Below are 57671 nucleotides of genomic sequence, written 5' to 3'. Positions count from 1 at the left end.
CGGCGGCTCGGGCAAGGCCGGCCGTCATGTTGTTCCTTATCTCAAGGGCAAGGGACATGACGTTTTCAACCTCGATCTCAAGCCGCTCGATTGTCCCGGCGTGACGACACTGGCCTGTGACCTCACAAATAGCGGGCAGGTCTACAGCGCGCTTTCCATGCATTTCGATTTCGACAGCCTGGCAAGCGGCTCGCGGCCGGTGCTGCCGGATGCCGTAGTGCATTTTGCGGCCATCCCGCGCATTTTGCTGACGCCCGACAACCACACTTTCCAAACCAATGTGATGTCGACCTACAACGTCATTGAAGCGGCGATGAAGCTGGGTATCCGCAAGGTGATCGTCGCATCGAGCGAAACCACCTATGGCGTCTGTTTTGCGGAAGGCGACAAGGACTTTCACCAGTTCCCGCTGACCGAGGATTATGACACCGATCCGATGGACAGCTATGGCCTGTCCAAGGTGGTGAACGAGAAGACGGCTCGTGCCTTTGCCATGCGCTATGGTGCCGACATCTACGCGCTCCGGATCGGCAACGTCATCGAACCCCACGAATACGCCAATTTCCCCGGTTTCATGCAAGATCCGCTGACGCGCAAGCGCAACGCCTGGAGCTATATCGACGCCAGGGATCTCGGCGAGATCGTCCACCTCGCCGTTGGCAAGGACGGGCTCGGCTTCCAGGTGTTCAACGCCGTCAATGACACCATCACCGCGCGCGAGCCGACCGAGACTTTCCTGAAAAAGGTGTGTCCGAACACTCCGCACAGCCGCCCACTGATCGGCTTCGAGGCGCCGATCTCCAACGAAAAGATTCGAAGCGTGCTGGGTTTCAAGGAGCAGCACGACTGGCGGAAATACGTGAGCTAAGGGGCGGCGTTGGAAGAGATAGCCTCAGGCGGCTTTCTCTTCCTCCGTCTCGACGCTGCGGGCGGCGATCAACAGGTCCATGAAGGCCTTTGGTGCGCCGTCGAGAATGATCTCGTCGCCACTGCCGGACAGCGTGGCCACGGCGAGTTCCCAGCACATCTGCGGCTCGGCGAGGCGGACGACGCCGAGCGTTTCCGCTTCCGCCTCGGCGATTGCTTCAGGTACCAGCGCCACGCCCAGGCCGCGCGATACCAGCTCGATCAACGTGCCGAGGTCGTTGACCTCGAAGGCGACGCGGCGCTCGATACCGGCGTGGCGGAACCCGGTGTCGACGAGCTGACGCGTGCCCCAAGCCTGCTCGAAGTCGACAAAGGGTTCGTCGCGGAAGGCCGATAGCGGGACGTCGGTGCGACCGGCCAGCGGGTGGTTCTTCGCAGAGATAGCCACAAGATATTCACAGGCTATCATCTTGGTGGCGATACCGCGCGGCGCTTCGATCAGCGGCACGATGGCAAGGTCGATCTTGCCGGAACGGATCTTGTCCACAAGGTGGTCGGCGTTGCCCTGGCAGAGGCGAACCTCGATGCCGGGATAGAGTTCGTGAAACGAGGCGAGCAGGGCCGGCAGGTCGACGAAGGCCGGCAGGCTCTGCACCGTGCCGATGGCGAGGCGCCCCCGCGTCAGGCCCTGCACGGCGGCGACGGCGTCGCGTGCCTCGCGCACTGCTTCAAGGGCGAGACGCGCCTTATCGAGAAAGACGCGCCCGGCCGTGGTGAGCTGCACCTGGCGGGTGTTGCGCATGAACAGCTTGGTGGCCAGTTCTTCCTCAAGCGCCCGGATCGATGTGGAGAGGGCCGACTGCACGATGTTGACGCGACGGGCGGCGCGGGTGAAGTGCATTTCCTCGGCGACGGCCACGAAATGCTGAAGTTGGCGAAGTTCCATTGAGATCCGCTTTATTGTGCTTTTGGCGAGATCAATACAGCCCACCCATTCGTAGAGGAAGATTAAAAGTCAGGCAATCCGGCCCGCCAAAAGCGCGCTGCGCGGCTGGACCCGTCGGGGTGTGCGGTGTATGCAAAACCGCTTCAAAAAGCGATGCGCCCGGAGTCTTTCGTCGATGTTTTCACGTGCCCTGCTGTTCGACATGGATGGAACGTTGACCGACAGCGATCCCTTCCATCACGAGGCCTTCGTGGAGTTCGGCAAGGCCTATGGGGTTGATATCGACGAGCCGACCTTTCTGAAATACGTGTCCGGCCAAGCCAATTCGCTGATTTTCAAGAATCTTTTCTCGCATGTCGCTGTCGAGGAGCATCCGCGCCTCGCCGACGAGAAGGAAGCGCTGTTCCGGCGGCTGATCGTCGGCCGGCTGAAGCCGATCGAGGGACTGATCGACGTGCTCAACTGGGCGGTAGAGCACAAGGTGGGGCTGGCTGTGGTCTCCAATGCGCCGCGCCCCAACGTCAGCGACATGCTGGCCCAGCTTGGTGTCGCCGAGTATTTCCATACCATCGTCATCGGCACCGAGCTTGAGCGTGGCAAGCCGGATCCGCTGCCTTACCTCACGGGTCTGGAACGCCTCGGCGTCTCGGCCGACCGGGCGATCGCTTTCGAAGATGCGCCGCCGGGAATACGGGCGGCACACGCGGCGAAGATCTTCACGGTGGGCCTGACGACGACACTCGGCGAGGCGAGCGCGAAGGCCAATGGCGCCGACATCGCGGTCCCGGACTATCGGGCGCCGGCGTTGTGGGAGGCGATCGGGCGGGTAATCGGGTAGAGGAGGGCGGCTAGATCGCCGTGCGCCCTTACAGACGCAAGACGACCTAGTTCTTTGTTGTCGCATCGGATTTTCCGAAAACCGGATTCCACTTTTCGTTCCGATGCTCTAGGCTGCCCTCAAGTCATTCGGCGATCAGCAGTTCGTCGTCATCGAGTGTCTGTCCGCGAACGCGGCGGAACATGTCGATCAGGTCTTCGACATCCAGGTTGCGGCGGTTGCTGCCTTCGACGTCGAGGACGATCTCGCCGCCATGCAGCATGATGGTGCGGTCGCCATAGTCGAGCGCCTGACGCATGGAATGCGTCACCATCAGCGTCGTCAGCTTCTTGGCGCCGACAATCTTCTCGGTGAGTTTCATGACGAACTCGGCCATGCCGGGATCGAGAGCGGCAGTATGCTCGTCGAGCAACAGCACGTCGCAGCCGGCCATCATCGCCATGACCAGTGATACGGCCTGTCGCTGGCCGCCCGACAGCATGGCCATGCGGTCGGTCATCCGGTTTTCCAGACCGAGATCGAGCTCGGCGATCCGCTCGCGGAAGAGTTTGCGACGGCTGTGGCCAAGCGCCAGCTTGAGACCGCGCCGCTGGCCGCGCTTGTGGGCGAGGGCCAGATTTTCCTCGATGGAGAGTGCGCCGCAGGAACCAGCCAGGGGATCCTGGAAAACGCGCGCCACGCGTCCCGCACGGGCGGCGGTCGGCAGCTTCGTGACGTCGGCATCGCCGATGCGCACACGGCCATCGGTGGGGATGACATCGCCTGCCAGCACGCCGAGCAGGGTCGATTTGCCGGCACCGTTGGAGCCGATGACGGTGGTGAAGGCACCTTCCTTGATGGTGAGCGAGACGCCGGACAGCGCTTTCTTCTCAAGCGGCGTGCCGCGGCCGAACACGACGTGAATGTTGTCGAGGGCGATCATGACGAGAGCACTCCCCGCTTGAGGCGCGGCAGTACCAGCGCGAAGGTGACGAGCACGGCGGTGACGAGGTTGAGGTCCGACGCCTGCAGGCCGAGCGAGTCGCTCGATAGCGCCAGCTGAATGGCGATGCGGTACAGGATGGAGCCGACGACGCAGCCGATCAGTGCGATCAGGATGCGGCGGGTGCCGAACAGCGTTTCGCCGATGATCACCGCCGCGAGGCCGACGACGATGGTGCCGACGCCGGAGGTGACGTCAGCAAATCCGTTGGTTTGGGCGAACAGACCGCCGCCGAGCGCCACCAGCGCGTTGGACAGGGCTATGCCCAGATAGATCTGACGGTCGGTGTTGATGCCTTGGGCGCGGGCCATGCGGGCGTTGGCACCGGTGGCGCGCATGGCGAGGCCGGCGTCGCTCTCGAGATAACGCCAGACGACCAAGAGCGCGATGATGGCGAGCACCAGAAGGAACATCGGCCGCACCATGAAGTCCCGGAAACCATGCCCGTAGAAGGGGGTCAGCATGGTATCGACGGAGAGCAGCGCCACGTTCGGCCGGCCCATGACCCTGAGATTGACCGAGAACAGGGCGATCATGGTCAGGATCGATGCGAGCAGGTTCAGGATCTTGAAGCGGACGTTGAGCGTTGCCGTGACGAGACCGGCCAGCGCGCCGGCCACCATGGCGACCACGGCGGCGAGCCAGGGGTTGACACCAGCCATGATCAGCACGGCGGTGACGGCGGCGCCGAGCGGGAAGGTACCGTCGACGGTGAGGTCGGGAAAGTCGAGAACGCGGAAGGCGAGATAGACGCCGAGCGCGACGAAGGCATAGACGAGGCCGAGTTCGACGGCCCCCCAGAGGGCGATTTGGCTCACGCGCAACGATCCTTATACTGAATATCCCGAGGTGGCAGGCAGCGCTAAGCCAAGGATGAAGCGGGATATCCTGGCCGGTTGGACGGCCTATTCATCGGAGACGCGCCCCGTCGTCCTCATGGAACGACGGGGCGAGACGCCTTGATTACTCGATCACCTTGGTGGCACGGGCGACCAAAGCCTCGGGCAGAGTTACGCCCATCTTGGCAGCGGCCGACTTGTTGACGACGAGGTCAGTCCCCTTGGCGACGGTGGCAGGGATATCGCCGACCGTCTCGCCCTTCAGGACGCGGACGACAATAGCACCGGTCTGCTTGCCGACGTCATAGTAGTTGAAGCCAAGCGCGGCGACGGCACCACGCGCCACGCTGTCGGTATCGGCAGTGAACAACGGCAGCTTCGATTCCACGGCAACGCCGACGGCCGATTCCAGTGCGGAGATGATGGTGTTGTCGGTTGGGACGTAGACTGCGTCGACCTTGCCGACCAATGCGCGGGTTGCGCCCTGCACCTCAGCGGTTTTGGTGGCTGCGGATTCGACCACTTCGATACCGGCCTTCTGGGCTTCGGCCTTGAGGGCGGCCAGCAGCGACACCGAGTTGGCCTCACCCGAATTATAAAGGAAGCCCAGCTTTTTGATGTTCGGCAGGATTTCCTTGATGAGCGCTACGTGCTCCGCTACCGGCGACATGTCGGAGAGACCGGTGATGTTACCGCCGGGCTTGTCCATGCTCTTCACGAGCTGCGCGCCCACCGGGTCGGACACTGCCGAGAAGACGATCGGGATATCGCGCGTGGCGGCCGCGACGGTCTGAGCCGACGGGGTGGAGATCGGCACGATCACGGTCGGGCCTTCGCCAGCGAACTGGCGGGCGATCTGGGCGGCCGTAGCGGCGTTGCCCTGAGCCGACTTGTAGACGAAGGTGAGGTTCTCGCCCTCTTTATACCCGGCCGCGGCCAGCGCGTCCTTCACACCGTCGCGTACGGCATCGAGGGCCGGATGCTCGACGATGGCGGTGACATCGACCGTCACGTTCTCGGCGTGGACCGGCAGGGCCGCCGCGACACTGGCGGCGAGAGCAAACAACAAGGCACGCATCAAACTTCCTCCGTCACGGGCTATTCGGCCGGATTTAGGCCGGGGTTTTGGACGGTCTTAGGTAATCCCGGTGAGTGAATCAAGCACGGGGAATGCCGAGTGTGCACGAATTGATCGTCTTAAAGCGCATTTGCGACGAAAAGCGCCACTCGGTGCCCTTTTGTTGGGCTCCTTGTCGTCGGTTTCGGCATGAATCTCTGCGTTTGATAAATATTGCTTCTAGATGAAATGTTTTGACCAAAACTGCGATGGATCGGATTGACGCCTCAAAGGCGCCGACATATGGTCTCGGCATGCTGAAGGAAGAGCGTTTCAACCTGATCCTGAAAGCCGTCGAGGGACGCGACGCCGTCTCCTACGAGGAGCTTCTCACCATGGTTGATGCGTCGGGCGCCACGTTGCGTCGCGACGTCGATCAGCTTTGCGAAGCCGGGCGCATCCGCAAGGTTCGCGGTGGCGTGGCGCCGCTCATGGCCGCCAGTCGGCCGCTTGCATCCTATTTCTTCGGCGAGCAGGCACAGCGCGCTGCAGCGGCCAAAGAGGCTATTGCCCGACGGGCGGCCGCCCTTGTTTCATCGCCGGATACGCTGATCCTTTACGGCGGCTCCACCGTGGCGCGTTTTGCGGAAATGCTGCCGGCCGTCGGCCTGACAGTGCTGACGGACTCGCTGCCTGTGGCCAACCATCTTGCCTTCAAGACCGACAATCGCGTCTTTCTGACCGGCGGTGAAGTATTGGCCCAACAGGGCATCGTGCTCAGTCCCTTCGACGATCCGCCGGCCTTCCATGTTGCTGCCAGTACCTTTTTCATCGGCTGTCACGCCGCCGGCCCGGCCGGCATCATGGAGGACGACCCTCTGCCGCTTCGGGCGGCGAGGGCGCTGCGCCGTCAAGCGGCGCGGCTTGTCGTGTTGGCGGACAGCAGCAAATTTGGCGAGGCGCGCAGTCTCGTGGTTTTTCCGCTCGCCGAGGTCGACGTGTTCGTGACCGACGAGGGTATCTCCGACGGCGATCGACGCATGCTGGAAGACGCCGGCGTAGAGGTGCTGATCGCAACGCTCGATCGGGAAATCCGGGAAGAGGCTCCGGCGGAAGGGGCGGCCGATCCGTCCGCGCCTCAGGAGGCAAAAAGCAAATGACATCCCACCTCGGTCTCCGCGAGGAGATGATCGCGACCTGTCTCAGAATGAATGCCTCGGGGTTGAACACTGGATCGGCGGGCAATCTCAGTGTCCGCGTCGATGGCGGGCTGTTGATCACCCCTTCGGGCATTGCCTACGACCGGATGCAGCCGGAACAGATCGTCGAGATGGACTGGGAGGGTCGCTACTACGGCGATTACGTGCCGTCGTCGGAGTGGCGCTTCCACTACGATATCCTGAAGGCGAGGCCAGACGTCGACACGGTGCTGCACAGCCACGCCATCAACTGCTCCATCCTCGCCTGCTGCCGGCTCGACATTCCGCCTATTCATTACATGATTGGCGTCTCGGGCGGCGATGTTGTGAAATGTTCCGGCTATGCGCCGTTCGGAACGGCCGAACTCTCGCTGGAGGCGCTCGAGGCGCTTGAGAATCGGATGGCCTGCCTTCTGGGCAACCATGGCGTCATCGCGCTGGGCAAAACGCCGGCGAAGGCCTTTGGCGTTCTCGAGGAGGTCGAGAATCTAGCCCGAATCTATATCGGCACGCGCATGCTGGGCGGCGGCGTCATTCTCGGCAAACTCGAGATGGATGTCGTTCTCGAACGTTTCAAAAGTTACGGAAAGCAGGCCGGCGAGGCTGTCGACCCGACAGTGAAGAACAAGGTGGAACCACCGCCGTACGGCGGACCGAGACGTCTCTGACGCTGGGCCGGAGAGGATGGCCCGGAACCTGAGGAGAGGTTTCGGCGGAGGAAGGGAGAGAGATATGAACGGCGCATTCAACAACCTGCCGAAGCTCGGCATCCGTCCGACCATTGATGGCCGGCGCAACGGCGTGCGTGAGAGCCTCGAGGACCAGACGATGGGCATGGCGAAAGCGGTGGCCGAGCTGGTCACCGCCACGCTGCGCCATCCGACCGGCGACCCGGTGGAATGCGTGATCGCCGACACCACCATCGGCGGTGTTGCGGAAGCGGCGGCCTGCGCCGAGAAGTTCGCGCGGCAAAACGTTGGCGTGTCGCTGACGGTGACACCCTGCTGGTGCTACGGCTCCGAGACCATGGATATGGACCCGTTGATGCCCAAGGCTGTCTGGGGCTTCAATGGCACCGAGCGCCCCGGCGCCGTCTATCTCGCCGCCGTGCTGGCTGCCCATAACCAGAAGGGACTGCCGGCCTTCGGAATCTACGGCTCGGAAGTGCGGGACAGCTCGGACCGGACAATCCCCGACGACGTGCGCGACAAGATCTTGCGCTTCGTGCGTGCCGGTATCGCGGTGGCGACCATGCGCGGCCGCAGCTATCTCTCGATGGGCGGCGTGTCGATGGGTATTGCCGGCTCGATCGTCGATGCCGACTTCTTCCAGCGCTACCTCGGCATGCGCACCGAATATATCGACATGAGCGAGTTCCAGCGCCGGCTGCAGCTCAATATTTACGACCCGGTCGAATATGAGAAGGCGCTCGCCTGGACGCTGGAACATTGCAAGGAGGGCTCCGACCCCAACGGCGACAAGGCGTCGGATAAGGCGCGCAAGCGCGCGGAATGGGAGACATCCGTCAAGATGTGCCTGATCGCCCACGACTTGATGGTGGGCAATCCGCGGCTTGCCGAGCTCGGCTATGTCGAGGAGTCCTGTGGCCATCATGCCATCGCCGCCGGCTTCCAGGGCCAGCGGCAGTGGACCGACTTCATGCCGAACGGCGACTTCATGGAGACCATGCTCAACACGTCGTTCGACTGGAGCGGACCGCGTCAGCCGTTGATTCTCGCCACCGAGAACGACTGTCTCAATGGCGTCGGCATGCTGTTCGGCAACCTCCTGACGGCACGGGCGCAGATCTTCTCCGACGTGCGCACCTATTGGAGCCCGGATGCGATCAAGCGGGTCTCCGGCCATGTGGTGGAGGGCGCGGCGGCGGGTGGTCTCATCCACCTCATCAACTCAGGCGCCACCTGTCTTGACGGCGCCGGCGAGATGACGATCGACAACAGGCCGGGTATCAAGCCGTTCTGGGAGGTGACCGAGGCCGACCAGCGGCGCACGCTCGAGGCAACGCGCTTCTGCCAGGCCGACCATGGCTACTTCCGGGGCGGCGGCTGGTCGACCGATTTTGCCACCCGCGGCGGCATGCCGGTGACCATGACGCGGCTCAGCCTCGTCGCAGGTGTCGGTCCGGTGCTGCAGATCGCCGAAGGCGAGACGGTGGCGCTGCCGGAGCGGGTGCACAGCATTCTCGATCAGCGGACCAGCCCGACCTGGCCCACTACCTGGTTTGCGCCGCGCCTGAATGGCGAAGGGCCGTTCAAGTCGGTCTACAAGGTGATGGCCGCCTGGGGTGCTAACCATGGCGCCATTTCCTATGGCCACATCGGTGCCGATCTGATCGCGCTGGCGGCCATGCTGCGCATTCCTGTCGCCATGCACAACGTCGAGGACGAGGCGATTTTCCGCCCCAGCGCCTGGGCGATGTTCGGCATGGATCCCGAAGGCGCCGACTTCCGCGCCTGTCAGAACTTCGGGCCGCTCTACAGCTAAGAAGATCGAGATGGAGCCGCGGCGAACGCTCGCCGCGGCTGTCGTCCACGCCCAGGGAGCCAATGGGGACAATGACCAATCCGTTCAAAGAAAATTCGGCTTATCGCTTCGGTTTCGGGGCATCCGGCCTCGGTACGCTTTCTTGGGATGTGCCGGACGACGTGGCCGATGCCATTCTGGCTGAAGCCTGGGCGGAAGGCTTCCGGTACTATGATACCTCACCGCTTTACGGCTACGGTCTCAGCGAGTTGAGGCTCGGTCGCTTCCTGCGTAACAAGCCGCGCGGGGAGTATCTTCTGTCGACGAAGGTGGGGCGTTATTTCGTGCCCTATCATCGCGACGAGACGCCTGATCGCGGCGGCTGGGTGCGGCCGCTGCCGTTGCGCCCGGTGCTCGACTACACCTACGATGGGTTCATGCGGTCGCTGGAGCAGTCCTATAACCGGCTCGGGGCTCAGACGATCGATATCGTCTATATCCACGATCTCGATCGGCGAAATCTGAAAGCCGGCTTCGACCAGCATTATCGCGAAACGCTCGACAGCGGCTACCGGGCCCTCGACGAACTCAGGCGCAGTGGTGACCTCAAGGCGATCGGCATCGGCGTCAACGAGGCCGATGTCGCGGCCGATCTTGTCTCCAAGCTGGACCTCGACGTGGTGATGCTGGCTGGACGCTACACGCTGCTCGAACAACCGGGCCTCGCCGATTTCCTGCCGCTTGCCGAAAAGAAAGGTGTCGACGTGGTGGCCGTCGGTATCTTTAATTCCGGCATTCTGGTGAAGCCGCCGGAGGTCGGCGGCAACTATGACTATGGCGCTGCCCCTCAGGAAATCATCGATAAGGCGCGGCGAATCGCCGCGGTCTGCGCCGAGGTCGGCGTCGCAATGCCCGCGGCTGCCGTGCATTTCCCTCTGGCTCATCCAGTGGTGAAGGCGGTCGTCGTCGGTATGAGCAGGCTAGGCGCGGTCAAGCAGAACTTCGACTGGTACCGGACGGCGGTGCCCTCAACCCTTTGGGATCGTCTCAGGGCGGAAGGTTTGCTCTCGGCTGACGCGCCGACGCCCTGATCCATCTTCCCTGCCGTTTCATTGACACCCCGCTGTGGTTGCCCACCACGGCGGGGTGTTTTGTCATGGCGCATCGGGGCGCATCGGGATGACCATTCGTCGATATGGGCAGCAAAGTCTCTTGCCAAAATGGGGCGATGAGTATAATTTGAGGGTCGAATTTTACCGGCGGTACGGAGGTTGCCGGAAAACGACCGTCAGGGCCTGGAGGGAATGCCTTGACGAAATCACATCAAATATGGCGGCTATCCGAAAGGAGAGGCGCGCTAGGGTTTGGCTGCGCCTAAGCGAGAAAAGGCGCGGGTCTGTCCGTGTTGCGAGGAACCTTATGACGGAGATAGGAAATTTCTTCGTCAAATGGATGATGGTCACAACGCATCTACGCAATCAAAATGAGTTGCGTCCATCATCGCTTTGAGGCATCTATCACTCGCGTGAGGTATATCCCGAGCCAACGACGATGCCTATGACGGGCGTTGCCGGGGGAAGTGACCGGAGGATCAACCATCCGGTCGTGGTTCGGGTGCAAGGAGGCCGCCGGGGAGGCGGCCGGGCCCGTAGGGGCCTTTAGGAGGAGCGATAATGAAACTTTCTACCATTCTTTCGAGCACGATCCTGGCTGCCGCCGTTGCGCTGCCGATGGCCGCCCACGCGTCTAAGGACAAGCCGGTTGTCGGCTTCTCGATCGACGATCTGCGCGTTGAGCGCTGGGCTCGCGACCGCGACTATTTCATCGCTGCCGCCAAGGACCTGGGTGCCGAAGTGGTGGTGACCTCCGCTGATGCCAACGAGCAGAAGCAGGTCAACCAGGTTGAGACCCTGATCGCCAAGAAGGTCGACGCCATCGCCATCGTTCCGATGAACTCGCAGGTGTTCGGCGAAGTCATCGACGAAGCCCACAAGGCCGGCATCAAGATCGTGTCGTATGACCGTCTGATCCTCAACGCCGACGAAGATGCCTACATCTCCTTCGACAACGAGCGCGTTGGTTTCCTGCAGGCCGAGGCCGTTCTCAAGGCCGTGCCGGAAGGCAACTACTACATGCTCGGCGGCGCGCCGACTGACAACAACGCCAAGCTGCTCCGCGCTGGTCAGGAAAAGGCCCTCAAGGCCGCCATCGACGCCGGCAAGGTGAAGGTGATCGGTTCGCAGTGGGTCAAGGAGTGGAGCCCGACCGAAGCGCTGTCGATCATGGAGAACGCCCTGACCGCCGCCAATAACAAGATCGACGCTGTCGTCGCGTCGAACGACGGCACGGCCGGCGGTGCCATCCAGGCTCTCGCTGCCCAGGGTCTCGCTGGCAAGGTTGCCATCTCCGGTCAGGACGCCGACCTCGCTGCCATCAAGCGCGTGATCGACGGCACCCAGACGGTCACCGTCTACAAGCCGCTGAAGCTGATTGCCTCGGAAGCTGCCAAGCTTTCGGTCAATCTCGTCAAGGGCGAGAAGGTTGAGTTCAGCGCTAAGCTCGACAACGGCAAGAAGCAGGTCGACTCCGTCCTCCTGACGCCGATCCCGCTGACCAAGGAAAACGTGATGAAGGTCGTCGAAGACGGCTTCTACACCAAGGCCCAGGTCGAGGGTAAGTAATCCTCTGGCAGGAAAACCGGGGCGGGCACAACCCGCCCCGGCATGCTGTTTGTCGATGGGATCGGGAAGGTCCATCGGACGAATTCGCCAAATGGCGACGAGCCCTGTTCGCTGTTTTCGGTAAATGACCGGAAGCGCGCTTGGGGGCGGCGCCTGGGCGTGGCGGGCGAGATCTGCCGGCCTAGGCCGACAGGCTTGATTTTCATGAAGACGACAGCGGAAGGAATGTCACGGCTCTCATGAGGGGCCGTGCCGGTTCGGCAAGCCGCGGGGGCGGCGCCGGGCTGTATTGGCGAAATGCCGGTTTGGGAAGCAGTGGCCTTCATCGGCCTTGATCCGATCGGAGAAGGATGGCGCGCGAGGCTGGCCCGAGGCTGTTCGCGTCATCGAAGGGAGTACAGTCCATGTCAGACTATCTCTTGGAGATGCGCGACATCACCAAGGACTTTAATGGCGTCAAGGCGATCGATGGAATCCATCTCCAGGTTCGCCAGGGCGAATGCGTGGGGCTTTGCGGCGAAAACGGCGCCGGCAAATCGACGCTGATGAAGGTTCTCTCGGCGGTCTATCCTTACGGGAGCTGGACAGGCCAGATCTCCTGGGAAGGCAAGGAACTCAAGGCGCGCAACATCCGCGAGACTGAAGAGGCGGGTATCGTCATCATCCATCAGGAACTGATGATGGTGCCGCATCTGACGGTCGCCGAGAATATCTTCCTCGGTTCAGAACCGAAGACCAAAGCGGGGTTCATCGACTACGATCTGATGAATGCCAACGCCGAGAAGTTGATGGCTCGTCTCAAGATGAGCGATATCAACGTTGCCTTGCCCGTCTACAATTATTCGGGCGGCAAGCAGCAGCTGGTGGAAATCGCCAAGGCGCTCAACAAGAACGCCAAGCTGTTGATCCTGGACGAACCGACATCCGCGCTGACGACCTCCGAAACCAGGACGCTGCTTGACCTGATCAAGGAATTCAAGGCCAACGGTATGGCCTGCGTCTACATCTCGCACAAGCTCGATGAAGTAGCCGAGATTGCCGATACCGTCACAGTCATCCGCGACGGTACCCACATCGGTACGCTGCCGATGGCTGAGCTCGATACCAACAAGATCATCACCATGATGGTCGGTCGCGAGATGAAGAACCTGTTTCCGCGCGAAGCACATACGATTGGTGATGTGATCTTCGAGGCGAAAAACATCTCCTGCTGGGACGTCACCAACCGCGAGCGCAAGGTGGTGGACAACGTCTCGTTCGAAATCCGAAAGGGCGAGATCCTTGGCGTTGCCGGGCTCGTTGGCGCCGGGCGGACGGAACTTGCCTGCAAGCTGTTCGGCTGCTGGAACGGCGACCATGAGGGCGAGGTGTTCCTCGAAGGCAAGGAAATCAAGGTTCACGAGCCGCGCGACGCCGTCAAGCTCGGCATCTGCATGGTACCGGAGGATCGCAAGCGACACGGCATCATTCCGTTGATGGGTGTCGGCTACAACATCACCATGTCGGTTCTGAAGCGCTACACAAGCGGCGGTTTCATTCAGTCCGAAGTCGAACTGGCCGAGATTCAGAACCAGATCATCCGCATGAAGGTCAAGACGGCCGAGCCGCTTCTGCCGATCGCCTCGCTGTCGGGTGGCAACCAGCAGAAGGCGGTCGTCGCCAAAATGCTGCTGCCTGAGCCGAAGGTACTGATCCTCGACGAGCCGACGCGCGGCATTGACGTCGGCGCCAAATACGAGATCTACAAGCTGATCTTCGAGCTCGCCAAACAGGGCGTTGCGGTGTTGATGATTTCCTCGGAAATGCCCGAGGTGCTCGGCATCAGCGACCGTGTTCTGGTCATGGGCGAGGGCAAGCTGCGAGGCAACTTCATCAATGAAGGCCTTACGCAGGAAAAGGTTCTCGCTGCCGCCATTGGACAACCGATCACGGAAGCCGCCTAAGGCTCTCCCTTCATAAGAATACCGGTGCAAGACCATGACACTTACTAAGAAAGACGTCAGGAAGTTCCTGTCCGAGTACAAGATCGTCGCCCTTCTGATCGTCATCGCGATCATCTGGGCCTTCTTCGGCTACCTCACCTATGATTCCGACTTGGGCGGTTCTCAGTTTCTGACGCCGCGCAACTTCTCCAACCTGCTTCGCCAAATGGCGATCACCGGCATGTTGGCATCGGCGATGGTATTCGTGATCGTCGCCGGTGAGATCGACCTGTCGGTCGGTTCGCTGCTCGGTCTCCTCGGCGGTGTTGCCGCCGTGATGGATGTGACCTATACGCTTCCTCTGTGGATGACCATCCCGGCGGTGATCGTCCTCGGTCTGCTCTTCGGCCTGATGGTCGGCTGGCTCACTGCCTATCTCGGCATTCCGTCATTCATCGTTACGTTGGGCGGCCAGCTGGTGTTTCGCGGCATGGTGCTCGGCCTGACCGGCGGTATCACCATCGCTCCGGTGCATCCGGATCTCAAGTTCATCGGCCAGGGCTACCTTCCCGAATTGGCCGGTAATGTCTGTGGTGTGCTGCTGTTCCTGGTGCTGGTGTTCCTTGCATTCCGCACCCGCGCCAATCGTCAGAAGCACAGCCTTACCGTACCGACAGTGCCGGCAGAAGTTGGACGCCTGCTGTTTGCCGGTGTCATCATCCTTGGCTTCGTGCTGACGCTCAACGACTATCAGGGCGTTCCGGTGCCTGTGCTCGTCCTCTTGGTCATCCTTGCTGTGTTCACCGTCGTCGGCAACAAGACCACGTTCGGTCGCCACATCTACGCTGTCGGCTCCAACATGGAGGCGACGCGGCTTTCCGGCGTCAATGTCGCCTACGTGAAGATGATGGTGTTCGCGCTGATGGGCCTGATGTGCGCCTTCGCCGGCCTCACCACCACCGGCCGTCTCGCGGCTGGCACGCCGTCGGCGGGTTTCGGCAACGAGCTTGACGCCATCGCCTCCTGCTTCATCGGAGGTACGTCGATGCGTGGCGGCGTCGGCTCGGTATCGGGTGCGCTGGTCGGTGCCGTCATCATGGCCAGCCTCGACAACGGCATGTCCATGATGGGCATCGACACCTTCTGGCAGCAGATCGTCAAGGGCATCATTCTGGTCGCTGCCGTCTACATGGATATCGTGTCGTCCGGCAATCAGCGCGGCTGATCATGATGGCTGGCACCTATGGTGCTGGCTGATTTGCGATCACAAACAGCTATCGAGAGCCCCGCCGTTTTGGCGGGGTTTTCATTTGGCGTGCATGTCCGAGTGGCGGCGGCCGTTGGCCGACGGTCTGGTGACGCGTCCTTCCGATTTCATCGGAGAAATTACGACGAAAGTCGAATTCGTTTCGTGAACAAGCGACTGGTTACCAGCCCACCGTCCGTGAGCAACTGAAATGCGGTTTCCCGCGCCATACCGGGATTTTTCTGAAGACCGTCCGAACGAATCAACTTCCTCAACACGAACCCGCGACTAGGCGTTCAACTTTCCCACTCGCACTCGTCAGCAACGGCCCGTTTCGCCGTGATCGAGCAAGGTCCAAATACCGGTCATCGGCAGCGAACAAACCTCCCCGCTGCCCCACAACAGACATGAAGACCGGAGTTTCGATCATGAACAAGTTCCTCACCGCCGCCGCTTTCGCCCTCGCTCTCGTTCCCGCCGTCGCCAATGCCGGCCAGGTTTATTTCGACCCGTCGGTCGATAGCGGCTCCTCGCCCTTCGTTGCCCTGCCTGCCCAGGTGAACCCGGCCAATGCCGCCGCCGCTGCTGCCGATGCTCAGCGCTATGCCAGCGTCGCCGGTGACGCGGTGATCGGTACCCATGGCGCTTCGGCCCAGGCCGTCACCGAGTATGATCCGGGTGCTGCCGATGGCCAGTCGGCCTTCTCGACCAAGCTGGTGCTGGCCGGCGCCTCGGCCCCGGTCGCCCAGCCGCACTACGTGCCCTACGCTGACAACAGCGCCGTGATCGGTTGGTAATCAGACCGAAGCCATCGATCGTCACAGACTGACGATCACAGGAAAGGCCGCCCAACTGGGCGGCCTTTTTGCTGTCTAGGGTAAGCGGGCCAGGTTGGGGCAGGGCAAACCATCCGTAGCCTCCGGACCGATTTGCCCTCCATGCTACTCCCGCCAGGTGTGAGCCAGGACCCGCAGCCAATTGTCACGGCAAAGCTTGATGAGATCCGTCTCGCCATATCCGGCTTGGCGTAGCGCTCCCACCAGCGCTTGCTGACCGGCGGCATCGCCGATCTCCGCCGGAATGGTCGCCCCATCATAGTCCGATCCCAAGCCGACACCGTCGATGCCGAGATGCTCGACCAGATGGTCGATGTGGCGCACCATGTCCATCAGCGGCGTTGTGGCATTTTCCTGACCGTCCGACCGGAGAAAGGACGTCGCGTAATTGAGGCCGACCATGCCGCCCGTTTCGCGAATGGCATCAAGCTGGCGGTCAGTAAGGTTGCGCGTCACCGGCGTAATGGCATGGACATTGGAATGGGTGGCGACCAGCGGCATGTCTGAGACCTTGGCAACATCCCAGAAGCCCTGTTCGGTGATGTGCGACAGATCGACCATGACGCCGAGCCGATTGCAGGCCTTTACCAGGCGGACGCCGGCCTCGGTAAGGCCGGGGCCAGTGTCGGGTGAGCTTGGATAGGCGAAGGGCACGCCGTGGCCAAAGACGTTGGTGCGGCTCCATACCGGTCCAAGCGATCTGAGACCGGCAGCATAGAAAAGCTCGAGGGCATAGAGGTCAGGATCGATCGGCTCGCAGCCCTCCATATGCAGCACGGCGGCGAATATGCCGTCGTCAACAGCTTGGCGAATCGCCGCCGTCGAGGTGCAGAGTCGCCAGACGCCCTCGCGGTCGAGCCGGCGAGCGATGCCGGCCATGGTCGTCGCGGCGGCGAGCGCTATCGGCTGTTCGAGCGGCTCGGCAAGCGGCGACGCGTAAGTGCCTTTTTCGAATGTCGGACGCGGTCCTTGTTTCGAGGGCACGAAAATCGCGCAAAGGCCGCCGACGAGGCCGCCGGCACGAGCGCGCGGGGCATCGATATGGCCGGTGGCGATGCCATCGCGAAACTCGGCAATCGGATCGCCGCCCCGGCCTGCGGTTTCCCAGAGACGCATCAGGACGTCGTTATGTCCGTCAAATACAGGCTGCATCGCACCATCGCTCGGTCAGAAGGAAGGATCGTCCGGAGAGGATTGCGCTTCGGACGGGAGGCGAAGCCGACGGCCGCACCGTTCAGTCTCGCATCCGTGGAGATACCAAGTGGTAGGAGGCTCGCCGGGAGAGGTCAACCTACCTTGGACGGAACATCGCCCGCGGATAGGAGAGAAATTTTCTCCGGTTTGCGCAGGAGCAAAGTTCGGGGATGCCTCAGCCCCTATGATCTCGGCACTGACGAAGCGGAGAACAGCATGACCGACACAGCCACCCAGGACCTTCAACTCGACGTACGCGGCCTGCCGTGCGTCAATCGTCGTGCCATCATTTTCGGTGGCTTCGATCGGCTGGCCGAGGGCGAGTCGCTCGTCGTGATCAACGACCACGAGCCGGTTGGCTTGCGCGGACATTTCGAAGATATCGTGCCGGGCCGTTACCGCTGGGAGGCGCTGCCGCGCACGGACGAGGCGTTCCGGGTGCGTATCACCCGCGCTGCCTTCGATCCTGAGCTGGCTCGCGAGGGCGCTGCCGCGCTCGCCGCTTTGGCGCGTCACAGCTGCGATCATTGATTCCGTCGCTCGGGGCGGAAAACGGAACGGGCGGCTGGGCTAAACGCCCGCCGCCCGTTTTGTCATTCGAGGTTGGAAACCTCAGAAGCTGGGCTCGACGCCCCAGACATCCTTGGAATAGCCGCGGATGGTACGGTCGGAGGAGAACCAACCCACCTTGGTGGTGTTGAGGATCGATCGCTCCGTCCAACGCGCCTTGTCGCGATAATCCACGTCGATGGTGCGCTGGGTCTGGAAGTAGGACTGGAAGTCGGCCGTCACCAGGAACCAGTCGGTGTGCCACAGCCGGTCGGCCACCTCATTGAAGCGTCCATGATCGTCGGGCGAGAAGGTGCCGTTGACCATGGCGTCGATGGCGCCCTTCAACGTCGGGTCGCTGTCGATCGTCGCATTGGGGTTGTAACCGCGCTGGCGCAGGCCAGCCACGTCGTCGGCGGTGAGGCCGAAGATATAGATATTATCCGGACCGACTCGCTCGGCGATCTCGACATTGGCACCGTCGAGCGTGCCAATGGTCAGCGCGCCGTTGAGGGCCAGCTTCATGTTGCCGGTGCCGGAGGCTTCCATGCCAGCCGTCGAGATTTGCTCCGACAGATCGGCAGCCGGGATGATCACCTCGGCCAGCGACACATTGTAGTTTGGCAGTACGGCCACCTTCAGCCGGTCACCAATGATCGGGTCGTTGTTGACGACACGAGCAACGTCGTTGGCCAGCTTGATGATGCGCTTGGCAATCTGATAGCCGGGGGCCGCCTTGCCGCCGAAGATCTTGACGCGTGGCGTCCACTCGGCGCCGGGGCCGCGACGGATGGCCTGATAAAGGGCGATCGTCTCCAGAATATTCAGGAGCTGGCGCTTGTACTCGTGCATGCGCTTGATCTGCACATCGAACAGCGCGGTGGGATCGACGCGCAGGCCGATGCGCCGCTCGATTTCAGCGGCCAGACGCACCTTGTTGGCCTGTTTGGCGGCGGCGAACTTGTCGCGGAAGCTGGCATCGGTCGCGAACTTGGCGGCTTCCTCGATCCTGTCGAGATTGTCGACCCAGCCGTCGCCGATCGATTCGAGCAACAGGGCACGCAGGCCCGGATTGCACTCGTAAAGCCAGCGACGCGGCGTGATGCCGTTGGTTTCATTGACGATGCGGTCGGGATAGAGGACGTGGTAGTCCTTGAACACCGTCTGCTTCATCAGCTCGGTATGCAGTGCCGACACGCCGTTGACGCGGTGCGAGCCGACGAAGGCAAGGTTGCCCATCTTGATCTCGCTGCCCCACTCGATAATGCGAATGGCATCGAGTGAAACAGGCAGATTGCGTCCCTGCACCTCGGCGAGGTGATGATAGTCGATCCACTCGATGATCTGCATATGGCGCGGCAGCACCTTGCGGAACAGGTTGGTGTTCCAACGCTCCAGCGCCTCGGGCATCAGCGTGTGGTTGGTATAGCTCAAGCACTGACGCGTGATCTCGAAGGCTTCCGGGAAGGTCAGTCGATAGTCGTCGGCGAGAATACGCATCAGTTCGGCGACCGCGATCGCCGGATGCGTATCATTCATCTGGATCGCCACCTGATCGGGCAACTTGCGGATGTCATCGTTGTCTTCGAGGTAACGACGAAGAATGTCCTGCAGCGACGCGGAGGTGAAGAAATATTCCTGCTTGAGGCGCAGTTCCTTGCCCTCGGCGGTCGTGTCGTCAGGGTAGAGCACGCGCGAGATGGTCTCGGCGCGGATCGTCTTCTCTGCAGCCGACATGTAGTCGCCGTGGTTGAAGCGGCCGAGATCGAGCACCTCGACCGGGCGCGAGGCCCAAAGGCGCAAGGTGTTGACGTGGCGGCCTCTCCAGCCGGCGATCGGCGTGTCGTAGGCGACGGCCTTCACCGTCTCATCGGCACGCCAGTAGGTGGCACCATGGCCATCAAAAGAAATCTGGCCGCCAAATTTGACGAGATAGGCCATCTCGGCCCGCTCGAATTCCCAGGCGCGGCCGGAGACCAACCAGTCCTCCGGCTCTTCCACCTGCCAACCGTCGTGAAAGCGCTGGCGGAACAGGCCGTGGTCGTAACGGATGCCGTAGCCGTGGGCGGGGATGCCCAGTGTCGACATGGAATCGAGGAAGCAGGCGGCGAGGCGTCCAAGGCCGCCATTGCCGAGAGCGGCATCACTCTCCTGTTCGAGCTGGGCCTGATAGTCGATGCCGAGCTCGGCGCAGGCAGTGCGGACCTGGGCTTCGATGCCGAGGTTGCAAACCGCGTCGTTAAGCAGACGCCCGATCAGGAATTCCATGGAGAGATAATAAACGTGCTTCTTCTGGCCAGCGTGCGAAGCCCTGGTGGATTCGAACCAACGCTCGACGACTTGGTCGCGCACGGCAAGCGATAGCGCCATGCTCCAGTCCTTGGCCGTTGCCCGGGACGGGTCCTTGCCGACGGCATATGCAAGCTTGGCGCGGACGGCGTCCCTGAAATCGGCTGCCGTGAGTATACGCGCCTGACCGGCGGAGCCGGCGGCCTCATCGATCCTGGAAGTGTCGTTCATCGGTGATCCCTGCGGTTTCGATCAATTATCGCCGATGATGGTTACGAGGCCGTGACCGAATTCTTCGGCCGCTCCGTAACGCCAAGTACCGTCACCAGATAATCGTCGCCAAGACTACGCAGCGCATGGCCGCGGCCTCTTGGAGCGGACACTGGCCGCCGCCTTTGCCGCTGTCTAGATCTCCGGCACCACACTTGGGAAAAAACGCAAGAAAACCGTCATTACCTAGCGCGATATTGCATATCTCGCCCATCAAATAGCGTGAGCTATGCGTAATACGCGGCTCTAGGAAGCATCAATTACACCGAGATCCTCGGCCGACAACCAGAAGACCTCGCCCTCGGACTCGGCCGTATCGAGCCAGACAAAGGGCAGGTCGGGATAGGTCATCTCAAGAATTTCCCGGTCGCTGCCGACCTCGCACAGGAGACCTCCGCCGGGATTGAGGTGGTCCGGAGCCGCTTCGATGATGCGTCTGACAATATCGAGACCATCGAGGCCGCCGGCGAGCGCCATTGCCGGCTCGTGGCCGTATTCATCCGGCAGTTCGGCCATGGCCTCGTCATCGACGTAAGGCGGATTGGTAATGATGAGATCGTACCGCCGGTCTTCGAGCGGCGCGAACAGGTCGCCGTGGAAGAGGCCGACGCGGCCGTCACCGAGGCGATCGACGTTGACCGCCGCCACATCGAGCGCGTCTTCGGAAAGATCGACGGCGTCGACCGCGGCGTTCTGAAAGACCATGGCGGCGAGGATGGCGAGGCAGCCGGAGCCGGTGCAAATGTCGGCGACCGACAGGATTTCCTCCGGATCACGGATCAACGAGGCTTCGCTTTCGCCGGAAAAGGCTTCCGAGAACAGCAGCTCGCCAATGAAGGAGCGCGGTACGATGACGCGCGGGTCGATGGCGAAAGGCACACCCTGAATATAGGCCTTGCCCACCAGATAGGGGGTAGGGACCCGTTCGTCGATCCGCCGATTGAGCCGTTCGATGATCAGTTGGCGTTCGGCCCGAGTCAGACGGGCGTCCAGCCACGGGTTGATGTCATCGATCGGCAGATGCAGCGACTCGAGGATCAGGAAAACGGCGTCGTCGATCGCCTCGCTGGTGCCGTGGCCAATGCCGATCTCGGCGGCGCCGTACCGGCTCATGGCGTAGCGCAAGAGATCTCGAACGGTGATGAGGTCGTCGGCAATGTCGGTCACGGCAGTGTTCCAGAAGAGGAGGGCGCGGCTGCTATGGCATGGCGCACGCGGCGCTGCAATCAGGCATGTGAGAGGGGCATGGGGCCATCCTAAAAACATGACTTGATTTTGCCCCGATCTGGGATCATTCCAATTTTTGACGCCGACGGCGTCCTTTGTCACCGAACCCCCGAGGGGTCATGCCTAGCAACGATCACAGTCGATTGACCGTGCCGCCCAAGGCCGTTGCGCTGGACTGATCCCTGATCGGCTCACCCGCGACTGGCCTTAGGCGGCCGGTCGTCAGAAAGGTGAGCCATGAACACCACCATCCGCTTTTTCGCCGAGCAATTCCGTCGGGTGACGGCGTCACGCGACCCCAATGAGCTTTTCGCCGAGCGCCTCACTTTTGGTGAGCGCCTGGCCGACCGCGTCGCCACCATTGGTGGTTCCTGGTCGTTCATCATCGGCTTCGGGGTCTTCCTGGGCGCCTGGGCTCTTCTCAACACCGTCGTGCTGGCGGCGCGTGCCTTCGATCCCTTTCCGTTCATCTTCCTCAATCTGATGCTGTCGATGCTGGCTGCGCTGCAGGCGCCGATCATCATGATGAGCCAGAACCGGCAGGCGGCCAAGGATCGCTTCGAAGCCCGTCTCGATTACGAAACCAACCTGCGCTCCGAGACCGAAATTGCTGGCCTGCACGCCAAAATCGACGCCCTCAGCGCCGATATCGAGCGGCTGGTCGCGCTGCAGCTCGGTACTGCCAATGAACGCGGCGAACTTGCCGACGAACGGGCCTAGTTAGGCCAAGGACTGAAGAGCGACTGTGGTCATATTGGCTATGCCTCGTACATCGAGCGAGGCGTATCCGATTCATTCTCGGCAGCCAGTAGTTCTTGCCCGTCTCCTCTTTCTCCGTAGCTCGATCTGCCGGCCCATGCGCAAAAGAGGTCGATTTGAAGGGCGCGCTCCAACTGGGCATATCGCTGGTCCGGCCAAATTCGAGGTATAACTCACGTCGCTTTGCGAGCTTGGTGGGTCCGTAATTGCCTGGAGGGGCTTAACGCAACTCTAGAGTTGTGTTTGTGCATGCGGTCACGTTATGTTCCGGGCACGTCGGAGCGTGCCTACAGGTCGGGCGGCTGTCTTTGGGGAGGATGCCGTGAGCTTTTTTACCAAGCAATTCATTGACGTCATTCAGTGGACGGAGACCGACCCGAACATTCTGGCCTATCGCTACCCGATGGAAGGCATGGAGATTCAGAACGGCGCGCAGCTTGTGGTGCGCGAATCTCAGCAAGCGATTTTCTTCAACGAGGGTACTTTCGCCGACCGCTTCGGTCCGGGCACCTACACGCTGACCACTCAAACCCTTCCGGTGCTGACTTATCTGCAAAACTGGGACAAGGGATTCGAGTCTCCATTCAAGTCCGACGTCTATTATTTCAACTTGCGGGAACAGATCGACCAGAAATGGGGGACGGCCCAGCCCCTGACCATACGTGACAGCGAGTTTGGACCGTTGCGTATTCGCGCATTCGGCAACTACGCTTACCGCATTTCCGACGTTGAGGTGTTTTGGCAGAAGCTGTGCGGAACGGCCGAGCAGCGTTTAGCCTCCGAGATTGAAGGTCAGCTCAGGGCGTCCGTCATCACAGCGCTCGCTTCGGGAATCGGCAATGGTGATACCGCCTTTGTGGACATGGCGAAACATCAGGAGCAGTTGGCCCGCAAGATGGCGGAGGCAATTGCTCCAGCGTTTGCCAATTATGGCCTTCAGCTTACGAATTTTGCCGTTCTCAGCCTCACCCTACCCGAAGAACTGGAAAAGCATCTTGACCGCGCCACGTCCATGCGGATGGTCGGTGATCTCGGCAAATACACCCAATTTCAGGTGGCTGACTCCGTCTCGCAGTTCGCGTCCGCGGGCGACGGAACGGCCGCCGCCGGTGCAGGAATTGGTGCGGGCCTCGCCCTTGGTCAAGCAATGGCCCAGGGGCTGAGTGGAGCTGCAAGGCTAGCTCCGCAGGTGGATGGCGCTACTACCGATGATGTCATCAGTCTGATCGAAAGGCTTGGTGACCTTTTCCAGAAAGGCATTCTCACCCAGGAAGAGTTCAACGCCAAAAAGGCGGAACTGCTGGCAAAGCTGAAGTAACCATGCGCCAGTTCGCCTGTCCTTCATGCGGTGCCCCTGTCCTATTTCGGTCAGCACAGTCGGTTTTTGCGACGTGTAGCTATTGCCTAAGCACTATCGTTCGCAGGGACGTTGAGGTGGAGGCTATCGGCAAGGTAGCCCAACTCGTTGAGGACTTGAGTCCCTTTCAGATCGGTACGACCGGCCGAATTGATGGAGCCGGTTTCATGATCTGTGGTCGTGCCAAGATGGGCTGGCAAGGCGGCGAGTGGAACGAATGGTATTTGCTGTTCGACGATGGCAGTGACGGTTGGCTGGCCGAGGCTCAGGGTTTTTATGCAATCAACATCGCCACCGAAGTGCCCATGCAGTACGTGGCGCCAACTTCTGACGTGAAGCTGGCGGGTCGGTTGGACTTGACACTGAATGTCGGGCAGATCGTGTCACTGTCCAATTGTCAGTTGACCGTCGTAGACGTCAAGCGCGTGGCGTGCATCGGTACCGAGGGCGAATTACCACGCGTCTCCGACATGCTGACCTATATTCTCTCTGCCGATCTGATAGGCAGAGACGGTACTTACGGCTGCATCGAAATCCACGACCGCCACCCCTACGCTTTCATTGGCCGCTATGTCGAATGGGAGGAGCTCAACGCGGTTAACTTCAGGCAATTCGAGGGGTGGTCGTGAGCGTGTCCGAAATCGTCTTGTCGCAATCCACCTCGGATGATCTGCCATCGCGCGTCCAGGTCGCGGCCAAACCGAGAACATTCGCCTGTCCAGCCTGCGGCGGCACAGTTCTGGTCCGCACCGGCGGTCGTGCATTGACCGCCGTCTGCTCGAGTTGCTCAACGATCATCGACATAACCAATAAGAATTTCGAGATCATTGAAAAAGCCCAGTCGGCAGAACGTCCCACACTCCTGCCACTGGGCGCGCGGGGCAAACTGGACGGGATTGTCTGGGAGATTGTCGGTTATATGTTGAAAACCGACGCTACCGGTACCTATCCTTGGGATGAATATTTGCTGTTCAATCCCTATCATGGCTACCGGTTTCTCTCGCATGAAGCTGGCCACTGGACATTATCGCGCGTATTGAAGCGGGATCTGACCGATCCGAAGGTTAGGCCTCGCGTCAGGCTCGATGGCAATGATTACAAAATATTTCTGCAAGGCGCCGCAATTGTACGTCATGTGCAGGGAGAGTTTTACTGGCGAGCGAGGGTGGGCGAATACTGGCAGACAACCGAGTATATTTCGCCGCCGTATATTCTAAGTATCGAGGAAAACGATAGCGAGATTAATTTCTCGCTCGGCCGCTATGTTCCACGCGCTGACGTGATCAAAGCCTTCAGCCCGCAGGCTTATCTCCCTATGTCATCAGGCGTCGGCGCCAATCAGCCATCTCCCTTCGAAGGTCGGGTGTTGAGACTCTGGCTATGGACCCTTGGTGCCATAGTCGCCGCCTTCCTAATCCAGTTCTCTCTTGCCTCCGGCATGCACGAACGACGAGCCTACGCGGACACTGTTCTTTTCAATGCAGTTGACAAGGATCGCACCTACGCGACCCAGCCCTTCGAACTGCAGCAGAGCGGTGCGGTTGAGATCAAGGGTTATGCGCCCGTCGATAACGATTGGGTGGAGCTCAGCCTGACGCTGGTGGAAGAAAACACCAATACCGAGCATACGTCAGTTATGCCGATCGAATACTACCATGGGCAGGATTCGGACGGCTATTGGTCGGAAGGCCAACAAACCGAGACGACGTACTTTTCTATGATTCCACAAGGGTCCTACAGGCTGCTGGTTGATGCCGATTCCGGGGCGTTTACTCGCTTTGGATCGACAACCGTCAAATTGGAGGTGATCGAGGGAATTGCATACCCCAGCAATCTGTTGATGGCGCTGGCGCTCCTGCTGATTCCTCCGATCGTCCAGTCATGGCGAAAGGGTTATTTCGAGAGACAGCGCTGGAGCAAAAGTGACTTCAAACCCGATGGTTCAAGAGGGGATTCCGATGATACCTAGGTTCTATCTGGGCTTTGTGGCGGCTGTTCTGAGTCTCCTGGCTGTTGCCGACCAGAAAGGTTTCATGATCGAAAGCTTTTTTAGCGGGAATTACTCTCCGGCGTCCCGTTCGACTGCGGGGCAGTTCCACAAATAGAGCGGAAACGGAATCTTTGTATTCGTGCAGGATTGGCAGCGCCAAGTTCGTGAGATCGTACAAACGGGGGCTAAAATGGACATGGGTGATGTTCTTCAGATAAAATATATCATTGCCGCGCTGGTCTATTCGGCGATCGGCGTGGGCGTATTCTTCGCCAGCTTTCTCTTGCTTGACGTGCTTACGCCCAAGGTATCTGTTTGGAGAGAATTAGTGGAGAAGCAGAACTTGGCGTTTGGTGTCTTCCTTGCTGGCTCGGCCCTCGGCATTGCCATCATCATCGCTTCCGCCATTCACTGACCCTATCTCGGTACCTCGACTGGCTTGTCGGCCCGTTAATTTGTCCAGATCTGGGAAATACAGGTTTAGCTTGCCGTGGCGCCACTTCTTCTCGTCTCTGTTTTTGTCATTGCCACGTGCGGCTTGATCTATGAGCTGATTGCTGGAACACTGGCCAGCTACTTGCTTGGCGATTCCGTTACCCAGTTCTCGACCATCATCGGCTGTTATCTGTTTGCTATGGGCATCGGATCATGGCTGTCGCGCTATGTGAACAAAAACCTGCTCGGCGTGTTCGTGGAGGTGGAGATCCTGATTGGGCTGATCGGGGGCTCGTCGGCGGCGCTGCTATTCGTACTTTTCGAACACATCTATTCGTTCCACTTTCTGTTGTATTTTGTGGTCACGGTTATCGGTGTTCTGGTTGGACTTGAGATTCCGCTGCTGCTGCGCATCCTCGAAAGCCGCTTTGAATTCAAAGATCTCGTCTCCAAGGTTTTTTCCCTTGATTATGTTGGGGCTTTATTTGCCTCCGTGTTGTTTCCCCTGGTGCTCATTCCCTATCTAGGACTTGTGCGCACCAGCTTTTCCTTCGGCATGGGCAATGTTCTGGTCGCTTTCTGGATGCTGTTGATGATGCGGGAGCGTATCCCTGGGTATCGTTGGCATCTCGGCACGGCCGCGATCGTGCTGGCTCTATTGTCGGCAGGTTTCGTCTATTCCGAACGGATCATGTCGTTTGCCGAAGCGAGCACCTATCCAGGCAAGGTCATCCTCTCCGAATCCACGCCATATCAGCGCATCGTTATTACCGAGCAGTCCGGAGATGTGCGCCTATTTCTCAACGCCAATCTTCAGTTCTCGTCTGTCGATGAGTACCGCTACCATGAAGCATTGGTTCATCCAGCTTTGTCTGCTCATCCGTCTCCCAGGAATGTCCTGATCATTGGCGGGGGCGATGGCCTCGCTTTGCGCGAGGTGCTCAAATATCCCTCGGTCGCCAAGGTGACCATGGTCGATCTTGATCCGGAAATGACCCGGTTGTTTTCAACCAACGCCTTGCTGACCGCACTTAATGGTCAATCGCTGTTGTCGAAGAAATTGACGATTATCAACAAGGACGCCTTCACTTGGTTGAAGGAACAGCGAGATAACGCGGGTGGTGGGATTTACGATATCATCTTGATCGATGTGCCAGATCCGTCGAATTTTTCCATCGGAAAGCTGTACACGGTGACGTTTTACAAGCTGCTTAGGTCGGTGACCGATGAGGACTCCATCGTGGTCGTCCAGAGCACATCCCCCCTTGTGGCACGTAAATCATTCTGGTGCGTGACCAACACCCTGAAGGCAGCCGGGTTCGAGACCGCAGCCTATCATGCCTTCGTTCCATCCTTTGGCGAATGGGGGTTCACAATCGCGACCAATAAACCTTACGCCAGCCCCAAGTCCTATCCGAGTGGGTTGAAGTATCTGAACGTCGAAACAGCAGATGATATGTTCCACTTTGCGCCGGATATGGCCTGGGTGGAGACCAAGATCCAGCGGCTCGATGATCAGGCTTTGATTCATTACTTCGATGAGGAATGGTCGAAGTATCTGATCTATTGAATCAAGGCGGTCTCGGCGACCATGAAAATCACTCGCGGGCAATTCATCAAAGGCGGCTTGGCAGCTAGCGCAACGGGGCTTTTCTCGCTTGGTAGCCTCCGGTCGCGATTGAACGCTGCCGAGCCGCCAACTTACCCTGGCAAAATGATCGGGGCCTCTCACCAGCTCGGTCATCTGCTGCGGCAGTCCAACTTGTCTCGCGCGTCCGACGAGCTGCGCGCTCGGGTCGTCGTCGTGGGGGGGGGCATTGCCGGTCTGGGGGCCGCGCGGCGATTAATGAGGGCCGGGATTGAAGATATCCTCGTCCTCGATCTCGAGGAGGAGCCGGGGGGCAACGCGCGCAGTGGCGTCAACGAAACGTCAGCCTATCCGTGGGGGGCTCACTATGTACCGCTCCTGACCGAAGAAGCGCGAGCGGTTCGACGGTTGTTCGAAGATTTGGGCATAATCACCGGCAAAGATGCGCGAGGATTGCCGATTTATGACGAGTACATGCTGGGTTTCGAGCCGAAAGAACGGCTGTTCCGCTTTGGTCGCTGGCAGGAAGGGTTGGTCCCCGCAATAGGAACAACACCGGAAGACGAAGCACAGTATCGCCGCTTTTTCTCGTTGATGAACGAGCTCAAGACGCAGTGCGGTTCCGATGGGCGTCGTCTATTTGCCATTCCAGTCGATGAAAGCTCCACAGATCCGCATTGGCGCGCGCTTGATATGCTCAGCATGGAGCAATGGATGGGTAGGGAGGGCTTCACCTCCGATCTTTTGCGATGGTACGTCAATTACGCCTGTCGCGACGACTACGGCACGGTCTTCAGTGAAACGTCTGCCTGGGCGGGTATTCACTATTTCGCGTCTCGCAACGGGCAGGCAGCCAATGCCGAAAGCGACGACGTCGTGACATGGCCTCAGGGAAATGGTTGGCTTGTAGCACGCATGGCTGAACCCTTAGGTCCACGCCTGCGCACCCGATGCTTGGCCATGCGCGTAGCGGTTGCGGATGGCGGCGTTATCGTGGATGTCTGGGACGCCAACGAGAGTGTCGCAAGAATGATCCGGGCTGAAGCCGCGATTCTGGCCACACCGCGCTTCATATCCGCCCGGCTACTGCCTAATGCAATTGAACGCATGGATCCGAGCAGTTTTTCCTACGCGCCCTGGGCGGTTGCCAACATTACTCTTGACGCCATGCCTGAAGGAAAAGGTGCGCCACTCAGCTGGGACAACGTGGCTTTTGACAGTCCCACGCTGGGCTATGTTGTCGCCACCAGCCAAGAACTCGGAATGAAGCCGCTTTCCACGGTGCTGACCGCTTACTGGCCGCTTAGCCACAAGACGCCATCGGAGGCTCGCCAGGACGCTCTCGGCCGCAGCCTCGATGAGTGGCAGCGCATTTTTGCTGACGACCTTCTCAACATTCACCCTGAACTGTCAGGGCATATTCGATCCATCGACGTTTGCGTTTGGGGGCACGCGATGATCAGGCCGGTACCCGGATTCATTTGGGGAGAGGCTCGACAGCGCGCGCGCGAGCCACTCGGTCGTCTGGCTTTCGCGCATTCCGATCTCGGTGGCATTTCTCTCTTCGAGGAAGCTTATACCCACGGTGTTCGCGCCGCGGAGCATGTCCTAACTCAGTTGAGTGTAAACTATGACAGCGAACTTTAGCGCCAGCCCCGCGATGGCTGATTCAGACAATACCTCGGCTGTCGGGTTGCATTTGCTTGTGGACTTCTACGATGCGCGCCATCTGGATGATCTGAGTATTATCGAAGATGCATTGCGCCGGGCTGCACGCTCGTGCGGAGCGACTCTTCTCGACGTGCGATTGCATTCGTTTGGCGAAGGATCGGGGGTCACTGGCGTCGCCTTGCTTGCCGAGTCTCACATCAGCATCCATACTTGGCCGGAAGCCGCCTATGCGGCCATTGACATATTCATGTGTGGAAAGCTCGACCCGCGTCGGGCGCTTCCAACGTTGCGCACGGCGTTTCTTGCGGCGTCTGAACGCGTCCAGGAAGTTCAGCGCGGCGGCAAGCGGCCGCGCTGACCGGATCTTGATGAGGAGATACGGAAGGGGCGACCAAGATTTTCATCCACAATGAAGGTCGTCGCTCAAGCGGTTCAAGATGAAGCTAGAACGAGGCTTCCCGACAACATGCTGCTACGAGCGGGACGCGTCGTTGCGGGCAACGATCCAGCCAGCCGTTTTTCAAATCCGCGCGAGCTAAATACGGTCCAGTGAAATGTCGGGAAATGTTGGGTGGTACGGCCTACGGGAATCGAACCCGTCTCTCCAGCGTGAAAGGCTAGTGTCCTAACCGATAGACGAAGGCCGCCCAACGAGGGGGGCTTATAGAGAGCTTCGGTCGGTTGAGCAAGAGCCTATCGGCATTTGCCGCGGCTTTTTTACAGCTTCGTCTAGACACTTGATCGACAAGCCTTATCCGCGCCCGCGACATGACCAGCGCCACTCGCGCCGCCGACCGGTATCCACATGGATCGACTTGGTGTGGCAGTAAAGGCCGAGGCCGCCGCGCGAGGGATGATCATAGAAATAGCGGGCAAGCTCGTCGCGCGCGATTCCCGGCATATAGAGGTCGACGGCGTTGCAGTAGAGATGCTGCGAATGCAGGGCGCCTTGAACAAGCCGATTGTGGGCAGGCGAGCGGTAGCCGGAGGTAATCACCACCTTGCGGCTGAAATGCCGTTCGGCATCGCGGACCATCCCGAGCAGACGTGGCTTGACGCAGGAGACGTTGATGGACGAGTTGGCGAGAAGCAGCCCGTTGGCCGCTTGGACCACCTCACGCGGCAAGCCAGGGACGTAGTGGGCGTAAGGCTGGACTTCACCGTCAAACAGGCCGCGCGGATCGCCATCTGGGCCGCGCGAGGCCAGGACCAGATTGCCCTGCCAGGCGACACCGGGCAAGCCTTCAAACAATTCCTGCGGCCGGTCGGGGCGAGCGGTGTAGACGTTGACGAAGTCATGCTCCAGGCCATCATCGACCGGCGGCTTCGGCACGGCAACTTTGCTCGGATCGGCCTCAGCCTCACCGGCCAGTTCCGCTTCAGATACTTCGCCGGTATCGTCCGGTTGTTCCTGTGCGGCGGCACCGGGTTTCGCGTTTGCCGCCGGGTCGACCTTGGCAACCTCGGTGTTGGTTGACGCCGAGGTGTCGCCGGAGGCCTTCTCGGGCGTTTTGGCTGGGTCGGGTTGAGCGGGCGTGGCCGGCGCTGGCGCACTGTCGGACGGGTGACTGCCGAACAGCGAGGCAAACAGGCTGGTCGCCTTTGGCTTCTCCTCCGGAGCCACGGCGGCGGCCACCGGAGGCGCCGGCGTTTCCTCGGCAGGTGGTTTGGCCGCGCCTTCCTGCGGCGCGGGTGACGGGGCGGCCGGTTTGTCGCTGCTTTCCGTTGCGCTCTTTTCGGCGTCACTTTTCGCCTTGATCTCGGCGATCTCGGTCGGGGTGAGCGGTTTGAATTCCGAACGGTCGAACACGGCCCCGCAGCCAGCCGCTGCGAGGCTTATCAATACGAGCAGGCCCGGCCGTAGCGTCATGGCTGCCCGTCTTTCCCGATCACGCGACGCACCGACGCCTTACCACTTGCCGGTGTTCGGCATGGAGGCCCAGGGTTCGGCCGGCGCCAGCGCATTACCCTTTTGCAGGAGCTCGATGGAGATATTGTCCGGCGAACGGACGAAGGCCATACGGCCGTCGCGTGGTGGCCGGTTGATGGTGACGCCGGCCTTTATCAGCCGCTCGCAGGTGGCGTAGATGTCGTCCACCTCATAGGCGAGATGGCCGAAGTTGCGGCCTTCGCCGTAGACTTCCGGGTCCCAGTTATAAGTCAGCTCGACGAGCGGGGCACTGTGCGCGCGACCGGCATCGACATCATCGGACGAAGCCAGGAAGATCAGCGTGAACCGGCCGGCCTCATTTTCGGTCCGGCGGATCTCGGTCATGCCGAGCAAGTCGCGGAAGAAGGCGAGCGAGGCGTCGACGTCGGTGATCCGCACCATGGTGTGAAGATAGCGCATGTCCTTTTCCTCCGCTCCAGCCGCCAAACGGCCGGTTTCTGTTTCCATTCGGCGGGTAGTTATCCTTGGTATACCGATGGATGCAAGGCTCTGAGGCGTTGAGAATGGAGCACGACTGGCCGTCATCTATCGCGGCGCGGCGATAATACCGGCGAGAGCGGTGCCCGACCGTGAGAAACCCGCTCAAAACCGTTAACAGCGGTTAACGAGGGGCTTGCGGAAGGGTAGCCTTCAGGTGGTATTTTAGCAGAAGAATCACGAATAGTCGGGGCGCGGAGTGATCTGCGCTTGTTGTAAGTAGGATCGTGGAGACTGGCTCATGGCCAAGGCTCAGTTTGTGTCGGAAGACACCAACGTCGATGATGACGTCGGCGTAGAAGTCATTGAAGTCGCGGGTGTCATAAAGTGGTTCGACGTCGCGAAAGGATTTGGCTTCGTCGTGCCCGACGAACCGGGCCTGCCCGATGTGCTCCTCCACGTCACTTGCCTGCGGCGCGATGGGTTTCAGACGGCGTATGAGGGCTCGCGTGTCGTCTGCGAGGCTGTGCGCCGGCAGAAGGGGCTGCAAGCGATGCGGGTGCTGTCGATGGATGAATCGACGGCCGTTCACCCATCCCAACTGCCGCCATCCCGCACCCATGTTCAGGTTACCCCTTCAAGCGGTCTCGAGCAGGTCGAAGTGAAGTGGTTCAACCGGGTTCGCGGCTTCGGCTTCCTGACACGCGGCGACGGCACCGAGGATATTTTCGTCCATATGGAGACATTGCGTCGCTTCGGCATCACCGAACTCCGCCCAGGGCAGCACGTTCTGGTGCGCTACGGTGACGGGCCGAAGGGAAAAATGGTCGCGGAAATCCGTCCGGTTCAGCCCGGGGGCATACCTTCGTCACATTGATGCCCTAATGGGGCGGCGCGCGGCGTCGGCAATGTCCGACGTGGCGTGTTGTGTTGTGTGAAAACACCGAACAGTCAGGGATCGAAGGCAAAAATGTCGGAAGTAACGTCGTGGCGCCTTGTCATACGAGCGCTCGCTGCGGGTCTTGTTGCCGCAATCGCCATTCTCTACTTTTTCGGAAATGGGTCTCGCGCCGGTGAAGGTGACAATCCCGTCGGTCCGCGCTCCAGCCTAAGTGTTGAAACGTCAACCGGTGTCTATCCCTACCAAGTGGAAATTGCCGATACCAACGAAAGCCGAGAGCGCGGCCTAATGTTCCGCCGCGAGATCGCATCGGGAACCGGCATGCTGTTCGATATGGGCGTCACGCGCGACGTCGCCTTCTGGATGCACAACACGTTCGTACCGCTCGACATCGTTTTCATTTCCGAAAAGGGCAGGGTGGTATCGATCGCCCACGGTGCCAAGCCGCAGTCCGATACCCGTATACCCTCGCAAGCGCCGGTACGGTTCGTTCTTGAACTGCCGACACCGGAAGCCAAGCGCATCGGCCTCGCAGTCGGCGACAGGGTTCGTCATCCGGCAATCGATGCCGTCCTGGGGCAGTGACCTGCTGCCCCGCCTTTGGTGACCTATTTTACAGGTTCTGCCGGTTTTCCCTCTTTTGACAGGCGTTGACGCAGTCGGTCGTAAAGGCGGCGCATCAGCCTTGGCGGCGGTAGCGACGGCGACCGCATGGAGAGATCGACGACGTCTTCCAGCCTGAGGCTTGCTTTGACGAGCCGTCCGTCCTCAACCAAGCGCGCCATCAGTTCCGCATAGGTGGTGAGCGTCAGCCGGTTGCCGGCGCGCAGGCGGGTGCCGTAACGGGCCGAGAAGGCTTCAGCGACAGTAAGGCCGGCAAGGCTCGCGGGCACCTGCATCTCGTAGAAGGTTGCCAGATCGGACAGCGAGGCGTCCGGCGCTACTGCGAACTCGCCGAATGCCGTTCGCTTGGCGGCGGCGACGGTTTCCGCCGATAGGGGGGCGAATAGCCGGTCAAGGCGGTTGACGCGGTCTTGCGGGGAGATGAAGTAGGCGTAATCGCCGGCCTTGATCTGTCCGGCTTCGGCGGCATTTTTGATGGCACCGTCGCGTACCACGATGACCGGCTTCAACCAGGCGGGCAGGGAGGCCGGGCGCAGCGCGGCATAGCTGTCGTGCCGCACCGGATAACCCACCATCTCGTTGTCGATCTGGCCCGGCAAGTCGATCTCCACCCGGCGCGCACTGGCGGCCGCGCGCTTCAGCGCCATGCCGAAGAAGCGTGCCGCCGGCGCGATGCTCCACCCCTGAATGAGCAGCGATATCAACACCACGAAGAAGGCGACATTGAAATACATGGGCGCGTGGCGCGCGCCGGCCAGGGTCGGCACGGTGGCGAGAAAGATCGAGACGGCTCCGCGCAGGCCGACCCACGACACGAAGTTGATCTCCGGTGGCGTAAAGCCGAATGGCTTCAGACAGATCCACACAGCTGCGGGTCGGCCGATGATCATCAGGAAGAGCGCGATCGCCAGCCCCTCTGGTGCGTATTGAATCAGCTTGCTGGGGGTCACCAGCAGGCCGAGCATCAGGAACATGACGATCTGGCAGAGCCAGGTGGCGCTTTCCAGGAACTTGCTGATGGCCGGATAGGCGCGAACGGTGCTGTTGCCCACCACCAGACCGGCCACGTACACCGCGAGAAAGCCTGACCCATCGAAATAGGAGGTGATGCCGAACACGCTGACGGTCAGGGCAATGACGAACAACGGATGCAGTCCGCCGGGCAGCGTCAACCGGTTAAGGGCCACCGTCGCCAGTGCGCCGCCCGCGACCCCCATGGCGCCACCGAGCAGCGCCTGCCGAGCAAGTGCGGTCAGCGTACCGAAGCCCGGCGCCGAATGAGCGACCGCCAACTCCGTGAGTACCATGGTGAGGAAGACCGCTACCGGGTCATTGGAGCCGGACTCGATCTCGAGCGTCGAGCCGATGCGCGGCCTGAGCTGCAATCCGCCGGTTTTCAGCAAGAAAAACACCGCAGCCGCGTCGGTCGAAGCGACGATCGAGCCGAGCAGCAACCCCTCGATGACATCGTAGCCGAGGGCAAGGTAGCCGAAAGCGCCGATCAGCACGGCGGTCACGGCAACACCAGCCGTCGCCAACACAAGCGACGGCGCCAAGGCATCGCGGGTCTCGGCAAGCCGCATTCTCAAGCCGCCATCGAACAGAATGATGGCGAGCGCGCAGGAGCCGATCAGATAGGTGAGTCGATAGTTGCTGAACTCAATGCCGCCGGGGCCGTCGACGCCGGCCAGCATGCCGACCACCAGGAAGACGAGCAGCAAAGGCGTGCCGAAGCGCGAGGCCAGAAGGCTCGACAGGATGCCGAGGAGGATCAGAGTCGCGCCAAGGGCCAAAACAAGGTTGGCGACCGCGATCTGATGCATTCGAGCCTCTGACGATTGGGGATTCTAGGACGGCATGCTTCCACATCGAGGCGACTTTGGGAACCGATTCATGGGGATGTCTGAATTTTTAGCCGGTCGGTTCGTCCCAATCGCGGAATGCCGGACAATTGCGCAAGTGTAATGCCCAGACGGCTCTTTCCATGATAAGAGGCGCGCGTATCTCCGAAGTGAGACTTTTCGGCGCGGATTTTGGCGAATGGACGAGCAGAACGACAAGCAGGCTGAAGAGGGTGGAGCGGCGGTCGCGCCGTCAGCATCTGGTAAAGCGCAAGGCAGCCTATGGCCGCATATTGTCAATCTGCTGATCCTCGCTCTGGTGGCCATTGCGCTTTTGGCGCCGGGTATTTCATCGCTTCCGCTGACCGATCGTGACGAGGCGCTTTACGTGCAAGCCTCACATCAGATGCTGGAAACCGGCAACTGGATCGATATCCGCTTTCAGGACGAGCCACGCTACAAGAAACCGGCCGGCATCTACTGGATACAGGCAGCCGCCGCCGAGCTCTCCGGTTATGGCAAGGATGCGCCGCTTTGGGTCTACCGCCTGCCGTCGCTTATGGGTGCAGTGCTGATGGTGCTGTTTACCTACGGCATCGGTGCCACGCTTGGTAGCACGCGCGCCGGACTATTCGCCGGTCTTCTTGCCACCTCGACGATGCTGCTCGGCTTCGAGGCGCATATCGCCAAGACCGACGCCATGCTGTGTGCCACGGTGCTCGCCGCCGAGTTCGCTTTGGCGCGCGCCTATGTCGATCCGGCAAGGACAAGATCGCTACCGCGCAATGCACTGTTTTGGACGGCGATGGGTATCGGCATTCTGATCAAAGGACCGATCACGCCGCTCATTGCCGGCCTTTCGCTGGTTGCGGTGTCGGCAAAGGAGCGGTCGGCTTCGCTTTGGCGGTCTCTGTCGCCGCTCAAGGGCGTTCTCTGGATGCTGCTTCTGGTGCTGCCGTGGCTCATCGCGATCGGCTGGATTTCGCGCGGCGCCTTTTTCAGCCAGGCAGTCGGCCACGATATGCTTGGCAAGGTGGCGTCTGGCCAGGAGTCGCATGGCGCGCCGCCCGGTGTGCATCTCCTGGTCGCGCTCGGCACCTTCTGGCCGCTATCGGCGCTGGTGCCGCTCGCCGTCGTGCAGGCGTGGAAGGCACGACGCGAGCCGGCGGTCTTCTTCCTGATCGCCTGGGTCGTACCGGGCTGGCTGGTCTTTGAAGCGGTCGCCACCAAGCTGCCCAACTACGTGTTGCCATTTATGCCGGCGCTGGCGGTGCTGGTGGCGCTGGTGCTGGACAATGGTGCGCTTGGTCCGGCGCGGCGTGGCTGGCGAGTTTCTGTCGCTTTCGTCGCAGTTGGTGCGGTTCTGGTTGGCTTCGGGCTGAATATCGCGTTTCTTGTCTACCAGGGCTATGCGAGCTGGCAGGGCTTGATCGGTGCTGTCGTTATTGCCTGCCTTGGTCTTGCGGCGAGCCGCCTGCTCGTCTCAGGGCGGCTATTGCCCGGACTGGCGGCGACGGTGGCCGCCGCTGGCGGCTTGATGCTGCTCGGCTATGCGATCCTTCTACCTGCTGCCAAGCAGCTCTGGCTCAGCGATGACCTTGCCGAGGCCGTGGCTTCCGTCCGTCGTTGCGATGCACCGGCAGTTTCGGTGGTCGGCTATGGCGAGCCTAGCTCGGTCTTCCGTCTTGGGACAAACACACTCCGCACCACCGCGCCGGCCGCCGCCGAGGCCTTCCGGACAAATGAGTGCGCCGTCGCCATTGTCGCGGCAGAGTCCAAGGATGAGTTCATCGCCGCACTCGGCGAGGGAGATAACAAACCAGAGCCCGTCACAACCGTTTCCGGTCGCAATCTCAACGGCATGAAGCTCCGCACCATGCTGCTGTTTGCCAAGCCGTAAGGAGCCGGCCATGCTGATCAACAAGCGGCCGGCAAGCTGGCGGGACCCGGATGTCGTCAGAACGACCCTCTGGCTGGCGGGGCTCGTGACGGTTCTCGCCATCATCGTTTCAAGCCGGTTCGATGAAGAGGTGCGTGCCTGGGTGGCGGCCAACGGATCGCCGGCGCCCATCTGGCCGTTGCTGACGCGACTTGGCGAGTCGGACTGGATGCTGATCCCGTCCGGCATCGTACTCTTCATTCTGCGCTATCTGAGGCGGCCGAGATTCGGCTCGCCAGGAGATTTCGAGACCATTTACGGCATGGTTCTCTTCTTCTTTGCCGCGATCGCCGCCACCGGCATTGCCGTTCTGGTCGTCAAATACTCGCTTGGCTTTTCCCGGCCCTCGGTGGAAGGCGAGCGCGTGATCCATCTGTTCGCCTTTCGTCCGAAATACGCGGCCTTCCCATCCGGACATTCAACCACGGCGGCAGCCTTCGCGCTGGCGCTGACGCTTCTGTGGCGGCCGCTGGCCGTGGTGGTCTGGCCGCTCGCCATCGCCATCGGCGCGTCGCGGGTGATGGTCAATGCCCATCGGGTTTCCGACGTGATGGCAGGCCTTTCATTCGGCACTTGGGGCACTTTGTTTGTCGCCTTTTGGTTCGCGCGACGGGGACTGTTGTTCAAGTTGTCGGAAAGCGGCTTGCCGCAGCCGCTCCGCCATCGGATCGACACACTCTCCGACGAGGGCAGGGCCTTGTTGACGCGGCTTCAACTTGCCATAAGCGGGCGAAGCATTGTCCCGGATTTGCATTTCTCAGGGCTAGGGCAGCCGGACGCCATTGTGGGCGCATATCCGGCCGGAGTGACCAGTATGATCGTACCGAAACCTTCCGAGACGGGCGTTGTCTCGGTTGTCATTCCCGCCCGCAACGAGGCGGACAATCTCGCGGTCATCGTACCGGAGATTCTTGACGCCATGGCTGGCCGCACCTTTGAGGTGATCGTTGTCGACGATGGCTCGACCGACGGTACCGGGGCCGCCATTGCCGCATGGAAGGCGGAAGGCAAGCCGATCCGCCACATCCGCCATGTCGAGGCCTGTGGCCAGTCGGCGGCCGTTCGCTCCGGCGTGCTTGCTGCGCGGGGCGAGATCGTTGCCACCATCGATGGCGACGGTCAAAACGATCCTGCCTATATCCCGAAACTGGTCGATGCGCTCATCGCGGCCGGCCCGTCGGTGGGCATCGCCGCCGGCCAGCGTCTCAAGCGGACCGATGGCCTTGCCAAGCGGTATGCCTCACGCTTTGCCAACTGGCTGCGTAACGTCATCCTGAAGGATGCGACACGCGACACCGGCTGCGGCCTCAAAGCGGTGCGGCGCGACATCTTCCTGTTGCTGCCGTTCTTTCACGGCTGGCACCGCTATCTGCCGGCGCTGGTGCTGCGCGAGGGCTACGGCGTCACCCATCTCGACGTCGTCGATCGCTCGCGCATGCATGGTTCTTCAAATTACGGCATATTCGATCGCGGACTGCAGGGTATTCTCGATCTCTTCGGCGTCTGGTGGTTGAAGCGTCGCATCAAGCGTCTTCCCGTGGCCTCGGAAATCGGAAACGACAATGGCTAATCTCTTCGTGCAGTTCGCGGGCTGGCTTCATGACGTGTTCGTCAAGCAGCTCGATTTCTGGGTGATCCTCGGCTTCGTCGCGCAGGCATTGTTCACCATGCGCTTCGTTGTGCAATGGCTCGCTTCCGAGAAAGCCAAGGCGTCGGTAATCCCGGTCGCCTTCTGGATATTCTCGCTCGGCGGCGGCTTCCTGCTGCTGGTCTATTCCATCGCCCGACAGGATCCGGTTTTCATCGCCGGGCAGGGGCTTGGTCTGCTCATTTATATCCGTAACCTGATGCTGATCAGGAAGTCGACAAAAAGCGCCTCCGGATCTGAGTGACCTCAGAGCCGGCGAGGATCGTCGGCACGGGCGACAAGGTGCAGACGGTCGAGGAATCCTTGCAGGATGAAGCTCGCCGCGAGCTTGTCGACCACCTCGTCGCGTCGCCGGCGCGAGGCGTCCGCCTCAAGAAGCGTGCGGGTAACCGCCGCCGTGGACAGCCTTTCGTCCCAGAAGAAAATCGGCCGTCCGTCGAGGGGGGCGAGATTACGGGCAAAGGCGCGTGTCGACTGGGCGCGCGGCCCCTCGCTGCCGTCCATATTGATCGGCAAACCCAGCACGTAAGCCCCGACCTGATGCTTGTCGGCGAGTTCGATCAGCGCGGCTGCGTCCTTGCCGAACTTGACTCGAGAAAGGGTCAGGAGTGGCGTTGCAATGAGAAACCGTTCATCCGAAATGGCAAGGCCGATCGTCTTGGTACCGAGGTCAAGGCCGAACAGGCGCCGGCCCGGCGGCAGGGCGGCTACAAAGGCGACGGGGTCGGTCTCGGTCATCGGTTCTGCCTTTTTGCGCACGGGAAAGGGCACCCACTATCATGTTGGGTGCCCAGGCCCAAGCTAGGCCGCGAAATTCAGGAGACGATTTCCGGTGAAGTGGCCGACACTCGATCACGGCCAGTGTTCTTGGCTTGGTAGAGCGCGGAGTCGGCCCGCCGATAAAGGTCGTTGACCGTGTCTCCCGGTCGAAATTCGGCGACACCGAAGCTGGCGGTCAGGCGGATAGTGTCCTCGCCACGCTCGATAGCTAGCGCGTTGATCTGCTCGCGCAGGTACTCGGCGACCGAGACACCACCGTCGATGGGAATGCTGGGCAGGATGACGGCGAACTCCTCGCCTCCAATGCGGGAGAAATGCACATCCGGCGGCACACGCAACGTTCCAACCGAGCGGATCACCTCGTCGCCGACATCATGACCGTAAATGTCGTTGATATGCTTGAAGTGGTCGATGTCGAACAAAATGAGCGAGAAGGTACCGGCGAGCTCGGCTGCGGCGATTTCCGCGTCGAACCTTTGGCGGAAGGCACCGCGGTTAAACAGTCCGGACAGTGGATCGACGGTCGCCATTTCAATGAGCCGACGCTGCATGATCAGCGTTCGCTCAGCCACCCGCAGGCGGGCGTTGAGCTCATCCTGACGCGGTGGCTTGGACATGAAATCGTCGGCGCCTGCATCGAGCACGCCAATCGAATGCTGCGCATCGTTGGAAGCGGACATGCCGATGACATAGAGCGGCCGACCGGCATCGGCGAGGAGGCGAGCCTCCCAGCACAATTCGGTTCCCGACACCCCACCAATCTCGAAGCTGGTAATCAGTACTTCTGCTTGCGGCGTCGTCTGAATGTAGTGAAGCGCCTCGCGCCCGTCCGTAAAATAAGCGACGTCGTCACCACGAGGTTCAAGCATCCTCTGCAGGATCATCAGTCCGGTTCGACTGCCGTCGACGAGCACGATGTGCATGATACGCTTGGTATACCTGAAAAGGGACAAGGCCGCCCTGAAAAGCGGGCAACTCATAAACCGTTTCTGTTGAATTCATCAATGAAAAAACAACGGATTCCCGCCAATCGCGCTTCAGAATGCAGAACTTTGCAAAGAGCATTTCGAACAAAAAAGCAGCCACCATCTCGGCAGATTAAAATATTCGTATAGATCAATATGTTAAGCGGGGAGGGACGTGCGATCGTCATCGCACTCGGTTGCTAGGTGCTGGATGGTGCCGGCCGTCTTGACTTGGTTCGATTGTCTCTCCGGGAGGTTGTGGAGGCCATTTGTCGCGACTCACTGAAGGGCCGTTGCCAAATCGCCGAACCTAACATCGGCTATATGAGGAAGCGGGTGGCTCCGCGCCGCGACCGGTGCTATACGCGGGACATTCCAGTCTGTTCGAGGGAATCTACATGTCCGTGGATACGGCTACCGTGCGCCGCGTTGCGCGTCTCGCCAGGATCAAGGTCACCGATGACGAGGCGGCGCGCATGACCAATGAGCTCAATTCCATCCTCGGATTCGTCGAGCAACTGAACGAGGTCGATGTCGCCGGCGTCGAGCCCATGACGTCGGTGGTGTCGTTGAAGATGCGCCGCCGGCAGGATGTCGTCACCGACGGCGAGGATGCTGAGGCCGTCACCGCCAACGCGCCCGTCTCCGAGGATCATTTCTTCCTGGTGCCCAAGGTGGTCGAGTAACTCCCGCCCAATACCAGCTTCTCACGACTTTTCGGGATTTCCGCCGTGACCGATCTCACCGCACTCACCCTTGCCGAGGCGCGCGACGCGCTGAAGGCCAAGACATTCACCGCTGTCGAGCTGACCGACGCTTATATCGACGCCATGGAAAAGGCGCGCGTGCTCAACGCCTATGTTACCGAGACGCCTGAGAAGGCTCGGGAAATGGCCAGAGCGTCCGACGCGCGTATCGCCGCCGGCAAAGCCGGTGCGCTCGAGGGTTTGCCGCTCGGCATCAAGGATCTCTACGCGACCAAGGGCGTTCATACCCAGGCTTGCAGTCATATCCTCGATGGCTTCGAGCCGCCTTACGAAAGCACTGTGTCGGCCAATCTCTGGGCCGATGGCGCCGTCATGCTCGGCAAGCTCAACATGGATGAGTTCGCCATGGGCTCGTCCAACGAGACCAGCCATTACGGCTCGGTGGTTAATCCGTGGCGGCGTAACGGTTCCGATGTCAATCTGGTCCCGGGTGGCTCATCGGGCGGCTCGGCGGCGGCGGTTGCCGCCCGCCTGTGTCTTGGTGCGACCGCGACCGACACCGGCGGCTCGATCCGCCAGCCGGCCGCTTTCACCGGTACCGCCGGCATCAAGCCGACCTATGGCCGTTGCTCGCGCTGGGGGCTCGTCGCCTTCGCCTCGTCGCTCGATCAGGCCGGCCCGATCGCTCGCGACGTGCGCGACGCGGCGATCCTCCTGAAGTCGATGGCCTCGGTCGATCTCAAGGACACCACCTCGGTCGATATTCCGGTTCCCGATTATGAGGCGGCTGTCGGCAAGTCGGTGAAGGGCCTCAGGATCGGTATTCCCAAGGAATATCGGCTTGACGGCATGCCTGCCGAGATCGATGCGCTCTGGCAGAAGGGTATCGATATCCTGCGTGACGCCGGTGCCGAGATCGTCGATATCTCGCTGCCGCACACCAAATACGCCCTGCCGGCCTATTACATCGTTGCGCCGGCCGAGGCGTCGTCGAACCTCGCCCGTTACGACGGCGTGCGCTATGGCCTGCGCGTGCCGGGCTCCGATATCCTCGACATGTACGAGAACACCCGGGCGGCCGGTTTCGGTGCGGAGGTGAAGCGCCGCATTCTGATCGGCACCTACGTGCTGTCGGCCGGCTATTACGACGCCTACTACCTGCGCGCCCAGAAGGTCCGCACGCTGATCAAGCGTGACTTCGAGACGGTGTATGCCCAGGGCGTCGATGCCATTCTGACGCCGGCGACGCCGTCGGCCGCCTTCGGTATCGGCGAGAAGGCGGATGCCGACCCGGTCGAGATGTATCTCAACGACGTGTTCACGGTGACGGTCAACATGGCCGGTCTGCCGGGCCTTGCCGTTCCAGCCGGCCTCTCCGCCGAAGGTTTGCCGCTCGGTCTGCAACTGATCGGCCGTCCGTTTGACGAGGAGACGCTGTTCACTTTGGGTTCGGCGGTTGAGAAGGCCGTCGGCACGTTCAGCCCGGCGAAATGGTGGTAAACCTGTGGGCGCCGGCAGATGACCGGCGCCTCCTTCACATCAGCGTCAAATAACCGACTTATCGATCAACCTTGATGGTTATGCCCAAGAGGTTGTCATGAAGAGTCTCTCGTCTCTTTCTATTCTTGCCGCCGCGCTTCTCACCAGCGCCATGGCCTGCGTTGCAGCCGATCTGCCCGTCAATAAGGGGCTCGTCGCCGTCGGTCGCCTGCCTGCCGATCTTCAGGACAGCTTCGGTGAAACCTTCGGTTCGGGTTCGGGCATGTCGGTCCTCGATTGGAAGAAGACCGACAAGGGATACGAGGGCTCATTCCTGCTGCTGCCCGATCGTGGCTACAACGTGGAGGGCACGACGGACTACCACACGCGTGTCAACGCGCTGTCGATTGCCTTCGCTGCGCCGGAAGCCGGCAAGGCTGCCACCGCCGAACTGAAGCTTCGGAAGACCTTCCTGCTCACCGACAAGGCCGGCAAGCCGATGACCGGCCTCGACTCGGTTGCCATCAACAAGGATAACGGCCCCGAACTGCCGGGCGCCTCGACGGGCGCCGTCAGCCTGGACCCCGAGGCGATCGTGCGCTTGTCGGATGGTTCGCTGATGATCTCCGATGAATATGGCCCGGCGATCTATCACTTCACCGCTGAAGGCAAGCTCGTTTCGGCGACGCTGCCGCCGCAGGCCTTCCTGCCGATGAGGAAGGGCGTGCTCAACTTCTCCTCCAACAATCCAGGCCTAGGCGCGCCGAAGCCCGATCCGGAGGATCCTGAGACCGGCCGTCAGAACAATCAGGGTTTTGAAGGCATGGCTCTCAACCCGTCCACGCACGAACTGACGGTGGTGCTGCAGAGCGCTTTGCGTCAGGACGGCGGCGATAAGAAGAGCACCCGCTTCAATACCCGCGCCCTGGTCTATGACGCGACCGATCCGGATGCGCTGAAGCTCAAGGCCGAATATGTGGTGCCGCTGCCGACCTTCAAGGATAAGGAAGGCAAGACGCTGGTAGCCGCCCAGTCCGAGCTCGCAGTTCTGCCGGATGGAAGGTTGCTGCTGCTCTCGCGCGACAGCAACAACGGTTGGGGCGTCAAGGGTGACACCTCGCTTTACCGTCGCGTCGATCTCCTCGACTTTACCAGCGCGACCAACATTGCCGGCACCGATTTCGACGGGCTGAAGCCGGTGGCGCCGAAGGGGCAGCTTGATGCCTCCGTCACGCCGGCAAAGCTCGCCACCGTCATCGACATGAACGACAACGCCGAGCTCGGCAAGGCAGGTCTTCACAACGGTGCGCCGCATGACGCCACCGACCTCTCGGAAAAGTGGGAATCGATGGGCGTCGTGCCGGCCCTCGATCCGGAACACCCTAAGGACGTGCTGGTGCTGATCGCCAACGACAACGACTTCCTGACCACCAAGGGCCATCAGGTCGGGGCGGACTACAAGGCCGACGCCGACGTCGATACCATGGTGCTGGTGTATCGTCTGTCGCTCGATTGATTGGCTTCTCTATCGGAACTGACGGAGGGCGCTGCGTGATTGCGGCGCCCTTTGCCGTTTTCGGGTCGATCTCTGACCGGTGGCGTGTTGGAATGACGCGCCTTCCCGGTTTACCTCCGAAGCAAAACGGGCTATCCCGCCAGACAGATGTCGTCTGACCGATCCGAGAGACCCTCCATGAACATGGCAGTCCGCACCCCCGACCCCAAGAAGCTCATCAAGGGCGCCACCGGCGACTGGGAAGTCATCATTGGCCTCGAGGTGCATGCGCAGGTCACCTCCAATGCCAAGCTGTTTTCCGGTGCCTCGGCCGTCTTCGGCGCCGAACCGAACATGCATGTTTCGCTGGTCGACGCGGCGATGCCGGGCATGCTGCCGGTGATCAACGAAGAATGCGTGGCGCAGGCCATCCGCACGGGCCTCGGCCTCAAGGCGGCGATCAACCTCTACTCGGTGTTCGATCGCAAGAACTACTTCTATCCGGATCTGCCGCAGGGCTATCAGATCAGCCAGTACAAGCAGCCGATCGTTGGTGAGGGTAAAGTGCTGCTCGATATGCCGGAAGGCGTCGTCGAGATCGGTATCGAACGGCTGCACCTCGAACAGGATGCCGGCAAGTCGATCCACGACCAGCATCCGACCATGTCCTTCGTCGACCTCAACCGCTCCGGCGTGGCGCTGATGGAGATCGTCTCCAAGCCTGACCTCCGGTCGTCTGAAGAGGTTAAGGCCTATCTCGCCAAGCTCCGCACCATCCTGCGCTATCTCGGTACCTGCGACGGCAACATGGAGGAAGGCTCCATGCGCGCCGATATTAACGTGTCGGTGCGCAAGCCGGGTGAACCGCTCGGTACGCGTTGTGAGATCAAGAACGTCAACTCGATGCGCTTCGCCGCCCAGGCGGTGGAATACGAGGCGCGCCGGCAGATCGGCATCATCGAGGATGGGGGCGAGATCGACCAGGAGACCCGTCTCTATGATCCGGGCAAGGGCGAGACGCGTTCGATGCGCTCCAAGGAAGAGGCGCACGACTATCGCTATTTCCCCGATCCCGACCTTCTGCCGCTCGAGCTCGATCCGGCTTGGGTCGAGAGCCTCAAGGCCCATCTTCCCGAGCTGCCGGATGAGAAGAAGGCCCGCTTCGTGACTGCCTATGGCATCACCGCCTATGATGCGATGGTGCTGACGCTGGAGCGTGCTTCGGCCGATTATTACGAGCAGGTCGCCAAGAGCCGCGACGGCAAGGCTGTCGCCAACTTCATGATCAACGAGCTGTTTGGCCGCCTTAACAAGGATGGCAAGGGCATCGAGGCGTCGCCGGTTTCTCCCGCCCAGCTCGGCGCCATTGTCGACTTGATCGGCGATGGTACGATCTCCGGCAAGATCGCCAAGGATCTGTTCGAGATTGTCTACACTGAGGGTGGTGATCCGAAGAAGCTGGTCGAGGAACGCGGCCTCAAGCAGGTCACCGATACCGGCGCCATCGAGAAGGCTGTCGATGAAGTGATCGCCGCCAATCCCGAGAAGGCCGAGCAGGCCAAAGCGAAGCCGACTCTCAGCGGCTGGTTCGTGGGGCAGGTGATGAAGGCGACCGGCGGCAAGGCCAACCCGCAGGCGGTCAACGACCTTGTCAAGCAGAAGCTCGGCATCGAATGATCCGCAGAGGAGGGCGGCACAAGCTGCCGTTCTTCAAAGGCAATTTGCGTGAGGGCGACCCTTGGGTCGCCCTTTTGCTATGTGGTGGAAGGTTTGATTAACCCTGTTCGTTAAGCCTACCTTATCCCCATTATCCATAAGGTTGTGAGGCCGGGGTTTCGGCGGCGCAGGCCGCTTTGTGTGTCTCATTCCCCCCGGTCTGAGCGACCGATGGACATTGCAACCCTTCTCGGCGTTTTCGGCGGCTTCGCTGTGCTCTATTTGGCCGTCATCCTTGAAGGTTCGAACATCATGATGTTCATGAACCTTCTGGCGACCAACGTCGTGATCGTCGGTGCCCTGGTCGCCCTGCTTGGCCGCTATACGCTGAAGACGTTTCCTGTGGCCGTGTTCGGCGGCTTCAAGGAAGCGGTCATGTACAAGACGCATGATACCTTCCATCTGCTCGACCAATTGACTGAAATCGCAGAGGTGGCGCGCAAGCAGGGGCCGCTTGGTCTCGAAAAGCTGGAGATCGACGAGCCTTTCCTCCAGAAGGCGATTCAGATGATTGCCGACGGCTATTCGGGCGAAACCATCCAGCATGTGCTGGAGCGCGAACGCGACCTGCAGCACGAGCGTCTGCACATGGGACACACCGCATGGGCCAAGATTGCCGAGGCGGCGCCCGGCATGGGCATGGTAGGCACCATCATCGGCCTGGTGTCGCTGTTTGCCCACATGTCCGATCCCAAGCAGATCGGCCCGGCCATGTCGATCGCACTTCTGACCACGCTTTACGGCGCGATCATTGCCAATGTCATGGCCGCACCCATTTCCGACAAGCTATCCAACCGCGCCAATCACGAGGCCGAAATCCAGTCGATGATCATCGACGCGGTCTTGATGATCCGCGAAAACAAGAGCCCCAAGCAAGTGCACGAGGAGCTTCTCTCCTACCTGCCGCTCAAGCATCGCGCCAAAGCCGAGGCCGACAGGGAAGCGGCCTGACGGCCTGATTGAGGGCAGAAACGGAAGGGCTGCGGGATGAGTGCCAGGAAGAAGGGCGGCGGTGGCGGTGGCGGGCATGGCGGTGCGCCATGGGTGATCACCTTTGCCGATCTGATGAGCCTCTTGATGGCGCTCTTCGTGATGATCGTGTCCTTTTCCAATCAGGACGAAGCAAAGCTGAAGGAAGCCGCCGGCTCGATGCGCGACGCTTTCGGCTATCAGTCGGTGCAGAGGCCGGCCGGCATGATCGAGCAAAATGGCCTGCCGGAACGCAAATATCTACGCAATGTCCAGCCGATGTCGCTCTCGGAAGCGGTGGAATTCGCCAGCGACTTCAACGACCAATATGAAAAGCAGGGGGCGGAGGTAAATACCAATCGGTTTGAGAAAGCCGCCGAAAGCAAGCCGCGCGAGTATCTCACCGCGTCCGAATCCCTGCGGCAAGCGCTGCAAGATCTGCCTGACTACGCAGAGCTGTCCAAACAGATCATTCTCAACGTCGCCAACGACGGCCTGCACATTTCGATCATCGATCAGGACGGTCGTCCGATGTTTGGCTCGCAGTCGAGTGAGCCGACCGACCGCATGAAGGTGCTCTTGTCGCGCATCGCACCGGTCATCCAACAGATGCCTGGTCGGCTGCAAATCATCGGACACACCGAATCGACTGGCGATATGGCCGTTCCCGGAGGTGCCGCCTGGGCGCTTTCAGCCCAGCGGGCGCTGACCACCGCGGAAATCCTCGGCAGCTTCGGTCTTGGTCCGGGTAGCCTCGCTCAGGTAATCGGCGTCGCCGACAAGGACCCGATGTTTCCTGACGATCCCTTCCTGTCGGGCAATCGCCGCATTGAGCTGGTGTTGCTGAAGGAAGCACCGGCGCTGCCGAGCGACAGCCCGTTCTAGAGGACTGGCGGGCAAGGCCCGGACAAGCCAAAGAGAGCAGACTTTGCCGGACATGTCCGACAAGGCCTAGCTATGACTGATCCCACCCTACCGGATGCCGACGAACGCCGCCGGGAAGATCGCCACAGAACGCGGCTCAGAACCGGTATTCTGCGCAGCCGCGACGGCCGTCTTCTCGCAGACTGCATCATCCGAGATCGTTCGACGAGCGGGGCAAAGCTCTTTCTTGCCGAGCAACGGCCGCTGCCGCTCGAACTTGAACTTGAGGATGAGGCGGATCACCGGCGCTATGATGTCCGCATCATCCGTCGCAACGGTCCGGAGATTGGGGTGGTTGTTGAGGGAGAGAAGCCTGTTCCATCGGCATGAGGCGGCTCGCTGAACACGGCGAGTTCATCGCCGGCCCCTTTTCGTTGTGACGTCGGCCCCATATGCTAGCCCTCCTCAAGCCGATCTCGGAAATAGGGTGAGGAGAAGCCGATGACTACGACCCAGACCAAACCAATCGACCTCTACTACTGGCCGACGCCCAACGGTCACAAGATCACCATCATGCTTGAGGAACTTGGCGTTCCCTACAACTTGCATTTCATCAATATTGGCAAGGGCGACCAGTTCCAGCCCGACTTTCTGGCGTTTTCTCCCAATAACAAGATGCCCGCCATCATCGATCCCGAGGGGCCGGACGGCAAACCGATCTCGGTGTTCGAGTCGGGCGCCATCCTGCTCTACCTCGGCCGCAAGTTCGGCAAGCTTTATCCGCAGGACGAACGCGGCCGCGTCGAGGTGGAGCAATGGCTGATGTGGCAGATGGCCGGCTTCGGTCCGATGTTGGGCCAGAACCATCATTTCGCGATTTATGCGCCCGAGAAGCTCCCCTACGCCATTAAGCGCTATCGCGATGAGACACATCGCCTCTATGGCGTGCTTGAGAAGCAACTGGCCGGCAAGGACTACATCTGCGGCGACTATTCGATCGTTGACATTGCCTGCGTCGGTTGGGCGCGCGGCTGGGAGCGGCAAGATATCAAGGCGGCCGAATTCCCCAACGTGATGGCCTGGATCGACCGCGTGTCGAGCCGGCCTGCTGTGGCCAAGGCGCTGGCCATCACCGCGCCGACACCGCCGAGCAACCTTGCCGACGACAAGGAAGCGCAGAAGGTATTGTTCAATCAGCGTGCCCGCTGACGACGGCTTCGGCCACTCGCAACGCGGTTTATGATCTCGCGGGACTAGCTTTTACGACTAAAGTCTTATATCGCCCCGCCATTCTGGAGACGGCGGGGCTTTCCCATGAAAGTGTGAATTCCTCACGCATTCATGCTGCTAAGAAATATTCTGTCTATTTTTATGTATTTTAGGCGCCATTATGAATAAATAACGCGTCGTGGTATTGTAGTCTTCCTACCTGGCAGTCGTGACGGAGTGCAGGCATGGTGGCTTCACAAACCTCGCTGCATATGCAGGACGTTCTGAAGAATCTCCGCAACCCTAATGTTAGGGTTGGCGATGGACGTCGGCATAAAAGGGCAAAGTGTTTTTTGCTCGCCACGGTTCAGCACAACAAATACACGTGCGAATGCATTGTCGAAGACTTGAGCGTCGGCGGTTGCAAAATCAGTAATACCGATGGTCAGCTTTCAATCGGCCAGACCGTGGTCGTCAATATTCCCGAGCAGAAGATGTCGCTGAACGGCATGGTTATGTGGGTTCGCGGCAAGGCGGCAGGGCTCTGTTTCAATCTGTCGGTCTAGCCACTCTTCAATGTGGTTTCCACAAAGTTTAGCAACGCCGGCGTCCCGTCGCGGCTGGTTTTGTCGATTTCGCTCAAAACGGCGGATTCGATGGTTGACGGCTTCTGAAAATAACGTTCCGTTCAGATATTGTTCGGCGGTTGTTAAGTCTACAATTTAATCTGCTTTTTAATCAATTGGCGCAGCATGATCACATCTTCCGAAAACGAAGAGACGAGGCAAAAGACCTCGGATAATACGTAAACAGGGAATGTGATCATGGCTCGTCTTGAACTGAACTCGATCGATCAAATGGCCGGCGGCGCCAGTGCCACCAGCGATGTCCTCTACGAACTCGGCGTGATGTATGCCGTGGGTCGCGACGTCGAGCAGAACCTTATCGAAGCCCATAAGTGGTTCAACATCGCCGCCTTCCGTGGGTCCGAAAGTGCCGCCCGCTATCGCCGTGAACTCGCTGACGAGATGTCTTCGTCCGAGATAGCCGCGGCGCAGCGCGAAGCCCGCGAGTGGATTTCGCTGCATTGATCGACGCGATTGGCCCCGGAACGGGCCTCGCGGCAAGGAACGGAAAACTCAGGCCCGGCACATCGGGCAGCTGACGGCGGTTCTTCCTGGGGGAAGGGCCGCCGTTTCGCATAATCGGCGCGGTGAAAGGCAGGACAGGGCGGACAAGCTGTGCTATGGCCGGGCAAATCAGCCAGAGGACCGTCCATGGACAAGTCGTTCATCGCTCGCGAGACCGCCCGCCTTCTGCTGGAGGTCGACGCCATCCAGTTCAATCCGGAAAAGCCGTATATCTTCACCTCCGGCTGGGCGAGCCCGGTTTACACCGACTGCCGCAAGCTCATCTCCTTCCCGCGTCTGCGCAAACGGCTCATGGGCTTCGCCGAGGAAATCATCCTCTCGGAGATAGGCGCCGAGTCGCTCGATGCTGTGGCCGGTGGCGAGACGGCTGGCATTCCCTTCGCCGCTTGGCTGTCCGATCGTCTAGAGCTGCCGATGCTCTACGTGCGCAAGAAGCCGAAAGGCTTCGGCCGCAACGCCCAGATCGAAGGCGACGTCAAAGAGGGCGCCCGCGCCATCCTGGTCGAGGATCTTGCCTCCGACGGCCGCTCCAAGCTGATCTTCACCAAGGCGATGCGCGACGCCGGCCTCAAGGTGAGCCACGCCTTCGTCGTGTTCCACTACGGCATCTTCCCCTCGTCAACCGAGGTGCTGGCAGCCGACGGCATCACGCTGCATGCGCTTGCCACCTGGTGGGATGTGCTGGCCGAGGCCAAGGCGTCGAACCGTTTCCCGGCGGCGATGCTGGCCGAAGTGGAAAAGTTCCTGCATGCCCCTGCCGAGTGGTCGGCAGCGCACGGAGGCAGGGCGTCCTTCGAAGGCTAAGACAGGCTAGGGCGGGCTGATATGTCCGCCCTGCGCTCTGGGACATGGCTCGTCGGCCGGAAGCAGCATGCGGCAGGTTTGGAAGCCGCTTCAGCTGACCCGCTTGCCGTCGGCGTCGATCACCAGTTCACCATCCTCCTTGGCGAAGGGGCCGGGCGGCAAACGGTCGAGTAGATCGAGCACCTGTTCGCTCGGCCGGCAGAGGGCGGTGCCTTTGGCCGTCACGACGATCGGCCGCTCGACGAGGATCGGGTGAGCAATCATCGCCTCGACGATATCTTCATCGGCCACCGAGGGATCGGTCAGACCGAGCTCGGCTGCCGGCGACTTCTTGACGCGCAACGCATCACGCGGCCCGATCCCGGCAGCCGTGAACAAGGCGAGAAGCTGCGGCTTGGTCCAGCCCGTCTTGAGATACTCGACCACCGTCGGCATGTAGCCGGCCGCCTCGACGATGCGGACGACATTGCGCGATGTGCCGCAGTCGGGATTATGAAAGATGACGACGTCGGTGACGGGCATGTCGGGCCTCCAAGGATTTGCGTGTTTATAGCGGGTGCCGGCTCCCAAACGAAACGATTGCTGCTTCTTTCGCCCTTTTGAACCCGTCTATCCTTCGGTTTTTTGCGACTTTCGCTTGTGGCAATACAATCAATCGAAAGCGTTCAAAGGCGGGAGAAGCTTCGCAAGGGATGCGGCTTACACGTCGTGGTGGTTGGAGAAGAGGGTAGGGAAGACGTGACCGAACGTTCGTGGACCGAGATGAGTCCAAGCTTTGCCTGCGGTACGGAGAGATCTAGCTTAATCTCTTATTGACAGGCAGATACTCCTCGCTGAGCATCGGTACACGCATATGGCGAGGGAAAGCGATGCTTAAGCCACGCGGGTTCTCGAGGGTGCTCGTACGCCAATCGCGTCATGAAATAGATGTAGAATCAAGCAGATACATCGCTCATCTGGCATGGCTAATCGGCCTGCTGTGTACCATTGGCGGATCGCCAGCAATTGCCCTCGCGCAATCAATACTGGCGGACGAAAATCAAGTTATCGAACGGATCGAAATATCGCTGAGCAATCCCTCTGCCGATCCCGAGGTGAACAAGCGGGTGTCCGACCAGATCCGTCGTAGCATCAACGTTTTCCCCGGCATGCTGTTCAATCGCACCGAAGTGCAACTCGCTATAGCCCGGAGCGCTCGTCAAGTAGCAATCGCCCGTGCGGACCTTGAGGTAACGCCGGGTGATGCTGGTGGCGTCGTCGTGACCGTGAAGGCGCAGCTAAGCGATAAGGTGTCGCGTGAGGAGCGTGGCTTTCTTCAGACCGGAGACAAAGCTGACCTTCCGGTGCTTTTCGATCGGAATGGTACCATCGTCGTCGGAAAGCTTGAAATGCTGACGATGCTCTACGGCAATGACAACGCTTGGTATGGTCGACCGGACCTCTTCCTGTCCGGCAATCCACTCGCTTCAGGCGATATGGCCGGGAAAGGTGCGAGTGGGTGGGCGGAGGGATTCATCCATTCGGGCGTCTATGGATTGACCCCGCTCCACGAGAACACCTATGCCTACGGTGGGCTTAGCGCCATTTTGAGCGGTTCGGCGGGCGCCGAACTCTTCACCGACGAAAGCCGCTACCACCTTGCGATCGAGGATGCCTATCTCGGTCTGGTCGGCGGCGAGACATCGAAGACCGGTGATCGCCTGGTATGGAACGTGTCGGCGGGGCGTAAGCGCTATGCCATCGGCGACAGCATGATCATCGGCAACAGCGCCTCCAACGGCGACGAACGGGCAGCCTTGCAGTCAAACCCGCGTTGGGCGGCTGACATGCTCGTGCTTGGTCAATTTCGCTACAACAAGACCCTGGCCGAACTCTTCTATCTTGACCCCGACGAACTTCCAGTCGTGGATTCGAAGACCCGCATGGCAGGGATCAACATGGAAACCGATCTCGGCGCGGGCTTCAGCCTGGGTGGTTCTTTCATCAACGTGCTGGACTCTGACTACGCCTATTACTCGCTCACGCCACCAGACCCGGCTTCCGCCACGCTCAGCCGCGACGGCCTTCAGGTCTATGACGCGAGGATGGGTTGGAAGCAGCCTGGTGGCCAAATATTTGCCAACGCTGAACTTGCTCTACAACGCAACAATCATTTCGACATGTTTGCCACCGCCCTGGCTGGCGAAGTTGGCTATCAGTTCCAGGACCTCCCCTGGACACCGCAAATCAGCTACCGGTTTGCGGAGTTCTCGGGAGACGATCCGACAACCGCGCGCTTCGAGCGATGGGATCCGTTGCTGTCGGGTGGCAATGGCGAGCAGTGGGTCCAAGGCATCAATCATTTCAAGGTGTTCCAGGACAGCAATCTGGTGACCCATAGGATCCAGTTGCGCCTGCGGCCGAGCCCGCAAGTGGAATTGGTCCCGCAATTCTGGATCTTCTCTGCCGACAGCTCCACCAACCTCGGCGGTAATCCGGCGCTCTCGTTCCTTGGCTCGGAGCAACTCGGCTACGAAGCCAATCTAACGGCCAAATGGTTCATTTCCCCGAAAATGATGGTGCAGGCTCATGTTGCTGCGACATTCCCCGGAGAGGCCGTAAAGCAGGCGGCGTCGGGCGACCTCGACCCGTGGTGGAGCGCCATGGCTTTCTTGCGCGTCGCGTTCTGACATCAAAACTCGCTTAGGGAGGAATCGATATGGACAGACGTGATCTGCTGAAGGGAATTACGATAGCGGCTGGCGCGGCAGCGGTGACGGCGGCGACCAATTCGACGGCCAGCGCTCAACAGGCATCCGGACGACCGGACGGCAACGCAGTGGTCGACATCAAGGCTGTGGACAGCACCTTTTTCATCTCCAGCCGTTTTGCTGACAGGACCTTCATAGTAACAGGATCGGCACGCGGCATGGGGCGCGCGGCGGCGATCCGGCTTGCACGCGAAGGTGCCAACGTCGTCGGCGTCGATTGGATCAAGGATCTCGGGGAAGAGACCCATGAGGCCATTGTCGGAGGTGGCGGGAAGTCGGTCTTTGTGTTTGGCGACGTGGGCGACCCGGCCGTGGCGGACAAGGCGGTCGAGGCGGCCGTTTCGAGCTTCGGCAAACTCGACGGCGCGCTCAACAATGCAGGTGTCATGGACGGCGTCTATTCCGGCGACCCGATCAATTTCGAGAAGCAACGGGAACTGATTTTCGCAAGGATCCACGAAGCGAGCGACGCCTACTGGAACAACGTGTTCAAGACCAATGTGACGGGCATGTTCTACTGCATGCGCTCGCAACTGAGGCAATTGGTCGATCAAGGCCGTGGCGGCGCAATCGTGAATGTAGGCTCGATCGCGGGAATGACGGGGCTGGCTGGCAATCCCGCTTATGTCGCCAGCAAACACGCCGTCACGGGGCTGACGCGCAACGCAGCAATCGATTATGCGCCGTATGGAATTCGGGTGAACTCGGTCAATATGGCTGCAACCGACACTCCGATGGTCGCTCGCGCCGGCGAGTTGGTTGCTCTTTCCGCCCAAGCGACCAAAGGCCCGGCCATGGGCCGCCTGAAGATCGACAGTATCCTCGCCTATACCGACAAGAAACATAGGCCGGCAACTGTAGCCGAGCAGGTCAGTATGATGCTTTTCCTGCTATCCGACGAAGCCTCCAACTTTACCGGTGGGATCTATGCCACCGACGGGGGATGGACGGCCTATTGATTGGCGCCGAGGGGTGTGACGGTCCCCAGGCAGCCGCCTATACCGCGGGACTAAAGCGCATATTGCGGGCCTGAAAGCAGGGCAAAAGCTCGGATTTTGGGCGTGGTTGGGCGAGAGAAAGCGGCCAAGTCGCTGTGAGGTGGCACTACGGCGGCACTCGCTCAACCGACAGGAGGACGGACATGTCGATTTCTCTCGATGCCGCTGCACAGGTCTATCGCCAGGCGGCCCGCGATACGTTCGCGAGGCAGAGTCTGCTCAATCTCGCCCAGGCCGCTCTGCTTGTCTTCACCGGGATCGCCGCAGCCCTGTTTCCAGTTGTCGCTTCTTCCTCGGCCACGGTTGCGATCGGTTGGCTGATGATCTTCAACTCGGTGCTGCGCGGGGTTGGGCTCCTCCTCGCCCGCCACGCGCCGCATCATGGCATTCGCCTGATTTCGGCGGTTATCGGCCTGCTTCTCGGCGTGTTGCTACTGCGCCACGCGGGTGAGGGGCAACTGCTCCTCTCTCTGCTCGTGGTCGTCTTCCTAACGACTGAAGGGATCGCCAACCTAAGTTTCGCAATGGTGATACGGCCTTTGTCCAACTGGGCCTGGATTCTCGTCAGCGGGATCCTTTCTGTAGTGCTGGCTGTGTTGCTCTACGCCGTTATTTCGACCGCTAGCCTGTGGACAATTGGCTTGATGCTGGGAGCTCATCTCATCTGCGACGGCCTGTCGCTGGGATATGTCTCAGCCAAAATCCGCGCCGCCGCTAACCCGGCGCCGCCGTCCGGAACGTCTTGAAACAATCGCTATAAGGGACGCTGAAAGATCTCTACCCCAAGTCGTCGGGGCTTTACGGGGAAGGGATCGGGAGCGGCTATCGCAGATGTCGCTGAGCGAGCCGGCTGGCCGTGCCTCAAGGTCAACGGTGGGTACAAGATGGTCTGGGCACCCTGACGCCTACTCCGGCAGCCCTAGCCGGGATCATGGCGTTCTTTCTCGTCGTCGCCGTGTCACGTTGCGGTGCTAGGTGACAGAGTTTGAGGGACCATCTGAGTGTCTCTCCGGCACGTCGCTTCGACGTCATTCCCGTGGAGATCTCCTTGAAAAATATTCACAGAACGCTCGCGTTAGGCATTGTGTCGGCTGTTGCTGTCGGGTCGATTGCGACCACAGCGATTGCAGCGGGTCCGTATGCCCATGTGATGTTGATCAGCGTTGACGGGCTGCACGCCATCGACCTCGAGAATTACGCCGCGACACACCCAAAGAGTACTTTCGCTCAGCTCGTCGACACCGGGGTCAACTATACGAATGCCCTGACGCCGACGCCGTCCGACAGCTTCCCCGGAACGCTGGCCCTGGTCACCGGTGGCACGCCCCGCGCGACGGGCGTCTTTTACGATGACAGCTACGATCGCACCTATTTTGCACCGGGCTCGGACTGCTCCGGAGCGCCCGGCGCCGAAGTGACGCTGGCCGAAAATATCGACGTGGACTCCGACAAACTCGCCGCCGGCGGCGTTGCCGGCCAATGGCAGACACAGATCGATCCGAAGAAGCTGCCCGTCGCCCTGGTCGACGGCAAGTGCGTGGCGGTTTATCCGCACACTTTTCCGCGGGTGAACAATATCTTCGAAATCGTCAAGGCGCACGGCGGTCGCACCATGTGGTCCGACAAGCATCCGGCCTACGAGATACTGAACGGGCCGTCCGGCACCGGTCTCGACGAGCTGTACGCCCTGGAGCAGGACTCACTGATCGAGGGTACCAAGAAGGCGACGACGGCCAGCTACAAGGCCGAGCGCGATTTCGACGAGGCCCGTGTCAAGGCGCTGATCAACGAAATCAATGGCAAGAACGGCGCCGGTTCCGCCTCGGCTCCCGTGCCGACCCTGTTTGGCATGAACTTCCAGGCGGTGAGCGTTGGCCAGAAGCTGCCGAAGTCTGGGCCAACCGATGAAGATGGTTTGGTCGGCGGCTATGTCGACGCCACCGGCACCCCCAACACCGGTTTAGCCAAGCAGCTCGACTACGTTGACGGGGCCCTCGGCGAGCTGTCCGCAGCCTTGAAGACCGCCAATCTTCTCGACAGCACATTGATCATTGTCACAGCCAAGCACGGTCAAAGCCCGATCGATCCTGCAAGCTTCCAGCCGCTCGACGACAAGCCCTATGCAAAGTTGCCGGGCTACGCCTTCCATATCGCCGACGACGCATCTCTGATCTGGCTCGACCCGAAGACGCGGGTCGCCAACCTGGATGGCGCCCTGAAGTATCTAGTCGACAACGCGAAAGCGCTCGGCATCGCCAAGATCTGGACGCCGAACCAAATGGCCAATTCCTACAATGATCCGGCCACCGACAGCCGTACCCCGGACTTCATGGTAACCGTCAATCCGGGCGTCGTTTATACGTCCGGCAAGAAGATAGCGGAGCACGGCGGCGCCAACATGGATGACCGCAACGTCGCCGTCATTCTCAGCAACCCGCATGTGAAGGCAGCCCGCAACACGGCGCTGGTGCAAACCACGCAGATTGCCCCGACCATCCTCAAGGCGCTCGGCTTCGATCCAGCGGCTTTGCAGGCTGTTCAGATCGAAGGCACACAGAGCCTTCCGGCTTTGCCGTTCTGATTTTCGGCATCAAGAAACGAAGACAGCGCCAACTATGTTGGCGCTGTTGTACTTTCCTTATTCAAACACCCAACTTTACGCCAGGATTTCGAGCACGCCTTGATGTGGCGCGATTTACCGAGTCCGCAGTCGAGATCAAACTGTTACGCTGGCCTTCGTTGGGCTGGTGCGGCAAAGCGCTTGCTTTCCGAAGCCAATCAAAACGATTTGCCGTATCTCTCGCCGTTTTGAACTCCGCTGTCCCTCGTCTTTTTGCGACTTTTGGCTTATGGGAGCGGAAAGCTTCTGAAAGGAACCTATGAGCCACTACGCCGCCCCCGTTTTCGCCGTGGCCCCCATGCTCGATTGGACGAACTGACTGGAAATACATTGGCCGGCAATGGGGTTAGCCGAGATCGTCTTTGCGTTGTTCTAAAGACAAAGGCCCCGCCGAAACGGGGGCCAAATTGCTTGTAGCCGGGTCGATGGACGGGAAACTCGTCATCAAGCGGCGTGGCGATCACCTCCTTTCGTTAGGCCATTGGGCGCGGTCAATGATGATGGTACGGACACCGGCCCGCGTTGCCTTGTCGACCATGTCCCAAGTTCCGAAGCGGCCGGGGAAGGCTATGACCACGTCTGGCCTGCCCTCAGCGAGCATGCGGGCGTTGCGGATC

General features: G+C 60.5%; 52 protein-coding genes, 1 tRNA gene and 1 pseudogene (1 of these 54 running past the window's edge). 40 read left to right on the top strand and 14 right to left on the bottom strand.

Annotated elements, in window-relative coordinates; all coding sequences use genetic code 11:
* On the top strand, positions 1–868 hold the 3' portion of the coding sequence (locus G522_RS0111440) for an NAD-dependent epimerase/dehydratase family protein (protein ID WP_026791164.1). Its footprint begins 23 nt before the window's first position; the window shows 868 of its 891 coding nt (coding positions 24–891); its start codon lies beyond the left edge, outside the window; its stop codon occupies positions 866–868.
* A gap of 24 nt (positions 869–892) precedes the next feature.
* On the opposite strand, the gene G522_RS0111435 is transcribed toward G522_RS0111440, so the two are convergent.
* On the bottom strand, positions 893–1813 hold the full coding sequence (locus G522_RS0111435) for a LysR family transcriptional regulator (RefSeq protein WP_026791163.1): 921 nt from the start codon (positions 1811–1813) through the stop codon (positions 893–895).
* Positions 1814–1988: 175 nt separating this feature from the next.
* On the opposite strand from G522_RS0111435, the gene G522_RS0111430 reads away from it, so the two are divergent.
* Entirely contained in the window at positions 1989–2651 is a 663-nt protein-coding gene (locus G522_RS0111430; protein WP_026791162.1) for an HAD family hydrolase, read from the top strand.
* Positions 2652–2775: 124 nt separating this feature from the next.
* Here G522_RS0111430 and G522_RS0111425 read toward each other — a convergent pair whose 3' ends face one another.
* From G522_RS0111425 to G522_RS0111415, 3 genes are all read right to left on the bottom strand, one after another.
* Entirely contained in the window at positions 2776–3573 is a 798-nt protein-coding gene (locus G522_RS0111425; protein ID WP_026791161.1) for an ABC transporter ATP-binding protein, read from the bottom strand.
* On the bottom strand, positions 3570–4451 hold the full coding sequence (locus G522_RS0111420) for an ABC transporter permease (protein ID WP_026791160.1): 882 nt from the start codon (positions 4449–4451) through the stop codon (positions 3570–3572). The genes G522_RS0111425 and G522_RS0111420 overlap by 4 nt, the downstream gene beginning before the upstream one ends.
* 145 nt (positions 4452–4596) lie before the next feature.
* A complete protein-coding gene (locus G522_RS0111415; protein ID WP_026791159.1) occupies positions 4597–5550 on the bottom strand; it encodes an ABC transporter substrate-binding protein in 954 nt (317 codons plus the stop codon).
* A 248-nt stretch (positions 5551–5798) separates the two neighbouring features.
* Between G522_RS0111415 and G522_RS26505 the strand changes: the two genes are divergently transcribed.
* From G522_RS26505 to G522_RS0111375, 8 genes are all read left to right on the top strand, one after another.
* On the top strand, positions 5799–6689 hold the full coding sequence (locus G522_RS26505) for a DeoR/GlpR family DNA-binding transcription regulator (protein ID WP_051228548.1): 891 nt from the start codon (positions 5799–5801) through the stop codon (positions 6687–6689).
* Positions 6686–7396, top strand: coding sequence for a class II aldolase/adducin family protein (locus G522_RS26500; protein ID WP_051228547.1), 711 nt, complete (start codon positions 6686–6688; stop codon positions 7394–7396). The genes G522_RS26505 and G522_RS26500 overlap by 4 nt, the downstream gene beginning before the upstream one ends.
* A gap of 64 nt (positions 7397–7460) precedes the next feature.
* Positions 7461–9233 (top strand): L-fucose isomerase, encoded by a 1773-nt coding sequence (locus G522_RS0111400; RefSeq protein WP_026791158.1) that lies wholly within the window; start codon positions 7461–7463, stop codon positions 9231–9233.
* 71 nt (positions 9234–9304) lie between these two features.
* Positions 9305–10303, top strand: a complete 999-nt coding sequence (locus tag G522_RS0111395) for an aldo/keto reductase (protein WP_169453514.1) — start codon at positions 9305–9307, stop codon at positions 10301–10303.
* 582 nt (positions 10304–10885) lie between these two features.
* Positions 10886–11893 (top strand): D-xylose ABC transporter substrate-binding protein, encoded by a 1008-nt coding sequence (gene xylF, locus G522_RS0111390; protein WP_026791156.1) that lies wholly within the window; start codon positions 10886–10888, stop codon positions 11891–11893.
* A gap of 404 nt (positions 11894–12297) precedes the next feature.
* Complete coding sequence (locus tag G522_RS0111385; RefSeq protein WP_026791155.1) at positions 12298–13836, top strand: xylose ABC transporter ATP-binding protein; 1539 nt, start codon at positions 12298–12300, stop codon at positions 13834–13836.
* 34 nt (positions 13837–13870) lie between these two features.
* On the top strand, positions 13871–15040 hold the full coding sequence (locus G522_RS0111380; protein WP_026791154.1) for a sugar ABC transporter permease: 1170 nt from the start codon (positions 13871–13873) through the stop codon (positions 15038–15040).
* 449 nt (positions 15041–15489) lie between these two features.
* Positions 15490–15858: a hypothetical protein gene (locus G522_RS0111375; RefSeq protein ID WP_026791153.1), complete on the top strand. Its 369-nt coding sequence runs from the start codon at positions 15490–15492 to the stop codon at positions 15856–15858.
* A gap of 144 nt (positions 15859–16002) precedes the next feature.
* On the opposite strand, the gene G522_RS0111370 is transcribed toward G522_RS0111375, so the two are convergent.
* On the bottom strand, positions 16003–17049 hold the full coding sequence (locus tag G522_RS0111370; RefSeq protein WP_026791152.1) for a dipeptidase: 1047 nt from the start codon (positions 17047–17049) through the stop codon (positions 16003–16005).
* A 258-nt stretch (positions 17050–17307) separates the two neighbouring features.
* Between G522_RS0111370 and G522_RS30280 the strand changes: the two genes are divergently transcribed.
* On the top strand, positions 17308–17622 hold the full coding sequence (locus tag G522_RS30280) for a DUF2249 domain-containing protein (protein ID WP_051228546.1): 315 nt from the start codon (positions 17308–17310) through the stop codon (positions 17620–17622).
* An 81-nt stretch (positions 17623–17703) separates the two neighbouring features.
* On the opposite strand, the gene G522_RS0111360 is transcribed toward G522_RS30280, so the two are convergent.
* Positions 17704–20160: a glycogen/starch/alpha-glucan phosphorylase gene (locus tag G522_RS0111360; RefSeq protein WP_026791151.1), complete on the bottom strand. Its 2457-nt coding sequence runs from the start codon at positions 20158–20160 to the stop codon at positions 17704–17706.
* A gap of 285 nt (positions 20161–20445) precedes the next feature.
* Positions 20446–21366: a 50S ribosomal protein L3 N(5)-glutamine methyltransferase gene (gene prmB / locus G522_RS0111355; RefSeq protein WP_026791150.1), complete on the bottom strand. Its 921-nt coding sequence runs from the start codon at positions 21364–21366 to the stop codon at positions 20446–20448.
* A 297-nt stretch (positions 21367–21663) separates the two neighbouring features.
* Between prmB and G522_RS26490 the strand changes: the two genes are divergently transcribed.
* The 8 genes from G522_RS26490 to speD all read left to right on the top strand — a co-directional run bounded on the left by G522_RS26490 (position 21664) and on the right by speD (position 29584).
* Positions 21664–22146, top strand: a complete 483-nt coding sequence (locus tag G522_RS26490) for a DUF1003 domain-containing protein (RefSeq protein WP_051228545.1) — start codon at positions 21664–21666, stop codon at positions 22144–22146.
* Between the two features lie 361 nt (positions 22147–22507).
* The gene (locus G522_RS0111345) at positions 22508–23503 is read left to right on the top strand and encodes an SPFH domain-containing protein (protein WP_026791149.1); all 996 of its coding nucleotides are present in this window, start codon (positions 22508–22510) and stop codon (positions 23501–23503) included.
* Positions 23504–23619: 116 nt separating this feature from the next.
* Positions 23620–24171, top strand: coding sequence for a DUF4178 domain-containing protein (locus G522_RS28965; RefSeq protein ID WP_026791148.1), 552 nt, complete (start codon positions 23620–23622; stop codon positions 24169–24171).
* Positions 24168–25511 (top strand): DUF4178 domain-containing protein, encoded by a 1344-nt coding sequence (locus tag G522_RS0111335; RefSeq protein WP_169453513.1) that lies wholly within the window; start codon positions 24168–24170, stop codon positions 25509–25511. The genes G522_RS28965 and G522_RS0111335 overlap by 4 nt, the downstream gene beginning before the upstream one ends.
* A gap of 211 nt (positions 25512–25722) precedes the next feature.
* On the top strand, positions 25723–25947 hold the full coding sequence (locus tag G522_RS0111325) for a DUF350 domain-containing protein (RefSeq protein WP_210162918.1): 225 nt from the start codon (positions 25723–25725) through the stop codon (positions 25945–25947).
* A gap of 75 nt (positions 25948–26022) precedes the next feature.
* Positions 26023–27537 carry a polyamine aminopropyltransferase gene (locus G522_RS0111320; protein ID WP_026791145.1) on the top strand — a complete coding sequence of 505 codons (1515 nt, stop codon included), beginning with the start codon at positions 26023–26025 and terminating at the stop codon, positions 27535–27537.
* Between the two features lie 21 nt (positions 27538–27558).
* The gene (locus G522_RS0111315; RefSeq protein ID WP_026791144.1) at positions 27559–29202 is read left to right on the top strand and encodes an FAD-dependent oxidoreductase; all 1644 of its coding nucleotides are present in this window, start codon (positions 27559–27561) and stop codon (positions 29200–29202) included.
* Positions 29186–29584: an adenosylmethionine decarboxylase gene (gene speD / locus G522_RS0111310; protein ID WP_210162917.1), complete on the top strand. Its 399-nt coding sequence runs from the start codon at positions 29186–29188 to the stop codon at positions 29582–29584. Before G522_RS0111315 ends, speD begins: the two co-directional genes overlap by 17 nt.
* A gap of 214 nt (positions 29585–29798) precedes the next feature.
* On the opposite strand, the gene G522_RS0111305 is transcribed toward speD, so the two are convergent.
* The 3 genes from G522_RS0111305 to G522_RS0111295 form a co-directional block, all read right to left on the bottom strand.
* A tRNA-Glu gene (locus tag G522_RS0111305) sits at positions 29799–29873 on the bottom strand.
* A gap of 104 nt (positions 29874–29977) precedes the next feature.
* Positions 29978–31096 (bottom strand): YcbK family protein, encoded by a 1119-nt coding sequence (locus G522_RS0111300; protein WP_026791142.1) that lies wholly within the window; start codon positions 31094–31096, stop codon positions 29978–29980.
* Between the two features lie 39 nt (positions 31097–31135).
* Complete coding sequence (locus G522_RS0111295; RefSeq protein WP_026791141.1) at positions 31136–31576, bottom strand: VOC family protein; 441 nt, start codon at positions 31574–31576, stop codon at positions 31136–31138.
* Between the two features lie 319 nt (positions 31577–31895).
* Between G522_RS0111295 and G522_RS0111290 the strand changes: the two genes are divergently transcribed.
* Positions 31896–32471, top strand: a complete 576-nt coding sequence (locus tag G522_RS0111290; RefSeq protein ID WP_051228542.1) for a cold-shock protein — start codon at positions 31896–31898, stop codon at positions 32469–32471.
* 93 nt (positions 32472–32564) lie between these two features.
* On the top strand, positions 32565–33080 hold the full coding sequence (locus G522_RS26480) for a DUF192 domain-containing protein (RefSeq protein WP_036838997.1): 516 nt from the start codon (positions 32565–32567) through the stop codon (positions 33078–33080).
* 23 nt (positions 33081–33103) lie between these two features.
* Here the strand turns inward: G522_RS26480 and G522_RS0111280 are convergent, their stop codons facing one another.
* Positions 33104–34942, bottom strand: a complete 1839-nt coding sequence (locus G522_RS0111280) for a potassium/proton antiporter (RefSeq protein WP_026791139.1) — start codon at positions 34940–34942, stop codon at positions 33104–33106.
* A 217-nt stretch (positions 34943–35159) separates the two neighbouring features.
* Here G522_RS0111280 and G522_RS26475 point away from each other — a divergent pair, with 217 nt between their 5' ends.
* The 4 genes and pseudogenes from G522_RS26475 to G522_RS0111265 all read left to right on the top strand — a co-directional run bounded on the left by G522_RS26475 (position 35160) and on the right by G522_RS0111265 (position 38791).
* The gene (locus tag G522_RS26475) at positions 35160–36860 is read left to right on the top strand and encodes an ArnT family glycosyltransferase (protein WP_051228541.1); all 1701 of its coding nucleotides are present in this window, start codon (positions 35160–35162) and stop codon (positions 36858–36860) included.
* A 10-nt stretch (positions 36861–36870) separates the two neighbouring features.
* Positions 36871–37497, top strand: a pseudogene (locus G522_RS30690) (phosphatase PAP2 family protein); the annotation flags it as partial.
* A 216-nt stretch (positions 37498–37713) separates the two neighbouring features.
* Positions 37714–38469, top strand: coding sequence for a glycosyltransferase family 2 protein (locus G522_RS30480; RefSeq protein ID WP_026791138.1), 756 nt, complete (start codon positions 37714–37716; stop codon positions 38467–38469).
* Complete coding sequence (locus G522_RS0111265) at positions 38462–38791, top strand: lipid-A-disaccharide synthase N-terminal domain-containing protein (protein WP_026791137.1); 330 nt, start codon at positions 38462–38464, stop codon at positions 38789–38791. Before G522_RS30480 ends, G522_RS0111265 begins: the two co-directional genes overlap by 8 nt.
* 2 nt (positions 38792–38793) lie before the next feature.
* Here the strand turns inward: G522_RS0111265 and ruvX are convergent, their stop codons facing one another.
* Positions 38794–39285, bottom strand: coding sequence for a Holliday junction resolvase RuvX (gene ruvX, locus G522_RS0111260; RefSeq protein WP_026791136.1), 492 nt, complete (start codon positions 39283–39285; stop codon positions 38794–38796).
* Between the two features lie 77 nt (positions 39286–39362).
* Positions 39363–40250, bottom strand: coding sequence for a GGDEF domain-containing response regulator (locus G522_RS0111255; RefSeq protein WP_026791135.1), 888 nt, complete (start codon positions 40248–40250; stop codon positions 39363–39365).
* A gap of 440 nt (positions 40251–40690) precedes the next feature.
* Here G522_RS0111255 and gatC point away from each other — a divergent pair, with 440 nt between their 5' ends.
* The 11 genes from gatC to G522_RS0111200 all read left to right on the top strand — a co-directional run bounded on the left by gatC (position 40691) and on the right by G522_RS0111200 (position 50686).
* Positions 40691–40978 carry an Asp-tRNA(Asn)/Glu-tRNA(Gln) amidotransferase subunit GatC gene (gatC, locus tag G522_RS0111250; protein WP_026791134.1) on the top strand — a complete coding sequence of 96 codons (288 nt, stop codon included), beginning with the start codon at positions 40691–40693 and terminating at the stop codon, positions 40976–40978.
* Positions 40979–41023: 45 nt separating this feature from the next.
* Positions 41024–42499, top strand: coding sequence for an Asp-tRNA(Asn)/Glu-tRNA(Gln) amidotransferase subunit GatA (gatA, locus tag G522_RS0111245; RefSeq protein WP_026791133.1), 1476 nt, complete (start codon positions 41024–41026; stop codon positions 42497–42499).
* A gap of 97 nt (positions 42500–42596) precedes the next feature.
* Positions 42597–43994, top strand: a complete 1398-nt coding sequence (locus G522_RS0111240; protein ID WP_026791132.1) for an esterase-like activity of phytase family protein — start codon at positions 42597–42599, stop codon at positions 43992–43994.
* 177 nt (positions 43995–44171) lie between these two features.
* Positions 44172–45650, top strand: a complete 1479-nt coding sequence (gene gatB, locus G522_RS0111235) for an Asp-tRNA(Asn)/Glu-tRNA(Gln) amidotransferase subunit GatB (protein ID WP_036838995.1) — start codon at positions 44172–44174, stop codon at positions 45648–45650.
* 210 nt (positions 45651–45860) lie between these two features.
* Entirely contained in the window at positions 45861–46640 is a 780-nt protein-coding gene (locus G522_RS0111230; RefSeq protein ID WP_026791130.1) for a motility protein A, read from the top strand.
* Positions 46641–46676: 36 nt separating this feature from the next.
* On the top strand, positions 46677–47543 hold the full coding sequence (locus G522_RS0111225; protein WP_026791129.1) for an OmpA/MotB family protein: 867 nt from the start codon (positions 46677–46679) through the stop codon (positions 47541–47543).
* 72 nt (positions 47544–47615) lie between these two features.
* Positions 47616–47912 (top strand): PilZ domain-containing protein, encoded by a 297-nt coding sequence (locus tag G522_RS30275; RefSeq protein ID WP_169453512.1) that lies wholly within the window; start codon positions 47616–47618, stop codon positions 47910–47912.
* 111 nt (positions 47913–48023) lie between these two features.
* Entirely contained in the window at positions 48024–48731 is a 708-nt protein-coding gene (locus tag G522_RS0111215) for a glutathione binding-like protein (RefSeq protein WP_026791127.1), read from the top strand.
* A gap of 245 nt (positions 48732–48976) precedes the next feature.
* The gene (locus tag G522_RS0111210) at positions 48977–49297 is read left to right on the top strand and encodes a PilZ domain-containing protein (RefSeq protein ID WP_084633133.1); all 321 of its coding nucleotides are present in this window, start codon (positions 48977–48979) and stop codon (positions 49295–49297) included.
* 258 nt (positions 49298–49555) lie between these two features.
* Positions 49556–49822, top strand: a complete 267-nt coding sequence (locus G522_RS0111205; protein ID WP_026791125.1) for an SEL1-like repeat protein — start codon at positions 49556–49558, stop codon at positions 49820–49822.
* A 186-nt stretch (positions 49823–50008) separates the two neighbouring features.
* Positions 50009–50686 (top strand): orotate phosphoribosyltransferase, encoded by a 678-nt coding sequence (locus G522_RS0111200; RefSeq protein WP_026791124.1) that lies wholly within the window; start codon positions 50009–50011, stop codon positions 50684–50686.
* Positions 50687–50776: 90 nt separating this feature from the next.
* Here the strand turns inward: G522_RS0111200 and arsC are convergent, their stop codons facing one another.
* Entirely contained in the window at positions 50777–51208 is a 432-nt protein-coding gene (arsC, locus tag G522_RS0111195) for an arsenate reductase (glutaredoxin) (RefSeq protein WP_026791123.1), read from the bottom strand.
* A gap of 347 nt (positions 51209–51555) precedes the next feature.
* Here arsC and G522_RS0111190 point away from each other — a divergent pair, with 347 nt between their 5' ends.
* The 4 genes from G522_RS0111190 (at position 51556) to G522_RS0111175 (ending at position 57015) form a co-directional block, all read left to right on the top strand.
* Positions 51556–53355 (top strand): alginate export family protein, encoded by a 1800-nt coding sequence (locus tag G522_RS0111190; protein ID WP_084633132.1) that lies wholly within the window; start codon positions 51556–51558, stop codon positions 53353–53355.
* Positions 53356–53384: 29 nt separating this feature from the next.
* The gene (locus tag G522_RS0111185; protein WP_051228539.1) at positions 53385–54395 is read left to right on the top strand and encodes an SDR family NAD(P)-dependent oxidoreductase; all 1011 of its coding nucleotides are present in this window, start codon (positions 53385–53387) and stop codon (positions 54393–54395) included.
* A 182-nt stretch (positions 54396–54577) separates the two neighbouring features.
* Positions 54578–55180: an HdeD family acid-resistance protein gene (locus tag G522_RS0111180; protein ID WP_026791120.1), complete on the top strand. Its 603-nt coding sequence runs from the start codon at positions 54578–54580 to the stop codon at positions 55178–55180.
* A gap of 404 nt (positions 55181–55584) precedes the next feature.
* Entirely contained in the window at positions 55585–57015 is a 1431-nt protein-coding gene (locus tag G522_RS0111175; RefSeq protein ID WP_169453510.1) for an alkaline phosphatase family protein, read from the top strand.
* The last annotated feature ends 656 nt before the right edge of the window (positions 57016–57671 follow it).

Origin of the sequence: Pleomorphomonas oryzae DSM 16300 (assembly GCF_000422965.1) — a bacterium.
Lineage (GTDB): Bacteria > Pseudomonadota > Alphaproteobacteria > Rhizobiales > Pleomorphomonadaceae > Pleomorphomonas > Pleomorphomonas oryzae.
This window is presented reverse-complemented; position numbering and strand designations above follow the sequence as displayed.

Coding starts and splice junctions, on each gene's coding strand:
- G522_RS0111380 (WP_026791154.1), top strand. CDS start 13,871: ATGACACTTACTAAGAAAGACGTCAGGAAGTTCCTGTCCGAGTACAAG.
- G522_RS26475 (WP_051228541.1), top strand. CDS start 35,160: ATGGACGAGCAGAACGACAAGCAGGCTGAAGAGGGTGGAGCGGCGGTC.
- G522_RS0111280 (WP_026791139.1), bottom strand. CDS start 34,942: ATGCATCAGATCGCGGTCGCCAACCTTGTTTTGGCCCTTGGCGCGACT.
- G522_RS30275 (WP_169453512.1), top strand. CDS start 47,616: ATGACTGATCCCACCCTACCGGATGCCGACGAACGCCGCCGGGAAGAT.
- G522_RS0111200 (WP_026791124.1), top strand. CDS start 50,009: ATGGACAAGTCGTTCATCGCTCGCGAGACCGCCCGCCTTCTGCTGGAG.
- G522_RS0111370 (WP_026791152.1), bottom strand. CDS start 17,049: ATGCAGCCTGTATTTGACGGACATAACGACGTCCTGATGCGTCTCTGG.
- G522_RS0111295 (WP_026791141.1), bottom strand. CDS start 31,576: ATGCGCTATCTTCACACCATGGTGCGGATCACCGACGTCGACGCCTCG.
- G522_RS0111435 (WP_026791163.1), bottom strand. CDS start 1,813: ATGGAACTTCGCCAACTTCAGCATTTCGTGGCCGTCGCCGAGGAAATG.
- G522_RS26500 (WP_051228547.1), top strand. CDS start 6,686: ATGACATCCCACCTCGGTCTCCGCGAGGAGATGATCGCGACCTGTCTC.
- G522_RS0111180 (WP_026791120.1), top strand. CDS start 54,578: ATGTCGATTTCTCTCGATGCCGCTGCACAGGTCTATCGCCAGGCGGCC.
- ruvX (WP_026791136.1), bottom strand. CDS start 39,285: ATGACCGAGACCGACCCCGTCGCCTTTGTAGCCGCCCTGCCGCCGGGC.
- G522_RS0111190 (WP_084633132.1), top strand. CDS start 51,556: ATGCTTAAGCCACGCGGGTTCTCGAGGGTGCTCGTACGCCAATCGCGT.
- G522_RS0111215 (WP_026791127.1), top strand. CDS start 48,024: ATGACTACGACCCAGACCAAACCAATCGACCTCTACTACTGGCCGACG.
- G522_RS0111240 (WP_026791132.1), top strand. CDS start 42,597: ATGAAGAGTCTCTCGTCTCTTTCTATTCTTGCCGCCGCGCTTCTCACC.
- gatB (WP_036838995.1), top strand. CDS start 44,172: ATGAACATGGCAGTCCGCACCCCCGACCCCAAGAAGCTCATCAAGGGC.
- G522_RS26480 (WP_036838997.1), top strand. CDS start 32,565: ATGTCGGAAGTAACGTCGTGGCGCCTTGTCATACGAGCGCTCGCTGCG.
- gatC (WP_026791134.1), top strand. CDS start 40,691: ATGTCCGTGGATACGGCTACCGTGCGCCGCGTTGCGCGTCTCGCCAGG.
- G522_RS0111300 (WP_026791142.1), bottom strand. CDS start 31,096: ATGACGCTACGGCCGGGCCTGCTCGTATTGATAAGCCTCGCAGCGGCT.
- xylF (WP_026791156.1), top strand. CDS start 10,886: ATGAAACTTTCTACCATTCTTTCGAGCACGATCCTGGCTGCCGCCGTT.
- G522_RS0111175 (WP_169453510.1), top strand. CDS start 55,585: ATGTTGATCAGCGTTGACGGGCTGCACGCCATCGACCTCGAGAATTAC.
- speD (WP_210162917.1), top strand. CDS start 29,186: ATGACAGCGAACTTTAGCGCCAGCCCCGCGATGGCTGATTCAGACAAT.
- G522_RS0111185 (WP_051228539.1), top strand. CDS start 53,385: ATGGACAGACGTGATCTGCTGAAGGGAATTACGATAGCGGCTGGCGCG.
- G522_RS0111360 (WP_026791151.1), bottom strand. CDS start 20,160: ATGAACGACACTTCCAGGATCGATGAGGCCGCCGGCTCCGCCGGTCAG.
- G522_RS26490 (WP_051228545.1), top strand. CDS start 21,664: ATGAACACCACCATCCGCTTTTTCGCCGAGCAATTCCGTCGGGTGACG.
- G522_RS0111425 (WP_026791161.1), bottom strand. CDS start 3,573: ATGATCGCCCTCGACAACATTCACGTCGTGTTCGGCCGCGGCACGCCG.
- G522_RS0111290 (WP_051228542.1), top strand. CDS start 31,896: ATGGCCAAGGCTCAGTTTGTGTCGGAAGACACCAACGTCGATGATGAC.
- G522_RS0111400 (WP_026791158.1), top strand. CDS start 7,461: ATGAACGGCGCATTCAACAACCTGCCGAAGCTCGGCATCCGTCCGACC.
- G522_RS0111385 (WP_026791155.1), top strand. CDS start 12,298: ATGTCAGACTATCTCTTGGAGATGCGCGACATCACCAAGGACTTTAAT.
- G522_RS0111225 (WP_026791129.1), top strand. CDS start 46,677: ATGAGTGCCAGGAAGAAGGGCGGCGGTGGCGGTGGCGGGCATGGCGGT.
- G522_RS0111210 (WP_084633133.1), top strand. CDS start 48,977: ATGGTGGCTTCACAAACCTCGCTGCATATGCAGGACGTTCTGAAGAAT.
- G522_RS0111205 (WP_026791125.1), top strand. CDS start 49,556: ATGGCTCGTCTTGAACTGAACTCGATCGATCAAATGGCCGGCGGCGCC.
- G522_RS26505 (WP_051228548.1), top strand. CDS start 5,799: ATGGATCGGATTGACGCCTCAAAGGCGCCGACATATGGTCTCGGCATG.
- G522_RS0111325 (WP_210162918.1), top strand. CDS start 25,723: ATGGACATGGGTGATGTTCTTCAGATAAAATATATCATTGCCGCGCTG.
- G522_RS0111255 (WP_026791135.1), bottom strand. CDS start 40,250: ATGCACATCGTGCTCGTCGACGGCAGTCGAACCGGACTGATGATCCTG.
- G522_RS0111395 (WP_169453514.1), top strand. CDS start 9,305: ATGACCAATCCGTTCAAAGAAAATTCGGCTTATCGCTTCGGTTTCGGG.
- G522_RS0111265 (WP_026791137.1), top strand. CDS start 38,462: ATGGCTAATCTCTTCGTGCAGTTCGCGGGCTGGCTTCATGACGTGTTC.
- G522_RS0111375 (WP_026791153.1), top strand. CDS start 15,490: ATGAACAAGTTCCTCACCGCCGCCGCTTTCGCCCTCGCTCTCGTTCCC.
- G522_RS0111315 (WP_026791144.1), top strand. CDS start 27,559: ATGAAAATCACTCGCGGGCAATTCATCAAAGGCGGCTTGGCAGCTAGC.
- G522_RS30480 (WP_026791138.1), top strand. CDS start 37,714: ATGATCGTACCGAAACCTTCCGAGACGGGCGTTGTCTCGGTTGTCATT.
- G522_RS30280 (WP_051228546.1), top strand. CDS start 17,308: ATGACCGACACAGCCACCCAGGACCTTCAACTCGACGTACGCGGCCTG.
- G522_RS0111415 (WP_026791159.1), bottom strand. CDS start 5,550: ATGCGTGCCTTGTTGTTTGCTCTCGCCGCCAGTGTCGCGGCGGCCCTG.
- G522_RS0111230 (WP_026791130.1), top strand. CDS start 45,861: ATGGACATTGCAACCCTTCTCGGCGTTTTCGGCGGCTTCGCTGTGCTC.
- G522_RS0111430 (WP_026791162.1), top strand. CDS start 1,989: ATGTTTTCACGTGCCCTGCTGTTCGACATGGATGGAACGTTGACCGAC.
- arsC (WP_026791123.1), bottom strand. CDS start 51,208: ATGCCCGTCACCGACGTCGTCATCTTTCATAATCCCGACTGCGGCACA.